This is a genomic window from Microbacterium sp. OR21, assembly GCF_047306785.1.
In the GTDB taxonomy this organism is placed as follows: domain Bacteria; phylum Actinomycetota; class Actinomycetes; order Actinomycetales; family Microbacteriaceae; genus Microbacterium; species Microbacterium esteraromaticum_E.
The window spans coordinates 506722-564392 of the sequence record NZ_JAZEXJ010000001.1 but is presented as its reverse complement, the minus strand read 5'-3'; the positions used below and the strand labels follow the sequence as shown (position 1 = coordinate 564392).

Sequence of the window (57671 nt, the reverse complement as noted above, 5' to 3'; positions counted from 1 at the left end):
CACTTCGACGACGAGTTCTGGTCGACCTCCGACCTCGCGTCCCCTCCGGGCACCACGGTCGACCTCACCCCGCTGCCACGCAACCCGGAGGGCGAGTGGGGCGAGCGCACACCGGCCAACGAGTGGACCGGCGGTGTCACCTTCGAAGACACCGCGCTCGCCGCCATGCACCTGGTCGCTCCGGGAGGGACGGGTCTGGTCGCGCGCAAGGTGTGGTTCACGCTTCCGGATGCCTATGTCGCGCTGGGCTCGGACATCTCCACCGCGAGCGACGGCGAGGTGCGCACGACGATCGAGCATCGCAACCTGGGCACCTCGGCGCGCCGACTGGTCGTCGACGGCGCTGCCGTGACCACGCCGCAGACCGTGTCCGGGGCACGGTGGGCGCATCTGGAGGGCGTCGGCGGCTACGTGCTTCTCGACGGTCCGGTCGATCTCCTCGCCGGGGTCGACGAGCGCGAGGGCACCTGGCGCCGCAACAGCACCAACGCCGCGGCCGGCACCGAGGTGCTGCGCCGCCGGTGGTACGGCACTCTGAGCCTGTCGCACGGCGTGGGAGGGCAGGCACACGGCGGATACGCCTACGCCGTGCATCCGGGTGCCGACGCCGAGACGACTGCAGCAGCCGCCCGCTCCGGTCGCTTCCGCGTGCTGCGCAACGACGAGGTGGCTCAGGCGATCCAGCACTCCGGCCACGTGACCGCCGCCGCGTTCTGGAAGGCGGGCGCAGTCGGCGCTCTCACCGCCGACCGTGCTGCCTGTGTGATCGCCCGCATCACGCCCGGCATGGTGCGCATGTCGGTGAGCGACCCGACGCACAGCGCCACGACACTGGTGATCGATGTCGCCCAGACCGCGGTCACCCGCGTGAAGGGAGCCGACGCCGCCCGCGTCGCACTCGCCCGCCGCGGCGACGGCATCCGGCTCACCATCGACACCGCCGGGACGGCGGGGACGACGCTGGAGTTCTCGCTGCACCGCTGATCCCCGAGCTGAGCGCCCTCGGGTGGGCCCGAATGGCCGCCTCATACGCCGAGAGGCGGCCATTCGGGACCAGCCGGCGCGAGGGACTCAGCGCACGGGCTCGAGCAGCGGGATGTCGTAGCGGTGCGGCGTGCCGAAGCGGTGCGCGGTGATCGACACGGCCTGCTCGCGCAGGAAGGTCAGCATCTCCACCCGCCCCGCGGCGACGACCGGGTTCGCGTAGATCGCTAGGCTGGGCGAGCCGTCGACGGCAGCGGCGGTCTCGATCACAGGAGCGCCGATCAGACGCACGCGACCGCCCGCAGCGGCCAGGCGGCGCGCGTGGCCGGCCCACGCCTGAGCGCCCTCGGTCACCACGACGACGTCGTGCGAGCCGAGCCAGGTCACCACGGGTGCGGGCAGAGCGACCGACGTGCTCACCGTCACCCGGGCGCGCAGGCGCACGCCTGCGGCGGCGACGCGCAGCAGCTCGGCGACGTGTGCCCCCTCGTGACGGATCGTGACGGGCAGCGCCTGGTAGCGCAGCGCGTTCTGCTCGGTGACCAGGCCCGTGGCATCGCGCACCACGCCGAACTCGGCCGCGAGGGCGTCGATGTCGGTGGCCAGCGCGCCGCGCAGCCACTCGGCCTCCGCACCCTCGACCAGGGCGACGGCCGACGACGCGAGGGCGTCGAGCGAGGTGCTGGTCTGCACCGGGGCATCCGTCCAGTCCGAGAGTCCGACGAGGTAGTTCGGGCCGCCGGCCTTGGATCCGGCGCCGACGGCGGCCTTCTTCCAGCCGCCGAACGGCTGGCGCTGCACGATGGCGCCGGTGGTGCCGCGGTTGACGTAGACGTTTCCGGCCTGGATGTTCGCGAGCCACTGCTGCACCTCGTCGACGTCGAGGGAGTGGATGCCGCTGGTGAGGCCGTAGTCGATGTCGTTGACGATGTCGATCGCCTCGGTCAGCGACTCGGCGGTCATCACGCCGAGGACGGGGCCGAAGTACTCGACCTTGTGGAACTCGCTGCCGCGCTGCACGCCGTCGCGGATGCCGGGGCTCCACAGCCGACCGACCTCGTCGAGCTTCTCGGGCTCGAGCATCCACGACTGGCCCGGGTGCAGCTCGGTCAGGGCGCCGAGCAGCTTGCCCTCTGCCGGCCCGATCAGCGGTCCGATGCGGTTCGAGCCGTCCTCCGGGGCGCCGACCTGGTAGGCGCGCACGGCGTCGACCAGCTGGCGGCGGAAGCGCTCCGACTTCGCGACCGAGCCGACGAGCACGACGAGCGACGCGGCCGAGCACTTCTGACCGGCGTGACCGAAGGCCGAGTACGCGACGTCCTTCGCGGCGAGATCGAGGTCGGCCGAGGGGGTGACGATGATCGCGTTCTTGCCGCTGGTCTCGGCGAGCAGTGGCAGGTCGGCGCGGAAACCGCGGAACAGCTCGGCGGTCTCGAACCCGCCGGTGAGGATGACCCGGCCGACAGCCGGGTCGCTGACCAGCTGCTCGCCCAGCGAGCGGCCCTCGAGCTGCACGTACTGCAGCACGTCGCGAGGCACGCCGGCCTCCCACAGCGCCTCGACCATGACCGCGCCCGAACGGCGCGCCTGGCGGGCGGGCTTGATGATCACCGGCGAGCCGGTGGCGAGAGCCGACAGGGTGGAGCCGGCGGGGATCGCGACCGGGAAGTTCCACGGCGGGGTGACGACCGTGAGCCCGACGGGCTGCATGACCGCACCGTCGACGTCGGAGAGCTTCTTGGCGCTCTCGGCGTAGTAGTGCGCGAAGTCGATCGCCTCCGAGACCTCGGGGTCGCCCTGCTCGATGACCTTGCCGGCCTCGGACCCCATGACCTCGAGCAGCTCGGCACGGCGGGCTTCCAGGATGTCGCCCGCGCGGTGCAGGATCTCGGCGCGGCCGGCGGCGCCGAGCGCGCGCCAGGCCTCACCGGATGCCACGGCCGTGGCGATGCGCTCGGAGAGCTGCTCCGCCGTGCTGAGGGTGTTGGCGGCGACGGTGTCGTCGCCGAGGGTCGAGGCGACCATCCTCGAGCGGATCCCGTCGGCCCAGGCGCGGTTGCCGGCCAGCGAGGGGTCGGTGTCGGGGGTGTTCGCGAAGCCGTCACGCGGCGCCGGCTCGGCGGGCAGCCGGCGATCCTGGGTGCGGTTCGCCGCAGGCACCTCGGCCGGGATCGTCTGGATGGATGCCAGGAAGCGCTGCTTCTCGCGCTCGAACAGCGCCGGGTCGGTGTCGAGGTCGAACACCGCCGACATGAAGTTCTCGTGCGACGCACCCTCTTCGAGGCGGCGGATCAGGTAGGCGATCGCCACGTCGAACTCGTCGGGGTGCACGACCGGGGTGTAGAGCAGCAGCGAGCCGACGGTGCGCTTGACGACCTCGGCCTGGGCGGTGGCCATGCCGAGCAGCATCTCGAACTCGATGCCCTCGGTGACGCCGCGCTTCTTCGCGAGCAGCCAGGCCAGAGCGATGTCGAACAGGTTGTGTCCGGCGACGCCGATGCGCACGTTGCCGACGTGCTCGGGCCGCAGCGAGTACTCGAGCACCGCCTTGTACGACGAGTCGGACTCCTGCTTGCTCGACCAGGTCGCGAGCGGCCAGCCGTGGGTCTCGGCGTCGACCGTCTCCATCGGCAGGTTGGCGCCCTTGACGACGCGCACCTTGATCGGCGCACCGCCCGAGGCGACGCGGGCGGCGGCCCACTCCTGCAGGCGCATCATCGCCGAGAGGGCGTCGGGCAGGTATGCCTGCAGCACGATGCCCGCCTCGAGGTTCTTGAACTCGGGGCGGTCGAGGATGCTGGTGAAGACCGCGATGGTGAGGTCGAGGTCCTTGTACTCCTCCATGTCGAGGTTGATGAACTTCGATCCGCGCTCGGCGATCCGGTACAGCGGCAGCAGGGCCTCGGCGGCGTCGGCTACGGCCTCGTCGAACGCCCACGGGCTGTGCGGCGCGACGGTCGAGGAGACCTTGATCGAGACGTAGTCGACGTCATCGCGCTCGAGCAGGCGACGGGTGCCCTCGAGGCGGCGCTTGGCTTCCTCCTGACCGAGGATCGCCTCGCCGAGCAGGTTGATGTTGAGCTTCACGCCCTGCGACTCGCGGATGTGCTTGATCGCGGCGCCCAGCTTCTCATCACGCGCGTCGACGATGAGGTGACGCACCATCTGACGCAGCACGGCGCGGGCCGACGGCACGACGACGCCGGGCACGATGCCGGCGGCGAAGCCGCCGAGGCCGATCGCTCCGCGCATCGGCGCGGGCAGGAAGCCGGGGGTCAGCGGCACGAGCTCCTTGAGCTTTGCTGCGGCGACCTTGAGGTCTTCGGGGCGCACCACGCCGTCGACGAAGCCGACGGTGAAGTCGAGGCCCTTCGGGTCGCGCAGCACGCCGGCCAGGCGCTGGCCTGCCGCGTCCGTCGGCACGTCGCGGCTCTCGACGAGCCACTTCTTGACGAGGGCGACGGCGTCATCGCCGAGTGCGGCGAGTTCGTCGATGGATGCTTCGTAGGCGGGCGCAGGGGTGCTCATTCCTACAGGATGCCCGTCTCCACTCTGCAAGAAAAGCGATCATTCACGATGATGACCATTCGGTTTTGGCGAAGAGTCCCCGCCAGGCGGCTGCGGGGATCATGCTGAGCTTCGACCGCCTCAGCGCCAGTTGTAGGTGAACGCCCAGTACAGCGCGGCGAGCGCATCGTCACCGAGTTCGGGGTGCCTGGCTGCCATCACGGCCTGCGCCTTTCGGCCGCCTTCGGCGAGAGTGGTCGCAGACCAGTCGACCTCGATCGCCATCATCTCGGCGACGGCTGCCCGCACGCGCACCAGCACGTCGGCGGCGTCACCGCCCGCCGATGCGACGACAGCGCCCTCGTCGGCCTTCGGAAAGGGCGAACGCCCCCTGCCGAGGTAGTCGATGATCGCCCGGCTCAGCGTCTCGTCTGTCACGCCATCCCTCTTTCCGCGTCGAGCAGGCCGACGCCAGCGGCCGACTGTGCGGCCCGGCGAGGCCGATCAGGCCGCCGGGATCTCCGGCGGATCAGGAAAGTCGATTCCCAGCGCCGCCTCGAGGGCGTCCAGATCGGGCAGCTCCTTGCGAGCGTGGTCATGGGAGATCACTTGGGGGAAGCTGAATGCGCCGACCTCCCAGTACGCGCCGCAGAATCGGCAGCGCCGCACCTCGGCCATGTACTCCATGCTCTCGCCGATCGCGATCGGCTTCGCTGCCGGGGCGTAGGTGGCCCAATAGCCCGAGCACACCTCGCACGAGCCGGGATAGCGACCGCTCGCCGTCATCGCGATCGGATCTCGTTCAGCAGTGCCTCGTCGATCGCGAAGCCCGTCGTCGGGGTCCGCACGAGAAGTGCGTGACCGGGAGCGACGCCGCGAACGACGTCGATGCCCTTCATCGAGACGGCGTACTGGGCGAGATCCGTGGCGACCCGCACCGCGACGAGCGAGTCGCAGACCAGCATGTGAGATACGCCGTCGACGTCGATGAGCACGGGCTGCAGCGGTCCCTTGGCAGGATCGCTGCCACTCGGAACCACCACCACGGTCTCGAGGAAGCCGTTGATCAGAGCATCGTGCTCGGCCTGCCCGCCCGCGGCCGCTTTGGCGGCGAGAGCGTCGATCAGCAGGGGCTCGGACCCACTCGGCTCAACCATAGATACCGAGAATATCCCACACGCCGCCCTCGCCCAGCTGGAAGACGACAGTGCCCTGAGGAAGCGGCGTGCCGCCGTCGACCACGAACTCGCGCGTGGCGTTGGGGTAATGCACGCCATTGATGTTGACAGCCGTGTGTCCGCCGGGCAGATAATGCAGGAAGCCACCGGCGTCCTCCGACGTCGGCAGTCTCTGCGGCAGGTGGTCGACGGGGATCATGGCGCCGAAGATCGGCTTGCCGTTCATGGCCGCCTCGGTGACGTTCGGCGCCATGCCGCTCTCGATCGCGGCGTCGATCGGGCTCGAGACGTTCACCGCATCCTCCGACGGCATCATGAAGACCGCACTGCCAGGACGACCGAGGGTCGCGTTGTCGCCCGTGTAGTACTTCAGCTGGTCCTCGCCGAAGAAGCGGACACCGTGGGAGTACGACGGCCCGTTGCCGCCACCGCCGCCTCCGTGACCACCGGGCGGGTCGAACTTGTCGATGCCGCGCACCTCCCGCACGACGGTGTCGAAGTGGTCGGTGAGGTTGTCGGTGAGCTGGTGCAGCTTGTCGCGGGAGTGCGCGAACCCGTCGAGCACGGCCTGTCGCAGCTCGCGGAAGATCGGCTTGAGCGCGCTCATCAGTCGTCGCCTCCGAAGTCGAGGGCCGAGAACTCAGCGAAGAAGGTGGTGGTGAGGGTCTGGATGTCGGACCCGTGCACCTTCATGGTGGACTGCGCCTCCTCGAGGGCGTTCAGGTCTGCCTGGAACTCGTCCGAATCGCCGACGGAGGCCTCCACCAGGGGCGCATCGAGGATGGCGTCGATCACTGCCGGCAGCTGCTGCGCCATCGGCTCGATGACCGCCGGAGCCAGCTGGTTCAGCAGCTGCTCGACGGCGATGTCGACCGCGGCGTTCAGCAGCTTCTTCTTGATGATGAGCATCGGGCCCGCGCCCACCGCCGAGATGGGGTTGGTGAGCATGGCGACGAGCGCGACCATCGTCGTCGTGACGTCGACGATGACCTTCATCTTCAGCGCGAGGATGGCTGCGGCGCCGACATCCATCGCGACGGCGGCCGGCGGCATCAGGTCGATCAGCTTCTGCAGGTTCTGCGAGCGGTTCGTGTTCCAGGCGCTCATCGTCGCGGGACCCGTCCGCCCCATGAGCGAGGCGGTGAGCTCGCTGTTCATCTGACGGTCGACGGCCTGCACGATGCCCTCGAGGTCGTCGCCGAAGTTGCGCACGAGCACCGCACCCTTGCGCACCTCGTCCTCATCGATGTCGGGCCATTCGAATCCGAGCTTCTCCATGATCCATACGAGCTCGTTCGGCAACATCATCCCCACGGCACACCTCCTGCAGAAACCCTAGGGGGTGCCGTGTGGATGCTGCGATGGGGACGACTGCCCATGCGGCCGCGTCGCCGCAGGTGCCGAACCTAGGATGAACCTGTCGCGTCCCCCGCAGAAAGCAGGCTCAGGTGTTCGAACTGCGTCGCCTCCGGCTGCTGCACGAGCTGGCACTGCGTGGCACGATCGCCGAGGTCGCGGCATCCCTCTCCTACTCCCCCTCCACCGTCTCGCAGCAGCTGGCAGCGCTCGAGAAGGAGGCCGGAGTGTCGCTGCTCGAGCCCGACGGCCGCCGGGTGCGGCTGACCCCCCAGGGCCGGATGCTCGCCGAGCACGCCGCGAGGGCGCTCGAGCTCGACGAAGAGGCACGCGCGGCGCTGACCGCCCACGCGGGATGGGAGCCGGTGCGCATCGCGGCGATGCCCACCGCCGCGCAGACCATCGTCCCCGCGGCGCTGACCCTGCTGGCTCGGCGCCAGCCCGAGCTGCGGGTCGAGCTCGCCGAGCTGCCGCCGGAGGAGAGCCTGTTCGAGCTGTGGGCGCGCCGCTTCGACCTGGTGATCGCCGAGCAGTATCCGGGCCACACGCGCGAGCAGCGCGACGGTGTCGTGCACGAGCTGCTGGGCCAGGATCCGATCCGCATCGTGCTGCCGCCCGGCGAGCATCCGGCACCCCTGCACGAGCTGCGCGATCGCGCCTGGGTGATGGAGCCCGAGGGAACGGCCGTGCGGCAGTGGACGGTGCAGCAGTGCCGGGCCGCAGGGTTCGAGCCCGACGTGCGATTCGAGGCCGCCGATCTCACCGCGCACGTGCGCCTGGTGGCATCCGGCCATGCCGTCGGCATGCTGCCCGACCTGATCTGGGGTGACGAGCCGAGCCCGCTCACCGTGGCAGACCTGCCCGGATCGCCCGTGCGCGAGGTGTTCACCGCGGTGCGCGCGGCGTCGCGCAGCCATGAGGCGGTCGATCTCGTGCGCACCGCGCTGCACGACGCGTTCACCGCCCACCGACGCGTCGCCCCGTAGCCGATCGACTGCCGCTGCGCGAGGATGAGCACATGTCCTCGTACCTGCGACCCGCGATCGACTCCCCCGTGTTCCGCGACGACGACAACCAGGTGATCGACTACGGATGCCGGTGGCCGGACTCACCGCCCGACGACGCCTACTCCGTCGATCGCCATCCCGAGCGCTTCGCGCCCCTGCACCGGGTCGCCGACGCGCTCGTCGCCCATCTGCGCGCGGGATTCGACGTCACCGTGCAGGAGGGCATCGAGGTCACCGACGATCTGATGCACCCGCACCCGCACCCGCAGGTGGTGCGCGCGGTGCGGGTGCGGCCGAACGACCCGGAGTGCGCCGCGCTGACCTTCGTGTTCACGGACTACCCGGGCATCCTGCTGCACGCCGGCCTGCTGCACGACTTCGCATACCCTTCCTGCGGATGCGAGGCCTGCGACTCGGAGTGGACGACCGAGGCCGACGGGCTCGAGCAGCAGGTGCTCGCCGTCGCCGGCGGCGAGTACCGGGAGAGCATCACCCGCGGCGTCCGGCCGCGGGTCGAGGTGTCGACGACCTACCCGAACGGCTCGTCGTCCGGCGAGTCCCACGCCGAGGACTTCCCGGCCGACAGGCTCGCCGCGGCGATGCCGGTGCTCGCCGGCCGGACGGGCGCGTGGGCGCCGTGGCCGCCGCGGCCCTGACTCACACAGCGCGGACGACGGCCTGGGGCATCCGCTCTCGCATCACCCGGATCGCTTCGGGGTTGTCGTCGACGAGCACGGCATCCCGGCCCAGAGCCGAGGCGACCGCGCCCGTCGTGCCGGAGCCGGCGAACAGATCCAGCACCCGGTCGCCGGGTCGCGAGGAGGCCTGCACGATGCGGCGCAGGATGCCCTCGGGCTTCTGGGTCGGATAGCCGGTCTTCTCGCGCCCGGTGGTCGGCACGATCGTGTGCCACCACACGTCGGTGGGCAGCTTGCCGCGCGCGGCCTTCTCGGCGGTGACCAGGCCCGGGGCCATGTACGGCTCGCGGTCGATGTCGTCGGCGTTGAACACGTGCCGTCCGGGGTCCTTCGCGTACACCAGGATCGTGTCGTGCTTGGTGGGCCAGCGGCTGCGCGACTTCGCGCCGTAGTCGTACGCCCAGATGAGCTCGTTGAGGAAGCAGTCGCGCCCGAACACGGCATCCATCATCACCTTGGCGTAGTGCGCCTCACGGTAGTCGAGGTGCAGGTACAGCGTGCCGTCGTCGGCCAGCAGCCGCCACGCCTCCTCCAGCCGCGGCATGAGGAAGTCGCCGTAGTCGTCGAAGCGGTCGTCGAACGTGCGCAGCATGCCGCGCACCCGCTCGTACGAGTGCCCGTGGAACCCGTAGCGGATCTCCTTCTCGGCATCCGGTTCGTCCTCGCCGCCCGCTCGGCGGGCGGTGACGACCTCGCGGCCGCGGGTGCGGCCGGTGTTGAAGGGCGGGTCGAGGTAGACGAGGGTGAAGGATCCGGATGCCAGTGACCCGGCGACCTCGAGGTTGTCGCCCTCGATGATCTCGACGGCGCCGATGTTCGGGCTCGCGCCCGTCACGGAACGCGGTGCAGCCACGCGTCGGTCGCGAACTTGCTCTCGACCAGGGCCTCGGCGTCGGCGTACTCGTCGGCGGTGATCGCGCCGTCCTCGGCGCCGGTGAGCCCGCGGAACGTCGTCTTGAAGCGCTCGATGATCTCGGCGCGCTCCATGCCGGTCTGCGTGCGCAGCGGATCGACGCGCTTGGCCGCCGAGGTGGTGCCCTTGTCGCTGAGCTTCTCGCGCCCGATGCGCAGCACCTCGGTCATCGTCTGGCCGTCGATGTCGTACGAGATCGTGGCATGGTGCAGCACGCCCCCGTTCGCCAGGCGCTTCTGCGCGGCGCCGCCGATCTTGCCGGTGGGCGAGGCGATGTCGTTGAGCGGCTGGTAGGTGGCCTCGATGCCGACCGATCGCAGCGCGTGCAGCACCCAGTCGTCGAGGAAGGCGTACGAGTCGGCGAAGGTCATGCCCTGCACGAGCGCGGCCGGCACGTACAGCGAGTAGGTGATGATCTGACCGGCGGCCATCATCATCGCGCCACCGCCCGAGATGCGGCGGACGACGTCGAAGCCGTGCTTGGCGGCTCCCTCCGGGTCGACCTCGTTGCGGTACGACTGGAACGACCCGATCACGACGGCCGACTCGTCCCACTCCCAGATGCGCAGCGTCGGACGGCGACGCCCCTCGCCGACGCGCGAGGTCAGCACCTCGTCGAGCGCGAGATTCATCCGCGGCGACACGGCCTTCTCGTGCACGATCTCCCAGTCGAAGTCGCGCCAGCCGGGAGCGGTCACCAGCGCGCGGCGCACCACCGTGCCCACCGCGTCGGGCGAGAAGCCCAGCAGCTGAGCGCCCTCGGGAAGCGCCGCCCGCACGGCGGCGGCGATCGTGGCGGCGTCGGCCTCGACCGGCATGCCCTCTACGGCCGAGTTGATCGCCTCGAGCGCCGTGTCGGGCTCGAGGAAGAAGTCGCCCGCGAGGCGGAAGTCGCGGATCAGCCCGTCTTCGACCTCGAGGTCGACCACGACGAGCTTTCCACCGGGAACCTTGTACTCACCATGCACCCGTCCAGCTTAAGTGCGCACCGGGGGTATGCGCTTGTCGAGCCAGGCGAGCAGATCGGCGCGCACGTCGTCCTGCTGCAGCTCGTTGAAGAGCTCGTGACGCGCGTCGGGATAGACGAGCGTGGTCACATCGGTGAGACCCGACCGGCCGCGGTACGCCGCCGCGAGCCGGTGCACGCTGCGCGGACCGCCGACGGGGTCGTCGCCGCCGACCATCAGCAGCACAGGGACGTCGTGGCCCAGGTGGCGCTTCGGCAGCCCGTACAGCCGGGCGGCCTCGACCGGCCCGAAGAGCGTGAGCAGCGGCACCTCGGTGGTCAGCGGATCGTCGTGGAACGCCGCCCAGATCGACTCGTCGCGCGAGAGCCACTCGAGTCCGTCGGCATCCGGGCCCTTCCATCGCGCGTTCAGGGGCCTCGGGTTCAGATCGGTCGGGGTGCGCAGAGCCGAACCGGTGAGCACGACCGCGTCGTACGCCTCGGGATGCCGGTTCAGCAGCATCTGCGCCAGAAAGGACCCCCACGAGTGCCCGAGCAGAACGAGCGGGAGCTCCGGATGCTCCTGCCGGATGATGCCGGTGAGCTGCCAGCACGCGTCGACCGCGGCGCGCAGACCGCCCGGGCCGAGCCGGCCCAGCCTCGCCGGTCCGCCGTGCTGCCGGATGCCGGTGCGGCCGTGCCCGCGGTGGTCGTCGGCGTAGACGTGCAGACCGGCGCGGGTCAGTGCATCGATCGTGCGGACGTAGCGGCCGGCGTGCTCGCCGACGCCGTGCAGCAGCTGCACGACGCCGCGCGCGGGACCGACGGCCTCATGGACGTCGTAGACGATGGCGATGCCGTAGGCATCGACGAACTCAGCGGTGCGCGAGGCGGACATGTCTGCGAGTCTACGGACGACCCCGCCCGAGCGCCTCAGGCCGCCTGCGTCTGCGCGAGCGCGGCGACGATCGAGCGCGCGGCGTCGAGGTCGGTGACCTCGTGACCGCCGACGCCGTCGCTGGCCGACCCCAGACGCACACCGCTCTCGGCGGTGATGGTGCGCTTGGCCGAGAAGTGCACGGCGTCGACGCCGGCGCCCGCCACGGTGACGACGTCGGCGGCGGTGATGCCGCTGCCCGCCATCACCTCGATGCCTCCCGCGGCCTCGCGCACCAACGCGCGCAGGATGTCGAGCCCGTCAGCCGCGCGCGAGGCGCCGCCGGAGCTGAGGATGCGGCTGATCCCGAGATCGCGGGCGAGGTGCAGCGCCGCGAGCGGATCGGGAGTGGTGTCGATCACGCGATGCACCGTCACGGGGGCGCCTGCAGCCGCGTCGCGAAGTCGGACGAGTCCGTCGCGGTCGAGTGCGCCGTCGACTCCCTGGCATCCGATCACCACGCCGTGCGCCCCCGCGGCGAGCGCATCGCGCACGTCGCGCTCCATGACCGCGAACTCGTCGCGGTCGTAGTGGAAGTCGCCCGCACGGGGGCGGATGAGCACGTGCACTTCGGGCCCGCCCTCTCCGCCGGCTTCGAGAGCGAACTCGATCGTCGCCCGCGACGGAGTGAGTCCGCCCAGCGCGAGCGCCTGCGTCAGTTCGATCCGCGCGGCGCCGATCTCGCGCGCGATGCGCATGCCGGCGGGGTTCTGAACGGCGACCTCGAGCTCGATGGGCATGAGAATTATTTTCGCACTGGGGAAGCCGAATGGGGAGTTCCCGGGCGAAATTTTCATCTCGACCCTGATGTCCGAAACGTTAGTTAGGCTATCTAAATAATGACCGACGACTTCGATGACTCCTCCGCCGAGCTGCGCTACGCGCTCTTCCGCCTCACCCGCCGCCTTCGATCCGCGCGCGCGCTCGACGCCATGAGTGATGCGCAGCTCGCCGCTCTCGGCGCCCTGCGCGCGCATGGCCGCCGCACGCTCTCCGCGCTCGCAGAGCACGAGCACGTCACCGCGCCCACCATGAGCGCGACGGTCAACGGCCTCGCCGAGCTCGGCCTCGTGGTGCGCGTGCCCGACGACGACGACCGGCGCCGGGTGTACGTCGAGCTCACCGCCGAGGGCGAGAGCGTCGTGGCCGAGACGATCCGCAAGCGCAACCGGCTGATGGCGGATCTGATCGACGCTCAGCGATTCGACGACGGCGAGCTCGCCGTGCTGCACGAGGCCTCCGCGCTGCTGAGAAGGATGGCAGACGCATGAGCACGACCTCCTCCGGCATGTTCCGCTCGTTCCGCAGCTTCAACTACCGCACCTGGTTCCTCGGCGGCATCATCTCGAACATCGGCGGCTGGATGCAGGCCACCGCACAGGACTGGGTGGTGCTCACCGAGCTGACCGACAACGATGCGACCGCGATGGGCGTCACCATGGCGCTGCAGTTCGGCCCTCCCCTCGTGCTGGTGAGCCTCACGGGCTGGGTCGCCGACCGGTTCGACCGGCGCCGAGTGCTGCTGTGCACCCAGACCGCGCTCATGCTGCTCGCCCTGGGGGTCGCGGCGCTGCTGCTGACCGGGGTGATGACGCTGCCGCTGATGTTCATCTTCGCCGCGGCGTTCGGCGTCGCCAACGCGTTCGACGCACCGGCGAGGCAGGCGTTCGTCTCCGACATGGTGAGCCTGGAGGACACGTCCAACGCCGTGGCCCTGAACTCGGCGGCCTTCAACATGGCACGCCTGGTGGGACCGGCGGTCGGCGGCATCGCCATCGTGCTGCTCGGCTCGGGCTGGGTGTTCGTCGCCAACGCGGTCACCTTCCTGGCGATGATCATCGCGCTGTCGCTCATCCGGGTGCACGAGCTGATGCCCCGGGTGAAGAGCAGGCGCGGCGGCGGACTCGGCGAGGGCTTCCGCTACGTGTGGGGGCGTCCCGACCTCCTGGTCGTGTTCGTCATGGTGTTCCTGATCGGCGCCTTCGGCATGAACTTCCCCATCTTCGCCTCGACCATGGCGCTCGAGTTCGGCCGTGACGCCGACGGCTACGGCCTGCTCAGCTCGGTGCTCGCCATCGGCTCCCTGGCCGGAGCCCTGCTCGCCGCCCGACGCGACCGCGCCCGGGTGCGGGTGCTGGTGATGGCCGCGGGCGGGTTCGGCGTGGCATCCCTCGTCTCCGCCGTGATGCCCAGCTACTGGACGTACGCGGCCGTGCTGATCCTCGTCGGCTTCTCGACTGTCTCGATGCTCACCACCGCCAACGGCTACGTGCAGACGACGACCGACGCCGCGCTGCGCGGCCGCGTGCTCGCGCTGTACATGGCGGTGATCATGGGCTCCACGCCCATCGGCGCCCCGATCGCCGGCTGGATCGTCGACGCGTTCTCGGCGCGCACCGCGATCGCCGTGGGCGGCGTCGCGGGGATCGTCGCCTTCGGCATCGGCGTCGGCTGGATGCTGTGGTCGGGCCGGCTGCACCGCCGCGCCGGGCGGCGCTTCCAGCTCACGCTCGACGAGACCCGGCCGCTGTCGGTGATCAAGGCCATGGATCCGGCCTCGTACGACGACCGCACGGCGGCGACCACACCGATCCGGCTCGCCGAGCCGCGCGACGACCGGGGCTGACGCAGCCGTTGTCGGCGTCGCGGGTCCGCGCGCACCCGCGCACTGTCAAGGGGGTGTGAGCGGCCCCCGCTTCCCGCCTACCGTCTCGGCATGAACGAGCAAGAGCGCACCCCGAAGTACGGCTCTCCCGACGGGCAGCATCCGCACGTCCCCGGTCACGACCCGCTGGGCAGCGGCATGCCGCGGCAGCCGGAGTTCCGGCAGGCGCAGCCCACCGCATCCACCGGCTCCTCCACGGGTGCCGACGACGATGCCCCTCTCGGCGGCGACGAGAACACCGAAGACCAGCTGACGGCCGACACGGCCGTCGAGCGCGACGCCCTGAAGGCGCTCGACCCCGACGACACCCCGGCATGAACCCGCCGGACCCCGGTACCGTGGACGACATGAACGCGCGCGAAGACGAGTCGGACGCGGGCGAGGGCTCGACGAAGCGCACGCCTCAGGTGCTGCGGTGGGTGTTCTGGCCCGCCGCCGTCATCGTCGTGGTGTTCGCGCTGTTCGCTCTGCTGCTGCCCGGTGTCGCCGAGACGGCGTTCCAGGCCGTGCAGACGAGTATCGTCAACGCGTTCAACTGGTACTACGTGCTGATCGCCGCATTCTTCGTCGCGTTCTGCCTGTTCCTCGGTTTCAGCCGCTTCGGCGACATCAAGCTGGGGCGCGACGATGAAGAGCCTGAATTCTCGCTCATGAGCTGGTTCTCGCTGCTCTTCGCGGCCGGCATGGGCATCGGTCTCGTCTTCTACGGCGTCAGCGAGCCGCTCTCGCACTTCACGAACCCCCGTCCGGGCGTGGAGGGCACGCCGGCCCAGCTGGCGCAGGCCGCCCTCGGCCAGACCTATCTGCACTGGGGCGTGCACGCCTGGTCGATCTACGTGGTGATCGGCATCGCGCTCGCCTACGCGATCCACCGCCGCCGTCGTCCCATCTCGATCCGCTGGACCCTCGAGCCTCTGCTCGGCAAGAAGGTCGAGGGCGCGTGGGGCCACGCGATCGACGTGATCGCTCTGGTCGGCACGCTGTTCGGCGTTGCGACCTCGCTCGGCCTCGGCGTGCTGCAGATGAGCTCGGGGCTGCACACGGCGGGCATCGCCGACCCCGACGAGACGACCCAGGTCGTGCTGATCCTGATCATCTCGGTCTTCGTGCTCATGTCGGTGCTCTCGGGCGTGACCAAGGGTATGAAGTGGCTCTCGAACGCGAACCTCGTGCTCGCGGGGCTGCTGGTCGTCTACCTTCTCGCGGTCGGGCCGACCGAGTTCCTCCTGCGCGATTTCGTGCAGTCGATCGGCTACTACATCCAGAATTTCGTCGGCCTGTCGTTCAACGTCAGCGCCTTCCAGGGCACCGAGGGCGAGCAGTGGCAGTCGTCGTGGACCTCGTTCTACTGGGGCTGGTGGATCTCGTGGGCGCCCTTCGTCGGCATCTTCATCGCCAGGGTCTCGAAGGGCCGCACCGTGCGCGAGTTCGTCGTCGGGGTCATCCTCGTGCCGACGCTGCTCGGCATCCTGTGGTTCGCCGTGCTCGGCGGATCGGCCCTCGCGCTCGAGCTCGCAGAGCCGGGCACCCTGACCGGCCCCGAGGGCGCGGTCGACCTGCAGGGGGCCCTGTTCACGCTGCTGCAGAACGTGCCGGGTTCGTTGATCGTCAGCGTCGGCGCGATCCTGCTGCTCGCGATCTTCTTCATCACCTCGGCCGACTCGGGCGCGCTGGTGATGGGGATGATCGCCACCGGCGGCAAGCCGGAGCCACAGCGCTGGATCCGCACCTTCTTCGTGGCGGTCACGGCACTGCTGGCCATCGCGCTGCTGCTGTCCGGTGGGCTCACCGCCCTGCAGACCGCGGCCATCACGATCGCCCTGCCGTTCAGCGTCGTGATGCTGCTGATGTGCTGGTCGACGGTGGTCGCGTTCAGCCGCGAGCGTCGCGCCTACGAGAAGGCCGAGCGCGCGCAGTTCATCGACAAGATCGGCGACTACTACGGGCTCGAGGTCGAGGCCCACGATGCCAGCGGAGTCTTCGGCGCGCAGCCGCGGTGGATGCGCCGGCTGCAGCGCACCTTCGGGCTGCCGGTCGCGCCGGCCGATCCGGTGCGGGTGACGCCAGGTGCGCTGTCGGCCGAGAGCCACGTCGATTCGACGCCGTCGACCCTCGACGTCGATGAGCTCATCGCCGAGGACGAGCTCTCGGGCCTCGACGATCCGGATGTGCGGCCCCAGGACTCCGGCCCGTTCCTGAAGGACTGACGCCCCCACTCCGCGAGACTTCTGTTCCAGCACGACACCGGGCGCTGTGCCTCCCGTCTCATGCCGGAACAGAAGTCTCGGGATCAGGGGGAGGCGGGGCGGGGCGGGTTCGGCGCGCGTAGCTTTGACACATGCAGGCTGCACTCCGACGACGAACGATGGCGGCCCTCGCGGGCATCGCCGCAGCGACGATCGGCGCGGGCTCCGGCGAGCTGCTGGCCGCGCTCTTCGCCCCCTCGGCGAGTCCGTTCGCGGTGGTCGGCGGCGCTCTCATCGATGCCGCCCCCGCCTGGGCGAAGGACACCGCGATCGCCTGGTTCGGCACCGCCGACAAGGTCGCCCTTCTCGTCGGCATCGCGATCGTGCTGCTCGCGCTCGCGTCGGGCGCGGGTATGGCCGAGGCGCGGTGGGCTCGTTCGGGGGTCATCGCGCTGATCGTCGTCGGCGTCGCGGTCGGTATCGTCGCCCTCACCAGGGCGGACGCGGGGCTGCTGGCGTGGATTCCCTCGATGCTCGCCGGTGCGGTCGCCGCGACCGCCCTGCGGATGCTGGCCAGCAGCGCGCCGTTCGACGATGCGACCCTCGACGATGCGACGCACGACGTGCCGGTCGAGTCGACGGCATCCGGAACGGCCGCCGGGCCGACCAGACGCCGCTTCCTCGCGTGGGCGGGCGGCACAGCGCTCGTCGGCGTCGCCCTGGGCGTCGCGGGCGCGCTGACGAAGGCCGGTTCGGCGGCGGTCTCGAGCGTGCGCGACGCGATCCGCCTGCCGCGACCCGCGACCCCCGCACCCTCCGCGCCGGCGGGCGCGTCGCTCGACGTGCCAGGGCTGTCGCCGCTGATCACCCGGAACCGCGACTTCTACCGCATCGACACCGCCCTCATCGTGCCGACCGTCGACCCCCGCGAATGGCGACTGCGCATCCACGGCATGGTCGCCGACGAGGTCACCCTGACGTGGGACGAGCTGCTCGCCCTGCCGCTCACCGAGCGAGCGGTGACGCTCTCCTGCGTGTCGAATCCGGTCGGCGGCGACCTGGTCGGCAACGCGGTCTGGCTGGGATACCCGATCCGGGAGCTGCTCGCCCGCGCGGCGCCCGATGCCGACGCCGACATGGTGCTGTCGACCTCGGCCGACGGCTTCACCGCCGGCACGCCGCTGGAGGCTCTGACCGATGACCGGGATGCCCTGCTCGCGATCGGCATGAACGGCGAGCCGCTGCCGCTCGCGCACGGATTCCCCGTGCGGATGGTCGTGCCGGGGCTGTACGGCTACGTCTCGGCGACGAAGTGGGTGACCGACCTCGAGGTGACCCGCTTCGACCGCGCCCGCGCCTACTGGACCGATCGCGGATGGTCGGAGCGCGGGCCGATCAAGCTGCAGTCCCGCATCGACGTGCCCCGCGCGGGGCGCACGATCGAGCCCGGCGAGTCGGTGATCGCGGGCGTTGCCTGGCAGCCCGGGACCGGTGTGTCCGCGGTCGAGGTGCAGATCGACGACGGTCCGTGGGAGCGGGCGGAGATGGCATCCGCTCTCTCCGACGACACCTGGGTGCAGTGGCGTCTCCCCTGGCGCGCCGAGCCCGGTGACCACCGCATCCGCTGCCGCGCGATCGCGGCCGACTCGACCGTGCAGACCGACGCGATCGCCCCGCCCGCGCCCGACGGCGCGAGCGGCTGGCACACGATCACGATGACCGTCGCCTGACGCCGAGAAACCACTCTCAGCGTGAGAAACACGCGCGAGCGCGGTTCGTCATGCTGAAAGTGGTTTCTCAGCGCGGCGCGGGGTCAGCCCTCGAGCACGAGGCGCAGCTGCTCGACTGCCCAGTCGAGCTCGGTCGCCCGGATCACCAGCGGCGGGGCGATGCGGATCGTCTGGCCGTGCGTGTCCTTGACGAGCACGCCGCGCTCGCGCAGCTTCTCGGCGATCTCACGGCCGGTGCCGTACGCCGGGTCGATGTCGACGCCTGCCCACAGACCGGCGATGCGCATCCCGCTGATGCCGTGGCCGATCAGCGGTTCGAGAGCGGATGCCAGGTGCGCCCCGAGCTGACGGGCGCGCTCCTGGAACTCGCCAGTGCTGAGCATCTCGACGACCTTGCGTCCGACGGCAGCGGCGAGCGGGTTGCCGCCGAAGGTCGAGCCGTGCTCGCCGGGACGGATCACGCCGAGCACGTCGCGGTCGCCCACGACGGCCGAGACGGGAAGGATGCCGCCGCCGAGGGCCTTGCCCAGCAGGTACAGGTCGGGCACGACGCCCTCGCGGTCGCAGGCGAACGTCTCGCCCACCCGACCGAGACCGGACTGGATCTCGTCGGCGATGAACAGCACGTTCTTCTCGTCGCAGATCTCGCGCACGCGGCGCAGGTACCCCTCGGGCGGGATGATCACGCCGCCTTCACCCTGGATGGGCTCGATGAGCACCGCGGCGGTCTCGTCGGTGATCGCGGCGGCGATGGCGTCGGCGTCGCCGTACGGCACGGTGTCGAATCCGGGCGTGTAGGGCCCGAAGCCGTCGCGCGCCTGCTCGTCGTCGCTGAAGCTGATGATCGTGGTGGTGCGGCCGTGGAAGTTGCCGGCCGCGACGATGATGCGCGCCTGACCCGATGGGATGCCCTTGACCCGGTAGCCCCAGGCGCGGGCGACCTTGATGCCGGTCTCCACGGCCTCGGCGCCCGTGTTCATCGGCAGCACGAGGTCCTTGCCGCACAGCGTCGCGAGAGCGGCGGCGAAGGGCTCGAGCTGGTCGTTCATGAACGCGCGGCTGGTGAGCGTGACGCGACCCAGCTGCGCGATGAGCGCCTCGACGATCGCCGGATGCCGGTGGCCGAAGTTGACGGCCGAGTACGCGGCCAGCAGGTCGAGGTAGCGCTTGCCGTCGGCATCGCTAACCCACACGCCCTCGCCCTCGGCGACGACGACGGGCAGCGGGTGGTAGTTCTCGGCGACGTGGGGCTCGGGGCTCGCTCCCTCGCGGAGCACGGTCTCAGTCTCGATCGTCGACATCATGCACCGCGCAGTTCGAGGGTGCAGCACTTGATGCCGCCGCCGCCGAGCAGCAGCTCGGAGAGGTCGACGGTGATGGGGTTGTAGCCGCGCTCGCGCAGCTGCTTCTCGAAGCCCGTGGCCCGCGGCGAGATGATCACGTTGTACCCGTCGCTGGCCGAGTTCAGGCCGAACACGGCGCCGTCCTCGTCGGAGACGAGGATCGCATCCGGAAAGCGCTCCTCGAGGATCGCGCGGCTGGCGTCGTCGAAGGCGCCGGGCAGGTAGGCGATGTTGGCGCGCTCCGGCCCGCCGTTCTCGACGCCCTGCACCGGGTCGAGCACGGCGATGGCCGTGTCGAGGTGGTAGAAGCGCGGGTCGATGAGGTTCAGCGAGACGACCTCGCGTCCGAACACCTCGCCCACCTCGCGGTGGCTGTCGCCGGTGGAGCGGAAGCCGGTTCCGGCCAGGATGACGTCGCCGACGAGCAGGAAGTCGCCCTCCCCCTCGTTGACCTCGGCGGGCATGACGGTGTCGAAGCCGTTGGCGCGGAACCAGTCGGCGAAGGCGGGGGCCTCGCCCTGCCGCTCGACGAACCGGAACTCGGGCACGTAGGCGCGGCCGCCGATGACGAAGCCGCCGTTGGCCGTGTAGACCATGTCGGGGTAGCCGGCGAGCGGCTCGATGAGCTCGACGTCGTGGCCCAGCTCGACGTACAGGTCGTACAGCTTCTGCCACTGCGCGACGGCCCTGGCGGTGTCGGTGGGCCGGGTGGGCTCCATCCACGGGTTGATGGAGTAGTTGACCGTGAAGTGCTCGGGACGGCACATCAGGTAGCGGCGGTGGTGAGCGGTGCGGGTCGCGGTGTCGGTCACCGACGCGGTTTCAGGCGTGGACATGAGTGCTCCTCAGGAAGGTGCGGCGGACGCTGTCCAGGGGCCTGGCGGAAGTTCGACCCACCGCTCCGATTCGGAACGCGGGGAAGATGCGACACAGGCACGCCGCATCCATTTTTGCATCCGGATGCCCTCAGCCGCCACCCGCGCGCATCACTCCGCGACGCGCACGACGACCTTGCCCACCGTGTGCCCCGCCTCGACGTGCGCGAGCGCGTCACCGGCATCCGCGAACGCGTACTGCCGCTCGATCAGCGGATGCAGTCGCCCGGCGGCGACGAGATCCAGCAGCGCGGTGAGGATCTCGGGGCGGGTCTTGGCCGTCAGGGAGCGGATGCGGCGGCTCGAGCCGATGGAGAGCAGCGCGCCCCTCAGCATCCGCGGCACCGGTCCGAGCACCCGCCCGCCGTCGCCCCCGACGAGCACGACCGAGCCGCCGTCGCGCACGAGGCGACGCAGCCGGCGCAGCGGGGCCCCGCTCGCGATCTCGATCACGGCGTCATAGCCACCGGCCGGCAGCGAGGTCAGGGGAGCCTCCCGATCGACGACCGAGGCGCCGAGCGCTTCCAGTGACACGCGGTTGCGTGCGCTGCACGTTGCGTGCACGTCGGCTCCGCGCAGTCCCGCCAGCTGCACCGCGAACGTGCCGACGCCGCCCGAGGCGCCGAGCACGAGCACCCGCTGCCCGCCACCGACCTCGGCCGCGTCCAGTGCCTGCCACGCTGTTCCCGCGGCGATCGGCAGGGTCGCGGCATCCAACGTCGACACGGATGGCGGGCGCGCGGCCAGCCGCGCGGCGGGCGCGACCGCGTACTCGGCGAGCCCTCCCCCGCCCGGCAGCTCGACGACCACGTCGTCGCCGACGCGCACGATGTCGACATCGGACCCCCGCGCCACCACCGTGCCCGCCACGTCCATGCCGCGGACGGGGTTGCGCGGGCGGCGCAGGCCGAACACCGGCCGCACGAGCAGCGGGTCACCGCGCATGATCCGCACGTCACCCGAGTTCAGCGCGGTGGCGTGCACGCGCAGCAGCACCTCGCCCTGGCCGGGCTCGGGAACAGCCCGCTCGGCGAGACGCACACCCGAGGCCGGGCCGTATCCGTCCTGCACCCAGGCGCTCATGGTCGCGGTCACCTCAGTCCTCCGGGTACTGGAAGAGCGATTCGAGCGGCATGCCGAATGCTCGGGCTATCTGGAATGCGATCTCGAGGGTGGGCGAGTACTTCCCCTGCTCGATCGCGATGAGGGTCTGCCTGGTGACGCCGATCCGGGCTGCGAGGTCGGCCTGTGTCATCCCGGCCTCCTCGCGCCGCGCCCGGATCGTGTTCGTGACGAGGGTCGACTTGACCATCAGACCAGCCCGCGACGGTAGGCGATCACCCGTGCGACGCCGCCGACGAGTGCCGAGACGGCGAATCCGAGGAACATGGTGTTGGCGATCCAGAACAGCTCGGCGCCGGCGGCGCACAGGGCGATCACGCCGAGTCCGGCGATCACGAGGAAGGAGTGCTCTACGCGGCCGCCGAGACGGCTGATGTCGCGGTCGCGGATGTCGGACGCTGTCGCCGACTGCGGATCGCGAAGGCCGGCGGCGATGCCCCACAGGATGCTGATGACGATGCTCAGGGCGATGCCCGCGCCGATCGTCCACAGCATCGGAGGCAGCCAGTCGACCGTGCTGACGTCGCCGCCTCGCGACTGCATGAGCAGCACAGCGATGTAGCCCGTGAGCGTGATGACCGAGGCGATGAGCTGCGCCCACGCCACGCGTTCGTGGTACACCATGACCATACCTCCGTGTCAAAGATTCTTTACATGAAGAGTAGAGCGGCCGGCGCCGCGATGTCAAGAATCTTTTACATTGCTCGGATCGGGTCAGATCACGTCGGCACTCCAGTCGTCGGGGGTTCCGAAGCGGTGCGCGGTGATGGAGATCGCCTGCTCGTGCACGAACGGCAGCAGTTCGAGGCGTCCGGCAGAGGTCACCTCGCCGTCGTAGACCGCCAGATCGGGATCACCTGCGACCGCCCCGGCGAGAGCACGGTGCAGAGACGCCACCGAAGCTCGTCCGCCGACCAGGCGCACACGGTCAGGCACGGCGATCGCTGACAAGCCGCCCTCGGCGCCGCGGCGCAGCATCCGCTCGATCCACTCGGCATCGCTCTCGACCGCCACGAGAATGCCGAGGTCGCCCAGCTCGCCACGGATGCCGGCCGGCAGCCCCGAGGGCACCGAGAGCATGAAGTCGGCGCCGGACCGGATGCCGGCGATCACGACCCGCAGCACCTCGTGCAGGGCCGCGTCGGTGGCGCGCACCGCGACCGGCACCGGCCGGTAGCGGAACAGATTGCGCTCGACGCCGAGCTGCGACACGTCGCGCACCTGCCCGAACTCGCGGTCCCACGCCACGGCGTCGGCGAGCGCGGCCTGGCGCAGCCATTCGAATCCCTCGAAGTCGAGGGAGGGCTGCGCGGCCTCGATGAGCGCCGCGATGCGCACGTCGAGCCCGCGCAGGTGAAGGGTGCTCGACGCCCTGCCGCGCGGGCGCGAGCGCCAGGCGCCCAGGCCGATGAGATAGTTCGGGCCGCCGGCCTTCGCGCCGGGGCCCACCGCGGAGCGCTTCCAGCCGCCGAAGGGCTGGCGCTGCACGATCGCCCCGGTGATCCCGCGGTTCACGTACAGGTTGCCGGCCTGCACGTTCTCGAGCCACAGGGCGAGGTCGGCGGGATCGCGCGTGTGCAGTCCCGCGGTGAGCCCGTACGGCACGGCGTTCTGCAGCTCGATCGCGGCGCTCAGCGTCGGCGCGTGCATGATGCCGAGCATCGGACCGAAGAACTCCTCCAGGTGGGTGCGCGAGCCCGGCTGCACCCCGACGCGCACGCCAGGGCTGAACAGCCGTCCGCTGTCGTCGAGCGGGCGCGGCTCGATCAGCCACTTCTCGTCGCCCTCGAGCCGGGTGAGCGCCCACTCCAGCTTTCCCTGCGGCCGTTCGATCATCGGCCCGACCTCGGCGGTCGGATCCGACGGCCAGGCCACGCGCAGCGAGCGCACCGCGTCGACCAGCTGACGCACGAATCGCTTCGAATGGCCCACCGGACCGACGAGGATCGCCAGCGACGCCGCCGAGCACTTCTGACCGGCGTGACCGAACGCGCTCTTCACGAGATCGGCGACGGCCAGGTCGATGTCGGCGGTGGGGGTGATGATGATCGCGTTCTTGCCGCTCGTCTCGGCGAGCAGCGGCAGGTCCGGGCGCCATGAGCGGAACAGCGCCGCAGTGTCCCACGACCCGGTGAGGATCACCCGGTCGACCGCCGGATGCGTGATGAGCCGGCGTCCCAGCTCCTGCTCGCCGAGCTCGGTGAGCGCGAGCACGTCGCGCGGCACGCCCGCCTCCCACAGCGCCTCGGCGATCACGGCCGCGCAGCGGCGCGCCTGGTGGGCGGGCTTGAAGATCACGCCCGATCCCGCCGCGAGCGCGGCGAGCACTCCACCGGCCGGGATCGCCAGCGGGAAGTTCCACGGCGGGGTGACGACGGTCACCCTGGCGGGCTCGAAGACGGCCCCGCTGACGCTGTCGAGCTCACGGCAGGTCGCGGCGTAGTAGTTGGCCAGGTCGACGGCCTCGCTGACCTCGACGTCGGCCTCGGCGAGCACCTTTCCGGTCTCGACGGCCGCGACCTCGATCAGCTCTGCGCGCCGCGCGGCGAGCGCGACGGCGGCCCGCTGCAGGATCTGCGCGCGCTCAGCGGCGGGGCGCGAGCCCCATCCGGATGCCGCGGTGCGGACGCGTTCGATCGCGGCATCCAGCCGATCCTCATCATCGATCCGCGATGCGCGCAGAGTCTGGATGCCGAGGCCGCGGTCACGAGCGATATGGGCGAGGATCCCGCGAGCCCAGGCCCTGTTGGCCGGCAGCGCGGGGTCGCTGTCGGCGGTGTTCTCGAACCCGGGTGCGCCGTCGGCGGCGGTGATCTCCTGCCGGGCGTAGACCGCGGTCTGCAGGAACGGATCGTCGGCCCCCTCGTCGATGCCCGACGAGCCGCGCGCGATGTCGAGCACCACTCCGGTGAGGTCTTCGTCGGTGCTGCGGCGCTGCGTGAGCGGCCGCACCGACTCGTGTGCGGGCGACGTCCGGTTCTGCGTGCGTCGGGGCCCGGTAAGCAGGCTGCGATCCCGCGAGCGGGCGACGGAGTCGACGAAGCGCAGGCGCTCGCGCTCGAAGAGCGATTCGTCGTCGGCGAGATGGAAGGCGGCGGAGAGGAAGTTCGACGACGACGCGTTCTCGTCGAGCCGGCGCACGAGGTAGCTGATCGCCACGTCGAACTCCTTCGGATCGACGACGGGCACGTAGAGCAGCACCGGGCCGACCTCGCGCGAGACGGCCTGCACCTGCCCCTGCGCCATGCCGAGCAGCATCTCGAACTCGATGTCGTCGCGCACTCCCCGCTCTCCCGCGAGCAGCCAGGCGTAGGCGATGTCGAAGAGGTTGTGACCGGCCACCCCGATCCGCACGGCGGCGGTGCTGACCGGGTCGAATGCGGCGTCGAGGCAGCGCAGGTAGTTCGCGTCGGTGTCGAGCTTGGTGCTGTACGGGGCCTGCGGCCAGCCGTGCACCGCCGCGTCGACCTTCTCCATCGCCAGGTTCGCGCCCTTGACCAGTCGCACCTTGATCGGCGCTCCGCCGTGCTCGACCCGGTCTCGGGCCCACGCGGTGAGCTCGCGCAGCGCCGGCAGCGCGTCGGGCAGGTAGGTCTGCAGCACGATGCCGGCCTCGAGCCGCGTGAGCTGCGGATCCTCGAGCAGACAAGTGAAGACCGCGATCGTGAGATCGAGATCGCGGTACTCCTCCATGTCGAGATTGATGAACGTCCCGTTGCCCGCCGCGGTGCGGTACAGCGGGAGCAGCCGGCGGACGACCTCGTCGACCGTCTCCTCGAACGCCCACAGCGAGATGTGGCTGATGATCGCCGAGACCTTGACCGACACGTAGTCGACGTCGTCCCGGCGGACGAGATCGTGGATGCCCTCGAGCCGCCTTCTCGCCTCGGCGTCTCCCAGCACCGCCTCGCCGAGCAGGTTGAGGTTGAGCCGGGCTCCCGACTCGGAACCCGTGCGGATCTTCTCGAGCGCCGGTCCGAGCTTCTCCGATCGCGCGTCCACGATGAGGTGTCCGACCATCTCCCGCAGCACCCGCCGCGCGATCGGCACCGTCGGCACGGGCAGCACGGGCGCGACGCCGCCGCCGAGGCGCACCACGCCGCGCAGATACCAGGGCAGGAAGTCGGGGGCGAGCGGCGCGACCCGGTGCAGCATCGACGCCGCGGCCGCCGTGCTCTCCGGGCGCATCACGCCGTCGACGAATCCGAGGGTGAAGGGCAGCCCCTTCGGGTCGTGCAGCACGCCGGCGAGACGCTGGGCGGCCGGATCGAGACGGGCCTGGGCGGCTTCGTCCACCCACCGCCGGGCGAGCGCTGTGGCGGCATCGGCCAGGTGACGATCCGTGGGCGACGATGACTGCTCTGCCATGCATCCAGACTAGGCACGATCCGCCGCAGGGCGCGGAACCGGGGCGTTCTATGCTGTGTGCGTGGGGGAGAACGAGGCGGATGCCGCGAACCGCGCCGCGTCCGAGGCGCGCGCAGCGGCGTGGGCGCGGACGATGGCCGACCGCATCCCCACGGGGTGGATCATCACGGGTGCCGGAGCCGTGCTGCTGGGCGCGACCGCCGCGTTCGGAGGACTCGAGCCGGCTCCGCAGCCGGTTCCCGAAGAGCTCGCAGTCGGCGAGCACTACGTCGGATCCGACCTCGAGATCGCCGTGCTCGGTGCCGAGGTCGGGGGAGAGGTGCAGGGCGCCGGGGTCGTGCCCGACGAAGGCGAAGAGACCCTGATAGTCACGCTCGAGGTGACGAATCTGTTCACTGAGCCGCGCATCGCTCTCGCCCCTCACTCGCTCAGCGGCGTGCACATCGACGGTGTCGAGATCGTGCGCTCCGATGCCCGGCGCGTCGAAGACGACAGCGTGCTGTCGTACCTGCAGCCTGACGTCCCCACGCGGGTGCGTCTGGCCTGGACGATCGATGCGGATGCCATCGCGCCGGGCGACGAGGTCCGCCTCGTGCTGCCGGATTCCACGCGCTCCGAGGGCGCCTTCGTCACCCGGGGCACGTACTGGTCCGATGTGCGCACCGGCGCCTACGTCACCGTGCCTGTGGCGGCGGTTCCCGCCGACCGGGAGGTGGTCGAGCCGTGACCGTCCCGACTTCCGGATCCGACGCACGTCGGCGGCTCGTGAAGGCCGCCGCCCCTTGGGCGCTCTCGATCGCGCTGGTGGTGGGGGCCTGGGGTCTGACCCAGCTGCAGAAGGATGAGGACGCGCGCTACGACCCCTTCGTCACACATGCGGAGGTCGGTGAGCACGCGGAGGCCCGCAACATCGCCGTCACGGTGACCGACGTCCACGCCGCCCGCGCCGTCTCGGACGGGAGCTGGCGAGCCGAGGGCACCTGGCTCGTCGTCGACCTCGACGCGGCCTCGACGCGGGACCAGTCCGGCGCCGCCCTGCGGGTGACCGACCTGCGCATCGGGGATCGGACCTATTCGGCGACCGAGCGCGGAACCTCGATGGTGCAGCTTCCACTGGTCACCGGCGTGCCGCAGCACGGGAGCATCGCCTTCGAGCTTCCCGAGGACGCGCTGAACGGCTCCGCCACGCTCGTGTTCGCGGAGAACGACGACTACGCGGCTGACGGGATCGTCGAGGTCTCCCTCGATCTCGACGACATGGCTGTGGAGCGTGAAGTCCGCCTCGACGAGATCGGATGGGCCGAGTGATGACCGAGCGACGCGGGTGGTGGCGCGGCAACGCGGTGGCGCTGTGCGCCGTGGCCGTTCTGCTGCCGGCGGCGATCGGAGGGGCGGGCTGGTGGGAGTGGAAGTACGCCTATCCCGATTCCGGCAAGCCGCTGTGGGCCGTCGAACCCGGAGAGTCCGGAACCGTGGTGCTCGAAGGAGCAAAGTGGGGACCGGTGCGCGCGAAGGCCATCACCGACACCTCGGGCTTGACGGTGCCCGACGACATCACCCTGATCGGCGTCACCGTGCAGATCACCCCTCTGGGCGAGAAGGGCCCGACATGCTGGGCACCCCGGCTGATCGAGCAGGGCACAGGACGGGTGTGGGAATCGGTGCGCGGGCAGATCGGTCTGCCGTGGGACCGGGAGGAGCCCGAGGTCTGCGTGCCGACCCTCGACGGCGAGACGGCGGAGCCGTATCAGCTCCTGCTGCCCTACGTCGTTCCCGAAGACGCGGAAGGACCGTACCGGCTCGAGATCGAGCCGCACGACGCCGAGTCGCGATTCCTGCGGCTCAGCATCGATCCCTGACCGGCTCCACCCGGATCAGAGCGCGGGCACCGCGGTCGCGCCGGTCGGCTCGGATCCTCGAGGCGACGCCGTGGGCAGCACGCCGGCGGCTGCGGTGATCGCCGCGGCGTCCGCTTCCTCGACCGTGGTCGGTGCCGCGGCATCCGTTCTCTCGTCCTGCGCGCGACGCAGCATGCCGAACGTCGTGTCGTACGCGCCGGCGATCACCGCCATCCGGATCGGCTCGATGATCAGAGAGGGGATCAGGAAGATGACCGGCCAGTACACCGTCCAGAACTCGTACAGATCGTGGGGGCCGAGAGCGCGGCCCATCCCGTAGTCCAGCCACGATCCGCCGACGACGACCGCCGTGTACAGCAGCGCATACGACGCGATGCTCACCGGGCCCGCGCGCCACATCAGAAGGACGGCTCGCCAGATCGGGAGGACACGCGACGCGAGCTCCGTTCCCAGATCGCGCAGACGGCGCATCAGCGGGTTCGGCACCCGGGCGATGCGCTCGCGCACCTCCGCGACCAGCCTGTGCTGGATCTGCAGCTTCTCGGCGACGATCGCCTGCCCGTAGACGACTCCGGCGACGGTGAGCCACGAGATCGGCTCCAGCAGCACCGGACCCGCCTGACCCAGCAGCCATCCGACGCCGTCACCGACCGACACGAAGGGCGCCAGCCAGCCCGTCACCGCCTCGCGGGCGTCCGCCACCCACACCATGGCGACGCGGGTGTCGACCCACGATGTCACGCTGTCCACCGCGTCTTTGAGCAGGAGCAGCGAGAAGAAGACCCACACGACCTCGCAGTACACGGCTGCGAGGCTGAGCACCTTCGGCAGCTTCGCCGACCAGCGACCCCATGCCCATCGGGCGGCGAACGCCAGCACGATGATCGCGATCGTCCAGGCGTTGAAGGACAGCTCGGTGATGTTGTCGCCGGGATCGAACGTGCGGTCGGTGCCGAGCGTCGCGCCGATCTCTTCGCTGTTCTTCTCCAGCGCGCGCAGCGTGTACGCCTGCACGTCACTGCCGAGCAGCCCCTGCGCCGTGTAGATGGCGAAGAACGGCAGGATGCTCGCGAGCAGTGCGGTCAGGAAGGTCCGGCGGCGGTCGGCCGCCGAATCGGGAAGCGGCGCCACGGCCTGCAGGGAGCGCAGCCCATCCCGCAGCACGAGAAGCATGCCCACCAGGCTGATCAGGCGGCACAGCACGGCGAGCGGGAGGATCATCAATCCACCGACGGAGGTGTAGGCCCCGACGAACCCGGCCAGGACGATCAGCCAGTAGCGCGCCACCACACCGGCGAGGTACCACGCCAGCAGCGACGGCCAGTGTCGCCACAGCACGCGCCCGGTGGCCTTGAGCATCTCCCCCACGCGCTCAGAGTATCGCGCGCGGGCCGTCGTCAGTCAGCGCCAGAGGCTCGGCGCCGGGCTCTTCGTCGAGGGCAGCGCCGAGGCCGACGCCCAGTCGTGGATCCACGGCTCGACCTCGGGCAGCCCCTGCGGCTTTCCGACGGCGGCGAACAGCTCCTCGTTGCTGACCGTGCCGCCGCTGCGGCGCAGCATCCGCGATCTCACGATCACCCGCGCGTACACCTCGCCGTCGACCACGGCACGGTGCTCGAGGAAGACGGCCCTGTCGTCGTGGCCGACGAAGCGCGACTCGATGTCGAAACGCTGCCAGAGCTGCAGCGACTTGCGGAAGGTGACCGTCTCGCTCGAGACGACCGCGTACCAGCCGCGATCCTTCATTGCGTCGAACAGGCCGGTGCGGATCAGCAGATCCCAGCGGCCCAGGTCGAACAGCGAGAGGTAGCGGCCGTTGTTCATGTGCCGCAGGATGTCGAGGTCCGTCGGCAGTGTGGTGACGCGGATGCGGCTGACCGCAGCGGGGTCGAGAGCACTGCCGCGGCGCGTGCGCAGCCGGGCCTGCAGGATGACGAGAAGGGTGCGCCAGATCACATTCACAAGGGGCGATAGTAGTGATCCACGAGGAAACCCCCAACTTCGTTGGCTGATACCCACATGAGCGCATGTGTGTCATCCGCCGATTTCCGGTCCGCGACAGCGGCGCGTAGAGTCACGACCATGAGCACGGAAGCCCATACCGAGATCATCGTCCGACCCGTCCGCGATGTCGATGCGGAGGCCCTCGGCCGCGTGCACGCGCAGTGCTGGCACGAGACCTACGACCACCTGATCAGCAAGGCCGCGCTCGAGAGGATCTCCCCGCGGCGCATGGCGGAGCTGTGGACGAATTGGGCTCGGCAGGGCGACGACTTCCGCATGAGCGCGGCTCTCGTCGATGGCGAGATCGTCGGCTTCGTCGGATCGGGTCCCGCACGCGACAAGGATGCACCGGCGCTGCGCGAGCTCTACTTCATCTACCTGCTCGACGCCTATCACGGCACCGGCATCGGCCAGAAGCTCTTCGACGCGGCCGTGTACGAGGGCGAGCCGAGCTACCTGTGGGTCGCCGACGACAACCCGCGCGCGCACCGCTTCTATCAGCGCAACGGCTTCACCCTCGACGGCGAGAGCCACACCGAGCCGTTCCTGGGTGAGACGCTCACCGAGGTGCGGTTCGTCCGCGCCTGACCCGCGGCGAAGGGGCATCCGGATGCCGGATCACAGGGCGCGGATGATGTCCTCCACCCGCTCCTTCGCGTCGCCGAAGAGCATCTGCGCGTTGTCGCGGAAGAACAGCGGGTTCTGCACCCCCGCATAGCCGGCGGCCATCGAGCGCTTGAACACGATGATCTGCTCGGCCTCCCAGACGCGCAGCACGGGCATCCCGGCGATCGGGCTGCCCGGATCCTCGGCGGCCGCGGGGTTGACGGTGTCGTTCGCTCCGATCACCAGCACGACGGAGGTCGACGCGAAGTCGTCGTTGATCTCGTCCATTCCGAGCACGATGTCGTACGGCACCTTCGCCTCGGCGAGCAGCACGTTCATGTGCCCGGGCAGGCGGCCCGCGACGGGGTGGATGCCGAAGCGCACCTGCACGCCGCGCTCGCGCAGCCGGGTGACGAGGTCGGCGACGGGGTACTGCGCCTGCGCGACGGCCATGCCGTAGCCCGGGGTGATGATCACGCTGGTCGCCGCCGTGAGCATGGCCGCGGCGGCCTCGGCGGTGATCTCGCGGTGCTCGCCGTGCTCGTCGTCGGATGAGGCGGATGCCGCGATGCCGAAGCCTCCGGCGATCACCGACAGGAACGACCGGTTCATCGCCTTGCACATGATGTACGACAGGTACGCACCGGACGAGCCGACGAGCGCACCGGTGACGATGAGCAGGTCGTTGTTCAGCAGGAAGCCTGCGGCGGCAGCGGCCCAGCCGGAATAGCTGTTGAGCATCGAGACGACGACGGGCATGTCGCCGCCGCCGATGGATGCCACCAGATGCCACCCGAGCGCGAACGCGAGCACGGTGACGGCGACGAGCAGCCACAGCTGCTGGTCGATCACGAACCAGACGGTCAGCGCGACGAAGGCGACGAGTGCGCCGACGTTCAGAGCGTTCTTGCCGGGCAGCATGAGGGGGCGCGACGACATGCGCGCCGACAGCTTGAGGTAGGCGACGATGGAGCCGGTGAAGGTGACGCCGCCGATGAAGACTCCGATGAAGACCTCGGCGTTGTGGATGCCGACCAGCTCAGCCGGGATGGGCGCGTGGGCAAGGTGCCCATTCCAGCCGACCAGCACGGCGGCGAGACCGACGAAGCTGTGCAGCAGGGCGATCAGCTCGGGCATCTGCGTCATCTGCACGACCCGTGCCCGCCAGAGTCCGATCGCGGCGCCGATCAGCACGCCGGCGCCGAGCAGGACGAGCCCGAGCGTCGAACCGGGCGTTCCCCAGGCATCCGCGATCGTCAGTGCGAGGGTGGCGCCGAGCGCGATCGCCATCCCGGCGATGCCGTAGATCACGCCCGCGCGGGCGGACTCGTGGCGGCTGAGACCGGCGAGGCTGAGGATGAACAGCAGGGCCGCGACGATGTATGCGGCGGCCGCGAGGGCGTCGACGCTCACTTGTCGGCTCCCTTGGTCGGGCCGAGGGTGAACATGCCGAGCATCCGTCGGGTCACCGCGAAGCCGCCGAAGATGTTGATGCTGGCCACGAGCACGGCGACGGCGGCGATCACCTGCACCACGGGGTTCGCGTCGGTGATCTGCAGCATCGCGCCGACGATGATCACACCCGAGATGGCGTTCGTCACCGACATCAGGGGCGTGTGCAGCGCGTGGTGCACCTTGCCGATCACGTAGAAGCCGATCACGACCGAGAGCATCAGCACGGTGAAGTGCTGCGGCAGCGGCGCGGGCGCGAACGCGTTCACGAGGAACAGCGCGGCGATGCCCGCGACGATCAGACCGGCCCTCTTGCCAGCCGACATCGGCTTCTTCTCGGGCATCCGCGCGGGTTCCGTCTTCGGAACGGATGCCGCGGGCGCCGCGGCGACCTGCACGGGCGGTGGCGGCCACGTGATCTCACCATCGCGGACGACGGTCACCGAGCGCTGCACGACGTCGTCGAAGTCGATGCTCAGCAGGCCGTCCTTGTTCGGCGTGAGCAGCGCGACGAGGTTGGCGACGTTGGTGCCGTAGAGCTGGGATGCCTGGGTCGACAGGCGCGAGGCGAGATCGGTGTACCCGAGGATGATCACGCCGTTCGCCGTGACCGTCCGCTCACCGGCGACCGAGCCCTCGACGTTGCCGCCCTGCGCTGCGGCCATGTCGACGATGACGCTACCCGGCTTCATGCTCGCCACATCGGCGGCGGTGATGAGCCTCGGCGCGGGCCGCCCCGGGATCAGCGCGGTGGTGATGATGATGTCGACGTCGGCTGCCTGTTCGGTGTAGATCTCGGCAGCGCGGCGGTTGTAGTCCTCGCTCGTCGCCTTAGCGTAGCCGTCTGTCGACTTCTCGACCTGCACGTCGACGGCGAGATACGTCCCGCCGATCGATGAGACCTGGTCGGCCACCTCGGGGCGCGGGTCGGTGGCGCGAACGATCGCGCCGAGACTCGACGCCGCACCGATCGCCGCGAGCCCGGCGACACCGGCTCCGGCGACGAGCACCTTCGCCGGGGGCACCTGGCCTGCAGCCGTCACCTGCCCGGTGAAGAAGCGCCCGAACTCGTGCGCCGCCTCGACGACCGCCCGGTACCCGGCGATGTTCGCCATCGAGCTGAGCACGTCCATCGACTGCGCGCGGGAGATGCGTGGCACGGCGTCGAGCGCGATCGCCGTGATCCCCCGCTGCGCGAGCGACTCGACCAGGTCCGGCCGCAGAGCCGGGGCGAGCAGCCCGATGAGGGTGGCGCCGTCAGAGAGGCGGGCGATCTCGGCATCCGTCGGCGGGTTCACCTTGAGCACGACCGGGCTCGCCCACGCCTCCGCCTGGGAGACCAGGCGGGCGCCGGAAGCCGCGTACGCGGCATCCGGGTACGCCGAGCGCTCCCCCGCCCCGATCTCGACGGCCACCTCGTAGCCGAGTTTCCGCAGCGTCTGCACGGTGGCCGGGGTCGCCGCGACCCGCGCCTCGTCCGGCTGCTCCTGCACGATTCCGATCTGCGTCATCGCGATCCTCTCCCACCGGCGTCCTCACCGGTCCGCTCAGATTACTGAGCGCGCCGAAGGAATCGCACGCAGACCGGCCAGATGACGCCTCAAGAATCCGGCTTCTTGCCTGTTCGCGAAATCGGCGCCCTGTCTGAACGACCGCGCCCCCTCTGGATCGCGTGCATCAGAGGGGGCGCGGACGACGAAACAGTGCAGGGTCAGCGACCGGAGACCTGCCCGAACAGCTTCGCGATCGGTGCGAGCACGAGGGGACGAGCGGCGAACCAGCCCCCGGCGATCACGGCCATCGCGAGCACGAAGACCCAGAAGCCCGTCCAGTTCGCGGCGTACGCGGCGCCGTCGATCGACCCCTGAGCGGCGAACATGTGGTTGAGGTTGCGCAGCGCCCCGGTGAGGAACACGAGCGCGACGTGCACGATGATGAACGCCACGAAATACAGCATCACCGGGAAGTGCAGCGCCCGCGCCCACTCGACCGGGTACGCCTTCGAGAGCTTCTCAGCCTTCTTCGGCCACAGCCCCGACATCCGGAACCCGGTGACGATCGCGAGCGGCGCGGCGATGAACACCGTGACGAAGTAGGCCAGCTGCTGCAGGCTGTTGTAATTCACCCAGCCGTTGTCGGTCGGCCAGTCGAACGAGAGGTACTGCAGCCCCGCCGACAGCGCGTTCGGGAACACCTCCCAGCTCGTCGGCACGATGCGCGCCCAGTGGCCGGTGGTGACCAGCAGCACGACGAAGACGACGCCGTTGATGATCCACAGCAGGTCGAGTGCCTGGTGGAACCAGAGCGTGAGGCTGATCTTGCCCTTGGCGTTGCGTCGCGGCGTCCAGAACACCGTCGGCCGCTTCTCGCTGCGCACGCGCAGGCCGGAGCGGATGATCAGCACCATGAGGAACATGTTGAAGAAGTGCGCCCAGTTCGCCCACGGGGCGAAGCCCGGCTCGACGTCGACGGCCGGATGGTACTCGCCCGGGTAGGTGGCGAGGAAGTCCTGCATCAGCGGGAAACTGAGGAAGGTGCGGATGAGGAACACCGCGGCGACGGCGAGCAGGCCGAGGGATGCCAGGCCCAGAAGTCCCCCGATGGCCTGTGGCCAAGTCGGGCGGAGACGCGAGGGCTCGGACAGCGGCTCGGCCGCGTGCCGCGGAGCGCGCCCCTGCCAGACGGTGCGCGGGTATGGCAGAGGGGTGGAGACATCGGGCCGGGACGTCGAGGCGATGACCTCCCTGGCTGCCGGAGTGCCGGTGGTCGCGGCGACGTCCGTCGCCGGAACGGACTCGCTCGCGACGGGCGCAGTGGTCGCCGCCTCCTGGGTCGCCGCCGCTGCGCCGACGTGTGCGGTCACGGGCATGGTGCCGGCCGGAGGCCACGGCTCCCCTCCTGCGACGCGCGGAAGCCCGCGTCGCACCGCGACACCGGCATCCGCCCCCGCCTCAGCGTGCGCAATCTCCGCGCCCGCCTCCGCGTCGGTCTCTGCGTCGACAGCACGGGATGTCGCCGACTGCACGGCCTGTTCACGCGAAGGAGCCGTGCGCTCGCCGAGGTCCCGTTCACTCGACGCACCGGCAGCGGGCTCGGGGACGGCAGCGGCGACGGATGCCACGGCCGTGGCGTCCGCGGGGGGCCAGGGCTCCCCGCCCGGCACGCGCGGAAGCCCGCGCCGCAGGCTCACGCCGGCCGGCGCAGAGGCATCCGGAACCCCCTCGTCGAGAGCACGGGACGTCGGCGACTGCACGGGTCGTTCACGCGAAGGAGCCGTGCTCTCGGCGAGGTCCCGTGCTGTCGACGTCGGGGTGGGGAGCTCGGCGGGCTGGGCGGATTCGACAGCGTCGGCGGCCTCGACCTCGGTCGCAGGAGGCCACGGCTCGCCGCCCTTCACCCGCGGGAGGCCGCGGCGGATGGATCCGGCCATGGTCACTTCTTCCGGGCTTCGAGCGCCTCGATCAGCTGCGGCACGACGGTGAACACGTCGCCGACGATGCCGAAGTCGGCGACGTCGAAGATCGGCGCGTCACCGTCCTTGTTGATCGCGACGATCGTCTTCGCGGTCTGCATGCCGGCACGGTGCTGGATCGCGCCCGAGATCCCAAGCGCGACGTACAGCTGCGGCGAGACCGAGACGCCGGTCTGACCGACCTGGTGCGCGTACGGGATGTACCCGGCATCCACCGCCGCGCGCGACGCGCCGACGGCGGCACCGAGCGCGTCGGCGAGCTGCTCGACGAGAACGAACTTCTCCTTCGAGCCGAGCCCGCGCCCGCCCGAGACGACTCGGGTGGCTCCGCGCAGCTCGGGTCGCGACGACGTCTTCTCCTCGGCGGCGATCTCGCCTGCGGTGGCGGCGACCGCGCCGGATGCCGTGACCGACAGTTCCTCGATCACGGGCGAGGCGACCGCCTCGGCGCGCGCGTCGACCGCACCCTGGCGGATGGTGATCACCGGGGTGCCGAAGGTGGGCGCCGAGTCGGTGAGGTACGAGCCGCCGTAAACCGAGTGCTGGGCCGTCACGCCCTCATCGTCACGGGAGACGCCGATCGCATCCACCGAGAGCGCCAGCTTCTCGCGCACGGCGAAACGCCCGGCGACATCCCGACCGGCGATCGAGTTCGAGATGAGCACGGCATCCGGCCGCACCTGTCGGTACGCCGTCTGCAGCGCGTCGACGGCGGGCACGGTGAGCGATGAGGCATCGCCGGCCGCCGTGAGCACGACCTGTGCGCCGGCTGCAGCCGCCGCGTCGGTCGCCGCCTGGCCGCCGCCGACGATCAGCGCCACCGGCGCTCCGATCGTCGAGGCGGCGCCGATCAGCGCCGCCGTGCTGCTGGCGGCGTCACCGGACGGGTCGACGTCGACGAGGACGAGGATCGACTTCTCGGGGTACGCCATGTCACACCAGCCTGTTCTGTGCGAGGAACTCGACGAGCTGCGCCGCGGCGTCGCCCTCGTCGGTGATCTTGACGCCGGCGGCTCGCGCCGGCTTCTCGGCGACGCTCGTCATGATCGTGCGGGGAGCGACGGCCGGGTCGGCCGAGACGCCGAGGTCCGCCAGTGAGAGCACCTCGAGGGGCTTCTTCTTCGCGGCCATGATGCCCTTGAAGTTGGGGAAGCGGGCATCCGGAAGCGCCTCGGTGATCGAGATGACCGCCGGGAGCGGCACCGTCACGTCCTGCGTGCCTGCGTCGCCGGTGCGGATGCCGGTGAGCTGACCGTCGCCGATCTCGACCGCACTCAGCGCGGTCGCCTGCGCCCAGCCGAGGTGCTCGGCGAGCATCGCTGGGATGACACCTCCGACTCCGTCGGTCGACAGGTTGCCGGTGATGACCAGGTCGGGCTCGCCGCGGCGGATCGCGGCCGCGAGCACCTCTGCGGTGAGGGTGAGGTCTGCACCGCGCAGCTCTTCGTCGACGACGTGGACGGCGGAGGCGGCGCCGATCGCGAGAGAGCGTCGCACGGACGCGGTGGCGGATTCGGGAGCCATCGACAGGCTCACGACCTCGGTTCCCGGGTTCTTGTCGGCGTAGGACAGAGCCACCTCGAGTGCGCGCTCGGTGATCTCATCGAGCACCACGTCACCCGCAGTCCGATCCGCCAGACCGGTCTCGAGGTCGAGCTTGCGGTCACCGTAGGTGTCGGGCACTTCCTTCACCAGGACGTAGATCTTCATCGAACCTCCCTCTCGCCGGTACCGATCCTACCCGCGCGAACTTCTGGAATCAGGTGTCACATCAAATGATACTCAGTCTCGCTCGGGTGAAGGGCGCCGGGCAGATACCGTGGAGTCATGGCCCGTCCCCGCCCCCTCCCCATCGATCCCCTCGCCGAGGCGAAACGGCAGTGGCTCGCGCACGGCTGGACGGACGCAGCCGAGGGCATGGCCGTGGTGACGTCGGTGATGCGGGCGCAGCAGCTGCTTCTGTCGCGGGTGGATGCCGCTCTCAAGCCGTTCCAGGTGACCTTCGCCCGCTACGAGGTGCTGCGTCTTCTCGCGTTCAGCCGCACCGGCACGCTGCCGCTGTCGAGCGTCGTCGCTCGCCTGCAGGTGCACGCGACGAGCGTGACGAGCACCGCCGAGCGTCTGGTGCGCGACGGTCTCGTTCGCCGCGACCGGCACCCGCACGATGGTCGCGCCGCGCTCCTCACCCTCACCGACTCCGGCCGCGACCTCGTCGAGCGGGCCACCGCCGCCTTGAACACCGAGGTGTTCTCCTCCCCCGGGCTGGATGCCGACGATGCGACGTCGCTGGTCGGCATCGTCGCGCGTCTGCGCAAGAACGCCGGCGACTTCACCGATCCGCGCCCGCTGCCCGACCCGCTCTGATGCCGTCCTTCACTCTCGAGCGCAGGATCCCCGCGCCGCCGGAGGACGTCTTCGACGTCTCGCTCGACGTCGGGCTGCATCTCACGTCGCAGCGCTCACACGGCGAGCGCGTGGCATCCGGCCGCACCTCGGGCCGACTCGCGGAGGGCGAGCAGATCACGTGGAGCGCCCGTCACTTCGGCCTGCGGTTCCGGATGACCTCGCTCGTCTTCGACGTCGAGCGCCCTCGACGCTTCCGCGACCGTCAGGTTCGCGGGCCCTTCGCGTCGTTTCTGCACACCCATGAGTTCGAGGGGCTCGACGGCGGCACGCTGATGCGCGACACGATCGATTTCCGCTCGCCCTTCGGGCCGATCGGCCGCATGGTCGACGTCTCGGTGATGCGTCGTCACCTGATCCGTGTGATCACCGAGCGCAACGACGCGATCAGCGAGCATTTCGCCTGACCGGCATCTTCTCTAGGATGACCGGCGTGAGCGAACTGCGACTGCACACTGTGCTCGAGCCGATGGGTCCGGCGGGAGCCATCGTGCTCGACGACGAGCAGGTCGCCGCGCTGAGCGACGCCAAGGCGTTCCCGGTCGTCGTCACCATCGGCGACCGTACAGCGCGGCTGCGCCTCTCCCGCATGGGCGGGAAGAACCTGATCGGCTTCAGCAAGGCGGCGCGCGCGGAGATGGGGGTCGAGCTCGGCGAGGAGTTCGACGCGATCATCGCGCCGGACGCCGGTGAGCGCACCGTCGACGCGCCGGACGTGCTGGCCGCCGCGCTGGATGCCGATCCCGTCGCGCGGGCCGCCTTCGAGGGCCTGTCGTACACGCGGCGGAAGGAGATCGCCCGCTCGATCGCCGAGGCGAAGCAGGACGCCACACGCCAGCGCCGCCTCGAGAAGGCTCTCGCCGACCTCCGCACCGCGCTCTGACGTCGCCCCCTCGACACGCACTTCCCGCGAGACTTCCACTGCAGCACGAGACAGTGCTCCAGAAGGTCCGTCTCGTGCTGAAACGCAAGTCTCGCGGGAATCGGCCGGCGAGCGATCGGCGGGCGGGTCAGTCCCCGTCGTAGACGTAGTGATCGAAGCGCTCGGGCACACGCATCCGCTGCCAGGCGAGCTCCTCGTCGCGACGCGAGCGATCGCCCGGAAACGCCTTCGCCGTGTACCGCGGCACCTGCCTGGCGTGCCCGGCCATGTGCGCGACAGCCGCCGCCTGACCGCAGACCCGAGCCGCCGCGATGGCGTTCGGATCCGTCGACTCGCGGGCCGCAGCGTGGCAGGCGAACGCCCGCTCGCGCACCTCGTCGATGCTGAGCTCGCCGCGCAGGAACGCATGGGCGGCGTCCAGCGCCTCCTGCGGGCGGAGGTCGTGCGGGCGTTCGGCGAGGAAGAACGGCAGCATCCGCTCCGCGCACGCCACCGTCCACTGCACGAGCTCGCGGCGATCGTCCTCGGAGAGGGTCAGGTCGGCGTCATCGGGCAGCGTATCCATGGCAGCGCTCACCGGTGCTGGAAATGAGGGGGGCGCTTCTCGCGGAACGCGGCCATCCCCTCCTTCTGGTCTGCGGTGTCGAACAGCGCGGCGAACTGCTGCTTCTCGACGGCGAGGCCGGCTTCGAGGGTGGTCTCCATCGCGGCATCCAGCGTCGCCTTGGCCGCATACAGCGAAGGCAGCGACTTCGACGCGATCGTCTCGGCGAGCGAAGTCGCCTCGTCGAGCAGGTCGGCCGCGGGAACCACGCGCGAGACGAGTCCGATTCGCTCGGCCTCATCGGCCTTGATCAGCCGGCCCGACAGGATGAGCTCGGCGGCCTTGTAGTAGCCGACCGCGCGGATGAGCCGCTGCGTGCCACCCATCCCGGGCACCACGCCGAGGTTGATCTCGGGCTGTCCGAAGGTGGCGGTGTCGGCGGCGAGAATGATGTCGCACATCATCGCCAGCTCGCAGCCGCCGCCGAGCGCGTAACCCGACACGGCGGCGATGACCGGGGTCCGCACGGCGGCGAAGCGGGTCCACGCGCCGAAGTGGTCGGTGTCGAGCATCTCGGCACCGGTCTTCGACTCCATCTCCTTGATGTCGGCGCCCGCGGCGAACGCCCGCTCGGAGCCGGTCACGACGATGGCGCCGACGCCGTCGTCCGCATCGAAGACGGATGCCGCAGCCGCGACCTCCTCTGAGACCCGGCCGTTCAGGGCGTTCAGCGCCTCCGGCCGGTTGAGGGTGATCCAGCCCATCCGTCCTCGCTGTTCGACAAGAATCGTCTCGTACTCGGACATGTCGCTCCCCTCCCGCCGCCACGTCGCGGCGCCTCCAGTATCTCAGGTCGGCCCGACGTCGCCGCCGTCCCCCACCTGAGGCTGTGTCAGACCGTGCCCTCCCGGATGTCGGTGATGATCCCCGAGAAGTCCCGCGCCGCACCGTCCCCCTCGGCGAACGCGGCGTACAGCTGCTGCGCGAGACGGCCCATCCTGGCATCCGTTCCGGTCTGGTCTATCGCCTGCAGCGCGAGGCCGAGATCCTTCGCCATCAGTGCGCCGGCGAACCCCGGCTGGTAGTCGCGGTTGGCCGGGCTCGTCGGCACGGGACCCGGCACGGGGCAGTTGGTCGTGATCGACCAGCACTGGCCGGATGCCTGTGAGACGACGTCGAACAGCGCCTGATGCTCGAGGCCGAGCCGCTCGCCGAGCACGAAGGCCTCGGCGACGGCGATCTGCGACACCGCGAGGATCATGTTGTTGCACACCTTCGCCGCCTGACCCAGACCCGGTCCGCCGCAGTGCACGATGCGCTTTCCCATCGCCTCGAGCAGCGGCAGGGCCGCCGCGAAGTCGTCGTCGGACCCGCCGACCATGAAGGCGAGGGTGCCGTTCTCGGCGCCGACCACTCCGCCCGAGACGGGCGCATCGACGTTGCGATGACCGGCGGCGACGGCCATCTCGTGCGCCGTGCGCGCCTCGTCGACGGCGATCGTCGACGATTCGATGAACAGCGTGCCCGGCGCGGCTGCGGCGAGCAGCTCGTCGCGGTACGCGGTGATCACGTGCTTCCCCGCCGGGAACATGGTGATGACGACCTCGGCATCCGCGACAGCATCCGCACCGCTGGAGGCGACCGGGATGCCCGCCGCGCGCGCCGCGTCGATCGCGGCGGGCACGAGGTCGAACCCGTGCACATCGTGCCCCGCCCTCACCAGATTCACGGCCATGGGCAGCCCCATGTGCCCGAGCCCGAGGAAGGCGATGCGGGTCATGATGCGCTCCGCATCGAGACCGAGCCCGCGGGGCGCAGCATCTCGCGTCCGACGATGAGTCGCATGATCTCGTTCGTCCCTTCCAGGATCTGATGCACGCGCAGGTCGCGCACGACCCTCTCGACTCCGTAGTCCTGAAGGTAGCCGTAGCCGCCGTGCAGCTGAAGGGCCCTGTTGGCCACCTCGAAGCCGGCGTCGGTGGCGAACCGCTTGGCCATGGCGCAGCGCATGGTCGCGTCCGGGGCCTTCTCGTCGACCGCCTGCGCGCCGTCGCGCACCATCAGGCGCGCGGCCTGCAGCTCCGTGCGCATGTCGGCAATAGCGAACAGGATCGACTGCTTCTCGGCGAGCGGCTCGCCGAAGGCGATCCGCTCGTGCACGTACTGCACGGCCTTCTCGATCGCCCACTGCGCACCCCCGAGCGAGCAGGCGGCGATGTTCAGGCGGCCCCCGTTGAGCGCCGACATGGCGATCGCGAAGCCGCGCCCCTCCTCCCCGAGCATGGCGGATGCCGGAACCCGCACCCCGTCGAAGATCACCTGACGGGTGGGCTGGGCGTGCCAGCCCATCTTCTTCTCGTTGACGCCGAAGCTGAGGTTCTCGGCGTCACCGGGAACGAGGAAGGCCGAGATGCCCTTCGCTCCCGAGCCCGGATCGCCGGTGCGGGCCATGACGACGTAGACCCCTGCCTCGCCCGCACCGGAGATGAACTGCTTCACCCCGGTGAGCAGGTAGTCATCCCCGTCGCGGATCGCGGTCGTGGCCAGGTTCGCGGCGTCGGAGCCGACGCCCGGCTCGGTGAGGCAGTATCCGCCGAACTGCTCCATGGCGGTGAGCGCGGGCAGCCAACGGCCGCGCTGGGTCTCGTCGCCGTAGGTGTCGATCATCCAGGCGACCATGTTGTGGATGGAGATGTACGCGGCGACCGCCGGGTCGCCCTTGGCGAGCTCTTCGAAGATGGCGACGGTGTCGACCCTTCCAAGGGCCGTGCCGCCGAACTCCTCGCCGACGTAGATGCCGCCGAGGCCGAGCTCGCCTGCGCGGTGCAGCGATTCGCGCGGGAAGATGTGCTTCTCGTCGCGCTCGGCGGCGTGCGGGGCGAGCTCGCTCTCGGCGAATTCGCGTACGGCGCTGAGGATGGCCTCGCGCTCCTCGGCCGTGACGGTGGTGGGTTCGATCATGGTCATGGCTCCGGCTCCTAGGACATCGTGGGGATGACGAAGCTGGCGCCGTCGCGCACGCCGTGCGAGGGCCACCGGCTCGTCACCGTCTTGGTCTTCGTGTAGAAGCGGAAGGCGTCGGTGCCGTGCTGGTTGAGGTCGCCGAATCCGCTGCGCTTCCAGCCCCCGAAGGTGAAGTACGCGATGGGCACCGGGATGGGCACGTTCACGCCGACCATGCCGACGTTCACACGGGCGGTGAAGTCGCGCGCGGCGTCGCCGTCGCGGGTGAAGATCGACACGCCGTTGCCGTATTCGTGGTCGGATGCCATCGCCAGCGCCTCTTCGTAATCGGCGGCGCGCGCGATGACGAGCACCGGGCCGAAGATCTCCTCGCGGTAGATCGCCATGTCGGTGGTGACGTGATCGAACAGCGTTGGGCCGAGGTAGAAGCCCTCCTCGTGACCCTCGACCGAGAAGCCACGACCGTCGGCGAGCAGCGTGGCGCCCTCGTCGAGGCCCTGCTGGATGTACCCGGTGACGCGGTTCACGGCATCCCTCGTGACGAGCGGGCCGTAGTCCATCCCCTCCTCGAGCGAGGGTCCGACCTTCAGCTCGGCGACGCGCTCGGTGAGCTTGGCTGCCAGGGCATCCGCCGTCTCCTCCCCCACCGGCACGGCGACCGAGATCGCCATGCAGCGCTCCCCCGCAGAACCGAAGCCGGCGCCCATCAGGGCGTCGGCGACCTGATCGAGGTCGGCGTCGGGCATGACGATGAGGTGATTCTTCGCTCCGCCGAAGCACTGCGCGCGCTTGCCGTTCGCGATGGCGGTCGTGTAGATGTACTCGGCGATCGGGGTGGACCCGACGAAGCCGACCGCCTGGATGCGCGGGTCGGTGATCAGCGCGTCCACCGCCTCCTTGTCGCCGTGCACGACGTTGAAGACGCCGGCGGGCAGACCCGCCTCCAGGAACAGCTCGGCGAGCTTCACCGGCACGGAGGGGTCGCGCTCGCTCGGCTTGAGGATGTAGGTGTTGCCGGAGGCGATGGCAGGACCCGCCTTCCACAGCGGGATCATGGCGGGGAAGTTGAACGGCGTGATGCCTGCGACCACGCCCAGCGGCTGCCGCATCGAGTAGACGTCGATGCCGGTTCCGACCCCCGTCGAGTACTCACCCTTGAGCAGGTGCGGAGCCCCGATGCAGAACTCGATGACCTCCAGCCCGCGCTGCACGTCACCCTTGGCGTCTTCGAACGTCTTGCCGTGTTCGCTGGAGAGCAGACGGGCGATCTCGTCCATGTCGCGGTTCACGAGGTCGACGAAGCGCATGAGCACGCGGGCGCGCTTCTGCGCGTTGGTCGCGGCCCACTCGGGCTGCGCCGCCTCGGCGACGTCGATCGCGGCGCGGACCTCGTCGGTCGTGGCGAGGGGAACACGTGCCTGCACGGCTCCCGTGCTCGGTTCGAAGACGTCGGCCATGCGACCGCCGGTCGGTTCGACGTGCTTTCCGCCTACGAAATGGGGGATCATACGAGTCATTGTGTGACGCTCCTCTGCACCGTCTTTGGCACAGTGACCACGATACGCGGGACACAGAGCAATTGCTAGGGCTCCCTAGTACCCGAGTGACGGACACCTTCTTCCGCGCACCAGTCGAGGTTTTCTCGCGTTTCCTCTTCCCTCTCAGCGTTTCTGCAGGTAAACCCGTATAGGTCCGCCCCGATCGGGGTGGTTCATTTCGCACCGTCGCGGGACCCCTTCGACGACGGTGTCCGAAGGGAGAAGCAATGTCACATCGGACTGCCCCAGCGCGACGACGCGCCGTGGCCGCGACGTCCGCCTTCGTGATCGCAGCCGCCGGCCTCACGGCCTTCGGCGGGGCGACCGCGACCGCGGCTGCGTCGCCCGACACCGAGGCGCCACAGGCGGCGCCCCAGATCGGCTCTGACGAGTACTACATGAATTACGTCGCGCCGCGAGTCGACAACATGGTCGAGGTCCCGGCGGATGCCCCGATCGCGAACACCACCGGACAGATGAAGCGGTCGGTGAGCGGCAAGGCCCTCGAGAAGGCCGCCGAGCACGACCACAAGTTCGCCCAGGGCAACCCCAAGGCGGCGAAGCAGCTGGCCAAGACCGAGGCGAAGGCGCTGAAGACCGGCAAGAGCCCGAAGCAGCTGAAGAAGTCGAAGACGACGCAGCAGGCGAAGCTCCTCACCATCCTCGTCGAGTTCGACGGCACCGACGACTTCAGCGACCTGTACGTGCCGACCGAGTTCGGCGCCACGGACTGCAAGCCGGGCAGTGTGCAGGGCCCGACCCTGCACAACAACATCCCCGACCCGGCCGACACCGAGCACCTCGACAACAACTCGATGTGGGTGCCCGACTTCTCGAGCGAGCACTTCAACAAGATGCTCTTCACCGACGAGGGCATCACCGAGCGGGTGCGCACCGACCTCACCGGCCCCGACGGCAAGCCCGGCTTCGACATCTCGGGCTACACCATGAAGAACATGTACGAGGAGATGTCGCGGGGGGCGTACTCGCTGAGCGGCTCTGCCACCGAATGGGTCAGCGTGCCGCACTCGGAGGGCTACTACGGCGCGACCGTCTGCCACAAGAACGAGGCGGGCGAGTGGGAGGCCGGTCCCATGCAGGACATGCAGGGCCACCCCGACAACCCGCTCGGACCGGGACAGCTGCCGATCGACGCGGTCGCGGCCGTGGCCGCGCAGAACCCGGACTTCCCCTGGGCCGACTACGACATCGAAGACCAGGGCGACCGCGACGGCGACGGCAACGTGAACGAGCCCGACGGCGTGATCGACCACGTCGTGCTCGTGCACGCCGGCGCCGACAAGTCCGGCGGTGGTGGCGAAGAGGGCACCTACGCCATCTGGGCGCACTCCTCCGCTGTCGCCGGCGGCGCGACGATCCCCGGCACCGACCTGAAGATCTCGAACTACATCGTGCAGCCCGAGGACTCGGGTGTCGGCGTGTTCGCGCACGAGTACGGCCACGACCTGGGTCTTCCAGACCTCTACGACACGTCGAACGCCGGGAATTCCGACATCGACTTCTGGGATCTGATGAGCTCGGGATCGCATTCCGGCCCCATCTTCCAGTCGATGCCGACCCACATGGGCCTCTGGGACAAGTGGGTGCTCGGCTGGGCCGACCCCGAGGTCGTGAACCCGGGCGAGAGGTCCCGCACGATCAAGGTCGGCCAGACCTCGCGCCCGAAGAAGGGCACCGAGGACGGCATCAAGGTGAACCTGCCCGACAAGAAGATCGTGCTCACCACCCCGCACAGCGGCGACGACATGTGGTACTCCGGCGCCGACCAGAGTTGGGCCGACGTCACGCTGAGCCGCTCGATCGACAGCGTTCCCGCGAACGCGAAGTTCTGGATGTGGAACGACTACGTGATCGAGGAGGACTGGGACTTCGGCTTCGTCGAGGTGTCGACCGACGGCGGCAAGACATGGGGCGAGCAGAAGGTCTACGACGAGGCAGGCACGCTGGTCTCGACCGACGACGGCTACTCCGACCCGAACGGCCGCTTGAAGGACTTCGGCGGGAAGAAGTACGGTCTGACCGGATCCAGCGACGGATGGCGTCACGACTACATCGACGTGTCGTCGTTCGCCGGCAAGAGCATCCAGGTGCGCCTGCGTCAGGCGACCGACGCGGCCTTCGAGGAGCGCGGCTGGTTCGCCGACGACTTCGCCCTGACCAGCGGTGACACCGCGGTGTGGACGGACGACGTCGAGAACGGCGACAACGGATGGACCGCCACCGTCGGCACGTGGACCGACACCACCGGCGCGGGATGGCACCACGACAGCGGCACGCAGATCAAGGCGCAGTACTACCTGGTCGAGTGGCGCAACCTCGACGGCTTCGACGAGGGCCTGAAGTACGGGTACACCACGGTGTACAGCGACGAGGCCTGGAAGGTCGAGAAGGTGCCGTACAACGCGCCGGGCGCGCTGGTCTGGTACCGCGACACCACCTACGGCGACACCAACCACGTCGCCTCCAACCACACGGCCCTGCCGAGCTGGGGCGCGAAGGGCGGGCTGCTGCTCGTCGACAGCCACTTCGACCCGCTGCGCCGCACCGGCGCGCAGGCCGCGATGGATCCGTCGCCGCTGAAGAACATCTCCAGCCGAGCGCAGTCGTCGAACGCCGCGTTCGGCCTCCAGCCGACGTACTCGTTCAAGGACTGCTCCGTCGACGAGAACTACAAGGAGGCGTGCACCACGATCGCCCCGCAGTCGCCGGTGAGCACCTTCACCGATGACAAGGGCTGGGTGCCCGGCATCGAGGTCCGTGGTGACGACCTGTACTACCGCCTGCGCGACGCCTCCGTCGTCGTGCCGTCGGTCGGAGATGCGCCGTACACGACTCGCGTGGTGAACGCGGACGGCTCCCCGGCCACCGACCTCTACGGTCTCGACCTGGGCAACACGATCCTCGGATCGGGCAACCCGGCGGATGCGGGCGTCGGCTACGGCACCGTGATCACCGTGAAGAAGGCGATGCAGAGCAACACCGCAGCGCTCATCTCGGTCACCCCTCCGTCGGCGGAGTGATCTCGGCGATCTGATCGCACAACCGGAAGCGCCGGTCACCTCGGGTGACCGGCGCTTTCGTGTGCGGGGCGGTGGGCTCAGTCGGCGAGGGCACCGTCGCCCCGGCGCCGACGCCACACCACAAGCCCTGCGCCGAGGGCGAGCAGCAGCAGCGCGGCTATGAGCAGGCCCCAGGGTGCGGAGGCGCCGGTGACGGCGAGCTCGCCCTGGCCGACGACGGTCAGCGTCGCGCGCAGGGGCGCCCGTGTGTCGGAGGTGACCACGAGCGTGTGCGCGCCGACGGCGAAGTCGTCGGGGATAGCGACGTCGAAGCGCACGGTGCCGTCTGCGTCGGCCGCGGGGATGCCGCGAACGACCATGGGCTCGCTGTGCACGGCCGCGGCGATCTTCTCGCCGGGGGCGAGACCGGTCACCGTCGCGCTCACGGCGCCGCCTTGCTCGACGGTGTGCGCTGAGAGCTCGAGCGCGACGTCCTCCGCTGCCTCTTCGGGCTCCGTCGGCTGACCCGGCTCCGTAGGCTCGCCGGGCTCGGAGCCGCCGTCCTGGGCGTCGACGAGCACCGCGACCGAACGCGCGGGGACGGTGACGGTGCCGGTCGCGGCATCCCACTTCGTCGTCTTCACGACCGCGTCCGAGCCCTTGGCCTGTGCGGGCGTGAGGGCGAACGAGCGGCCGGCGAGGCCGTCGACCGTCTGCGACACGGGCTCCGGCGAGGCGTTGAACACGACCAGTGCGCCGTCGAGCTCGGTGTCGACGTCCGGGCCGGCGGTGTCGTCGATCTGCATCACGATGACGCCGGGGGCAGCATCCGCTCCCCCGTTGGGGAAGGTGACCTTCTGCTGGATCAGCTCCGCCGAGCCGAGGCGCAGCAGGTCCACCTCGCCGCGCACGCGCAGCAGGTCGAGCGCCGCGGCCTCGGCCGCCGCCATGTCGGCGGCCTGCGGCTTGAGGGAGGCGTTCTCGAGCAGCGGGCGCATGAGGCCCCACTTCTCCTCGTTGTCGGCGGCCATCGGCAGCCCCGAGCCGAACGTCGACTCCTGCCCGGTCCAGTCGACGCGGTTGAACCAGTCACCCGAGTCGTAGCTGTTGCGGTCGAGCGACTTCGAGCGCAGCAGCTCGGTGCCGGCGTGCCAGAACGAGGGTGCCTGCGACAGCGTGACCGTGGCGAGCGAGAGCGTGTTCATGCGCACCCGGTCGGCCATCGACGTGTCGACCGGCAGCTTGAGCACCGACAGGTCGTACAGCGTCTCGTTGTCGTGAGCGTCGACGTAGTTGATCACCTCGTCGGGCTGATCGGCGTACCCGGCGCGAGCACCGCGGTAGTCGATGTCATCGCCGGCAGTGGTCTTGCCGTCGCTGGTGACGAACGAGTAGTCGCGCAGGTTGCCGGCCAGGCCCAGCTTGACCAGATCGGTCTCGTGGCCGAGATCGGCGAGCGCCTGCTCGGTGCTGCCGTTGATGGCGTCGCCGTTCGGGTCGGTGCCGAGACCGGTGCCGAAGCCCTGACGGAAGGTCGAGGAGCCGTCGACCGGGCTGCCGCCGTGCACGGCGTCGCGCAGCCGGTCGTTGAACGTGCCGATCCCCGTGCCGCCGAGCTGGCCCTGCGTGGCCTGCTCGAACAGCGCGTTGTCAGCGACCTCGCCGAAGTTCCAGCCTTCGCCGTACAGGTAGACGGCCTTGCCGTCGACGCCGTCGTCTTCGAGGGTGAGGGCGTCGAGAGCCGCACGGACCGCGAGCATGTTGGCCTTGGAGTGGTGGCCCATCAGGTCGAAGCGGAAGCCGTCGACCTTGTAGTGCCGCGCCCAGGTGACGACAGAGTCGACCATGAGCTTCTGCGCCACCTCGTTCTCGGTCGCCACATTCTGGCAGCAGGTCGAGGTCTCGACCGCACCCGCGGCGTTGAGGCGGTGGTAGTAGCCGGGAACCACGCGATCGAGCACCGAGCGGTCGGACTGGCCGGATGCCGCGGTGTGATTGAACACCTGGTCGAGCACGACCTGCAGGCCCATGCCGTGCAGCGCGCCGACCATCGAGCGGAACTCGGCGACGCGCTCACCGCCGTCGGGGTTCACCGCGTACGAGCCCTCGGGGGTCGTGTAATGGTACGGGTCGTAGCCCCAGTTGAAGCCGTCGTTCGCGGCGATCTCCGAGATGCACGTCTGCTGCGCGGTGTCGGCCGGGCCGTACGAGGCGAGGTCGCACGCGGGCAGGGCCTGGGCGCCGCGGTTCTCCTCGATGGTGGCGATGTCGAACGACGGGAGCAGGTGCACGGTGTTGATTCCGGCATCCGCCAGCTGACGCAGCTGCTTCGCGCCGGCGCCGTCACGGGTGAACGCCAGGTAGGTGCCGCGCTCGCCCTCGGGCACGGTCGTGTCGCCGATGGAGAAGTCGCGGATGTGCAGCTCGTAGATCGAGCGATCGACGGGCTTGTCGATCACCGGTGCCTTCGTCCGGCTCCACGCCTTCGGCGCGAACGCCTTATCGGTGAGGTCGACGGCGACCGAGCGCTCGGAGTTCTCGGTCAGAGCGACCGAGTACGGGTCGGTGACCCTGTTGGTCTCGATCTTTCCGGTGGTCGGCGCGTACACGACGACCTCCCACAGGTACTCGTCGTTCTTCAGGGCCTTCTTGCCCTTGACCGTCCAGACACCGGAGCCCTTGTCGTAAGCCGCCTTGTGACGCGTGGGCTCGGCGTCGGAGCCGGCGTCCCAGGTCAGCAGGCTGACGCTCTGCGCGGTCGGCGCCCACAGGCGGAAGGTCGGGTTCACGCCGTTGAACGTGATGCCGAGCTTCTGCTTCTGCACCTCGTCGGCGTAGAGGTCGTCGAGCACGCCGGCGATCTGCACACCGGTGAATGCGGTCAGAGCACCAGAGGTGTCGCGCTGTGCGACAGCCAGCTGGCCCTTCAGCAGGGTGGCTGCATCATCATCCGGAACCTGCAGCGCGAGATAGCCGGCCAGCGCGGGGAAGCGCTTCTTCTGCGCGTCGGTGAGTCCGCCGTCGATCACGCTCAGCGCGATCGGCTCGGCGCCGGTCACGTCGCCGTCGGCGACCTTCACCGAAGCGTCAGCCGACGCGTACAGCTGGTACGCGGCGCGGTCGGGCGAGCCGAGCTTCGCCGGCCAGGCGATGGTGCGCTCGTCGATCCACTGCGCGCGCTGCTCGCCGGTGCCGGGCAGCGGCGGGTCGTCGCTGGTCACCTCGAGCACGTGCGTGCCGAGGGTGTAGCGGAACGATGTGACCTTGCCCTCGGTGGCGCTGAACGAGATGTTCGCACCGCCCGCAGCGCCGTCGGCACCGTAGTTCTCGTCCCAGCTGAGACCGTGCGCGACCTTCAGCTCGTAGGCGCCGGTGGGCAGCTCGGAGGTCGAGAACTCGTACACGCCGTCGCGGTCGCCGTCGGCCATGAGGGTGGCCAGGCAGTCGGGCATCCAGTCACCCGAGCAGCCGAGCTCATCCTGCAGCGAGCCGGGCAGGGTCACGATCGGGCCCTCGGCGCTGGACTGCACGATGTTCGTGCGCGGGTCGAAGTAGAACGAGATCTTGCCGCCCTTGTGCGAGAGGGTGACGTTGGGGCCGTCGAGCACGCCGTTCGCGCCGTAGTTGACCGCCCAGCTGCCGTCGATCGCGGCTTTGTACTCGTAGTCACCGGCAGGCAGGTCGAACGTGCCGGCCCAGATGCCGTCGGAGCGCAGCGTCAGCTTCGCCTTCTCGCACGCCGGGTCCCAGTCGCCGGCGCAGCCCATCTCGGAGTTCAGGCTGCCGGGCACCGTGACCATCTCGATCGGCGACTCGGGCTTCTCCTCCACCGCGAGCGACACCTGGTTGCCGACCGAGGCGTAGGTGGATGCTGCGGAGTGGTTGCCTGCGGCATCCGTCGTGACGGCGCGGTACTCGACCAGCGTGCCCTTCTTCAGGCCGCGGATGTCGTGGTAGACGCGCGGCTCGGTGTCTTCGGCCGTGCCGAGTGCGTGCCACTCGTCGGATCCGGCGACGCGCCACGAGAAGCTCGTCTGCGCCCACTGGTCGGCGATGTCGGCCTGCACGGGCGACTGGTCCTTCAGCGCGGCGCCCGCGGCGGGCGCGGCGACGGTGATCGCGGCGGCCTCGGCCGGAGCCGTCACCTTGGCGTCGGCCTTCCACACGACCGCCGACAGGGCCGGCACCGTGATCGAGGTCGCAGCTCCCGCGTCGGTGGAAATCGCCTTCGCGGCACCGTGCAGCACCGTGTACGAGGCGTCGGCGGTGAGGGTCGTGAGGTCGACCGTCTGCGCGGAGGTGGCGTTGTTCACTGCGACCAGGTACTCGACCTTGTCGCTCGCGTCGACGCGGGAGAACGCGTAGACGCCGGCGCCCGAGGCCGCGTGTCGCTCGATCTGCGCACCGTTGCTGAGAGCCGGGTGCGCCTCACGGAGCTTCGACAGCTCGGCGATCTGCGTGTAGAGCGGAGCCGACGTGCTGTATCGGTCGACGGATCCTGCCTGCTCGCCGGTCACGAGCTTCTGGTCGGCGTACTCGGCCACCTTGGTCGCGAACAGCGTCTGACGTGCGTCCTTGTCGCCGCCCGTGCCGGCGAAGCCCTGCTCGTCGCCGTAGTAGATCACCGGCTGTCCGCGGGTGAGGAACATCAGCTCGTTGGCGAGCTCGACGCGCTTCTGCGGGGCGTCGGTGTTGCGCAGGAACGATCCGACACGGCCCATGTCGTGGTTGCCGAGGAACGTCGGCAGCGCACTCGCGCTGGTGTCGGGGGTCGTGTAGCGGTCGTCGCCGGCGAACAGCGTCTGCAGGCCCTTGGCGGAGTTGCCCGAGGCGTAGCTGACAGCCGACGACTGGAACGTGAAGTCGAGCACCGAGTTCATGTCGGTGTCGCGCACGTAGGGAGCGAGCTTGACCGGGTCGGCGTCGTAGACCTCGCCGAACATGAAGAAGTCGTCCTTGCCCTTGCCGTGCGCGTAGTCGAGCACGGCCTTCGTCCACTTCTGCCAGAACTCGAAGTTGACGTGCTTGACGGTGTCGATGCGGAAGCCGTCGATGCCGAGGTCGATCCAGTCCTGGTACACCTTCACGAATCCGTTCACCACGGTCGGGTGCTCGGTCATCAGGTCGTCGAGGCCGTCGAAGTCACCGTAGGTGACCGATTCGCCCGACCAGGTCGAGTTTCCGCGGTTGTGGTACAGAGTCGGGTCGTTGAGCCAGGAGGGCGTCTTGGCGTCCTTCTCGGCATCGGCGACGACCGGCGTGTACGGGAAGCTCGTCTTGGCGTCGAGGGTCGGGAAGCCGTCGGTGCCCGCGTACTCGGCGGGGTCGAACGCCGTGCCGTCTGCCGTCTTGTAGGGCTTGGTCGCCTGATCGATGTACGAGTACTGCTTCTCGCTGTAGTCGATGACGTCGGACGTGTGGTTGGTGATGATGTCGAAGTACACCTTGATGCCGCGGTCGTGCGCCTCGGCGATGAGCGACTCGAGCTCGGCGTTCGTGCCCAGGTGCGGGTCGATGCGCGTGAAGTCGGTGATCCAGTAGCCGTGGTAACCGGCGCTGGCGTCGGCCCCCGTGCCCTGCACCGGCTTGTTGGCGAAGCTGGGGGTGAGCCAGATGGCGGTGGTGCCGAGGCCGTCGATGTAGTCGAGATTCTCGCGAAGGCCTGCGATGTCGCCGCCCTGATAGAAGCCCTTGTTGGTCGGGTCGAAGCCGGTGGCGAGACGATCGCCCTCGATCGATCCGGTGTCGTTCGACGTGTCGCCGTTCGCGAAGCGGTCGGTCATGACGAAGTAGAACTGCTCGTCGGCGCCTGCCTGGCGCACCGGCTTCGAGATCAGGGCGTCATCGTCTGCCGTGTAGCCCTTCTTCAGACTCTCGACCTCGACGCCGACCCGCTTGATGTTGTCGTCGAACGTGAAGCGCAGCGTCGAGGGGCCGCCCACGGTGAGCGGGATGTTGTCGCCGGTGCCGTCGAGCCCGTACGCCTCGTCCCACGCGTCGTTGAGCGCGACCTTGTACTCGTAACTGCCGGCGGGCACCTCGAACGACGCCGAGTAGATGCCCTCGGCGCCCGTCGGGGTGAGCTCGGTGTCGGCGCAGTCGGGCGCCCAGTCGGCGGTGCAGCCGAGCTCGGACTGCAGATCGCCGACGAGGGCGACGGTGCGGTCGGCGGCGGCGGCCGGCGCCGCGAGGGCGCCGAACGATGACAGGCCGGATGCCACGAGCGCGGCGGTCGCGAGCAGGGCGGTACGGCGTAGAGAGGTCTTCTTCGACACAGGGACTCCGTCTGGAAGGGCGCGGCGGCGCGCCGGTGGCTGTGCAGTGAAGGTAACAGCCGGTTGCATCATTCTGCAAGCGCTTACAGCATCCGGATCCGGGAATCTCGGCCTCTCTGGACCGGCCTCTCGCCCCTCACACGCAAGCACTTTCAGAGCCTGCACCAAGGGTTGGGCCGCTGTTCACCTCGCTGTCACCTGCGCCGCGTAGAACTGAGTGTGCGCGGCGACAGAGCTTGACCGGATCGGGTGCCTGCCACCGCCGCGCCGTGGTGAGCGAGCCGCTCCCACCGCGGTCTGAGACCGCGAGACCCCCGCCGAATCGGGTCGGCGGGGGTCTCTTCGTGCATTGCCGTACGCGCCGCGCAGCGTGGCCGCGCGGCGTGATGCGATCGTCAGCGGCGGATGTGGGCCTGCACCTTCACCTTGCCCTTGGCGATGCTCACCAGCGTCCCCGGCCCACCGGCGAAGTCGAGCGTGGACGCCCAGACCGTGCCGTTGCCGGATGCCGCGACTCCGACTGCGCCGGGCAGGGCGGCGAACGGGGCGACCGTGCCGCGATCGACCACCGAGATCTGCCCGCCGAACAGCTCCGCGATGTACACCCGGTTCGCGGCGATGGACAGGCTGGTGGGGCCCGAGAAGCCCGAGGCGACCTGCGTCATCGCACCGGTGCGGCTGTCGATCCGCCACAGCGCTCCGAGCGACGCGGACTCACCGGGGAACCCGGGAAGCGTGGTGACGTAGATCGCACCGCCGGGGCCGACCGCGACGCCCGTCGGGACCGGCTCGGCGTAGTACACGTCGCCTACGGCGCACTCGCCGAGGCCCAGCATCCCGGCCGTCTCGGCGGTCAGGGTGACGGGCACAGGCGGCAGCACCGCGACGGTGCGGATCGCTCCCTTCGCCGTCACCTCGTACACCGCGTTGGATGCGGCATCCGCCACCAGCCATCCGCTGTGCCACGCGGTCACCCCGTAGACGTGCGAATCCAGCAGCCCGGTGTAGGCGGTGCCTGCCGCGCAGCTGGCGGGATCGGTCACCCCGTAGCGGTTGTCGGCGTCGGGATTGTTCGCGACCTCATAAGCGTGCAGATCGATGTACGTGGTCTGACCGCCCGGGCTGCGCACGTTCAATCCGCTCTCGGTGATCACCGGCGGTTCTGACGAACCGTCCTCCACGGATGATCCATACGCGAGCCACGCCCCGCGCACGGCGAGACCTGCCAGCCCCGGGACGCCTTCGACGATCGGCGCGATGTCGCCATCGGGCTGCAGCTGCCCGACCGTTCCGGTGCCGCCGTCCGCGACGAGCACCCGGTGCCCCTCCACCGCCAGGCTGAACGGTGCCGCGAGCTGCGCGGACCATTCCTCCAGCACCGGCGTCCGATCGGCCGCCGACGCCGCTGTCGGCACCACGAGGATGAGCGCTGCCGCGGCCCCGACCGCGGCGAGCGCGCGAGAAGTGCGCATATCTGCCTCCGATTCCCGATCCGCGAGCGGATCGTCGTGTCGAGCGCGGCGAACCGCCCCCGGCGCCACCCCAGCGGCGGCTGAACCCGATTGTGGAGATGCCCGCACGCCTTCTCAAGAGCCGGGGCCGAAGACGGGGGGAAGGTCGGGGGCCGTCCCCGATCAGAGGCGCTCGAGGATGAGAGCGTTCGCCATGCCGCCGCCCTCGCACATGGTCTGCAGCCCGAGGCGTCCCCCGGTGGCCTCCAGGTGGTCGAGCAGCGTGCCGAGCAGGCGGGTGCCCGAGGAGCCGAGCGCGTGCCCGAGGGCGATCGCACCGCCGCGCGGGTTGAGCTTGGCCGGGTCGGCACCCAGTTCGGCGGCCCAGGCGAGCGGCACCGAGGCGAAGGCCTCGTTGACCTCGTAGGCGTCGAGGTCGTCGATCGTCAGCCCGGCCCGCTCGAGAACCCGACGCGTGGCGGGAATGGGCCCGGTGAGCATGAGCATCGGGTCGTCGCCGATCACGTCGAAGGCCCGGAAACGGGCACGCGGGGTGAGACCGAGCTGCTCGGCACGATCGGCGCTCATCATCAGCGCCGCCGAGGCGCCGTCGGTGAGCGGGGAAGAGTTGCCGGGGGTGATGCGCCAGTCCAGCTCCGGGAAGCGCTCGGCGAGAGCATCCGTCCGGAAGGATGCCGGCAGCCCTGCGAGCCTTTCGACCGTGGTGCCCTCGCGCACGGTCTCATCGAACCGGGCATCTGGGGCCTCCGGCACGGCGACCACGGTGCGGTCGAAGAATCCGTCGCGCCAGGCCTCAGCCGCGCGCGCGTGCGACTCGGCCGCGAACGCGTCGAGCCGATCGCGGTCGAGGCTCCATCGCTCGGCGATCAGCTCGGCGCTGACGCCTTGATTCACGAGCCCCTCGGGGTAGCGTGCGCGCAGTCGCGGCGACATGGGCGAGCCGCCGGCCCCGGATGCACCCAGCGGCACGCGGCTCATCGACTCCACTCCGCCGACGATCACGATGTCGCTCTCGCCCGCAGCGATTCCGGCGGCGGCGAAGTGCACGGCCTGCTGGCTCGAGCCGCACTGCCGGTCGATGGTGGTCGCCGGCACCGTCTCGTCGAAGCCTGCGGCGAGCACAGCCTGCCGGGCGATGTTCATGGCCTGATCACCGACCTGGCTCACGCAGCCGAGCAGCACGTCGTCGATCTGCCCGGATTCGAGGCCGTTGCGGTCGAGGATGCTCTGCAGCACACCCGCGGCGAGATCGACGGGATGCACGCCCGATAGCATCCCGCCCGGTTTGCCGCGCCCCACCGGGGTGCGGACGACGTCGACGATCACGGCTTCGCTGCTCATGCGTCCCAGTCTGCCCGTTCAAACGACCTGAGGCATCGGGACGGCCCGGCTGCGCGCCCGACCGGATGCGCGCCGTGCCAGGATATCGGCATGCCCGCAACTCTCCCGCTCAACGACGGAACCCGCCTGCCGTCGCTCGGATTCGGCCTCTACAAGGTGCCGATCGAGCAGACCGCCCAGGTCGTGACCGCCGGGATCGATGCGGGGTACCGGCTCGTGGACGGCGCGCAGTTCTACGGCAACGAGCGCGAGCTGGGCGAGGCGATCCGCTCGTCGGGCCGTCGCGACGAGCTGCTCGTCGCCTCGAAGTTCTGGGGCGACCCGGTGCAGAGCGCCGAGCAGGCTCTCGCCGACTTCGCGCGGTCCGAGCACGACCTCGGCATCGGCCCGCTCGATCTGTACCTGATCCACTGGCCGCGCTCGACACGGGGCGCGTTCGTCGACGTCTGGCGGGCGCTCATCGACCTCCAGCACGATGGGCGCGTGCGCACGATCGGCGTGGCGAACTTCGAGATCGACGATCTCCGCCGCCTCATCGACGAGACCGGCGTCACACCCGCCCTCAACCAGATCGAGTCCCATCCGTGGCTGCCGCAGCACGAGCTGCGCGCGTTCCACGCCGAGCACGGCATCGTCACGCAGGCGTGGAGTCCGCTCGGTCGCGGCCGCCTGCTCGACGACCCGACTCTCGCCGGCATCGCGGCGAAGCACGCGGTGGCGGTCGCCCAGGTCATCCTCCGCTGGCACCTGCAGCTCGGCAGCGCCGCGGTGGTCAAGTCCGTGCATCCGGAGCGCCTGCGCCAGAATCTCGATCTCGACGGCTTCGTGCTCGACGCCGCCGATCTGTCGGCGATCGCCGCCCTCGAGACCGGAGAGCGCACCGGCACCCACCCGCGCGATCGCCAGTAGCCCCACGCTCGCCCCGCGAGACTTCCCCTCCAGCATGAGAAGGCGCTCAGGAACTGCCGCCTCGTGCCCGAAGGGAAGTCTCGCGACGAGGGTCCTGGGGCAGGCGAGGGCGGATGCCGTCAGCCGGCGGCCTCCTCCGGGCGCTCCTGCACCTCGATGGCGGCGGTGTCGGGCTGGTACGCCTCGATGTGCCGCTCGTCGACGCCGTTGTACGCCGACAGCGGGCGGATCAGCGCGTTCGAGGCCTGCTGCTCGAGGATGTGCGCCGTCCAGCCCACGATCCGTGCGGCGATGAACAGCGGCGTGAACGTCAGCGTGTCGTAGCCGATGAGGTTGTACGCGGGGCCCGAGGGGTAGTCGAGGTTCGGGTAGATGCCCTTGCGCTCGACGAACTCGCTCTCGAGCTTCTCGTACAGCTCGGCGACATCGGGCCGGTCGTAGTGCTCGACGAGGGTGTCGAGCGCTGCCTTCATGGTCGGAACGCGCGAGTCGCCGCGCTTGTACACCCGGTGCCCGAAGCCCATGATCTTGCGCTTCTCGGCGAGCGCCGCGTCGAGCCACTCCTCGACTCGGTCGGCTGAGCCGATCTCGTCGAAGATGTGCATGACCGCCTCGTTGGCTCCGCCGTGCAGGGGCCCCTTGAGCGCGCCGATCGCGCCGACGACGGCCGAGTACAGGTCGCTCAGGGTCGAGGTGATCACGCGGGCGGTGAACGTCGACGCGTTGAACGAGTGCTCGGCGTACAGGATCATCGAGCGGTTGAACGCGTCGACGACCGCCTCGTGCGGCTCATCGCCGAAGGTCATCCACAGGAAGTTCGCCGCGTAGTCGAGGTCGTCGCGCGGCTCGATGAGATCCTGACCGCGCCGCCGGCGCTGCCCGTACGACACGATCGCCGGCAGCACCGCGAACAGCTGCAGGCTGCGCTGCAGGTTCTGCTCGGGCGTGCCCACCGCGTCGAGCACGTTGCCGGTGCCGGCGGTCTCGAACGCCCCGATCACGCTGACCGCCGTGCGCACCTCGTCCATCGGGTGCGAGTCCAGCGGCAGGGCGTCGATCGCGGCTCTGACCTCGCCGGTCAGGGCACGGTGCTCGCGCTCGGTGGCGCGCAGCT

At 70.0% G+C, this 57671-nt stretch carries 49 protein-coding genes (2 of these 49 only partly in view); 17 read left to right on the top strand and 32 right to left on the bottom strand.

Going from position 1 to position 57671, the window contains the following annotated elements; all coding sequences use genetic code 11:
- Positions 1-984: the 3' end of a polysaccharide lyase 8 family protein gene (locus tag V2S04_RS02655; protein WP_413636968.1), read on the top strand. The gene continues 1431 nt to the left of window position 1, outside the view; the window shows 984 of its 2415 coding nt (coding positions 1432-2415); its start codon lies beyond the left edge, outside the window; the stop codon is at positions 982-984.
- Between the two features lie 87 nt (positions 985-1071).
- On the opposite strand, the gene V2S04_RS02650 is transcribed toward V2S04_RS02655, so the two are convergent.
- From V2S04_RS02650 to V2S04_RS02625, 6 genes are all read right to left on the bottom strand, one after another.
- A complete protein-coding gene (locus V2S04_RS02650; RefSeq protein WP_413636967.1) occupies positions 1072-4512 on the bottom strand; it encodes a bifunctional proline dehydrogenase/L-glutamate gamma-semialdehyde dehydrogenase in 3441 nt (1146 codons plus the stop codon).
- 120 nt (positions 4513-4632) lie between these two features.
- Positions 4633-4929: a hypothetical protein gene (locus V2S04_RS02645; protein WP_413636966.1), complete on the bottom strand. Its 297-nt coding sequence runs from the start codon at positions 4927-4929 to the stop codon at positions 4633-4635.
- Between the two features lie 66 nt (positions 4930-4995).
- On the bottom strand, positions 4996-5277 hold the full coding sequence (locus tag V2S04_RS02640; RefSeq protein ID WP_413636965.1) for a hypothetical protein: 282 nt from the start codon (positions 5275-5277) through the stop codon (positions 4996-4998).
- Positions 5274-5648 (bottom strand): hypothetical protein, encoded by a 375-nt coding sequence (locus V2S04_RS02635; RefSeq protein ID WP_413636964.1) that lies wholly within the window; start codon positions 5646-5648, stop codon positions 5274-5276. The genes V2S04_RS02640 and V2S04_RS02635 overlap by 4 nt, the downstream gene beginning before the upstream one ends.
- Positions 5641-6276 carry a hypothetical protein gene (locus tag V2S04_RS02630; protein ID WP_413636963.1) on the bottom strand — a complete coding sequence of 212 codons (636 nt, stop codon included), beginning with the start codon at positions 6274-6276 and terminating at the stop codon, positions 5641-5643. Before V2S04_RS02630 ends, V2S04_RS02635 begins: the two co-directional genes overlap by 8 nt.
- Entirely contained in the window at positions 6276-6977 is a 702-nt protein-coding gene (locus V2S04_RS02625) for a hypothetical protein (RefSeq protein WP_110555113.1), read from the bottom strand. The genes V2S04_RS02630 and V2S04_RS02625 overlap by 1 nt, the downstream gene beginning before the upstream one ends.
- A gap of 140 nt (positions 6978-7117) precedes the next feature.
- On the opposite strand from V2S04_RS02625, the gene V2S04_RS02620 reads away from it, so the two are divergent.
- A complete protein-coding gene (locus V2S04_RS02620) occupies positions 7118-8011 on the top strand; it encodes a LysR family transcriptional regulator (RefSeq protein ID WP_413636962.1) in 894 nt (297 codons plus the stop codon).
- Between the two features lie 32 nt (positions 8012-8043).
- Positions 8044-8688: a DUF6226 family protein gene (locus V2S04_RS02615; protein ID WP_413636961.1), complete on the top strand. Its 645-nt coding sequence runs from the start codon at positions 8044-8046 to the stop codon at positions 8686-8688.
- Between the two features lies 1 nt (position 8689).
- On the opposite strand, the gene V2S04_RS02610 is transcribed toward V2S04_RS02615, so the two are convergent.
- Genes V2S04_RS02610 through V2S04_RS02595 form a run of 4 tightly spaced genes read right to left on the bottom strand, consistent with a single transcriptional unit; the run spans position 8690 to position 12266 of the window.
- Positions 8690-9583, bottom strand: a complete 894-nt coding sequence (locus tag V2S04_RS02610; RefSeq protein ID WP_413636960.1) for a DNA-methyltransferase — start codon at positions 9581-9583, stop codon at positions 8690-8692.
- Complete coding sequence (locus V2S04_RS02605) at positions 9562-10611, bottom strand: biotin/lipoate A/B protein ligase family protein (protein WP_099195898.1); 1050 nt, start codon at positions 10609-10611, stop codon at positions 9562-9564. The genes V2S04_RS02610 and V2S04_RS02605 overlap by 22 nt, the downstream gene beginning before the upstream one ends.
- Positions 10612-10620: 9 nt before the next feature.
- Positions 10621-11487, bottom strand: a complete 867-nt coding sequence (locus tag V2S04_RS02600) for an alpha/beta fold hydrolase (protein WP_413636959.1) — start codon at positions 11485-11487, stop codon at positions 10621-10623.
- A gap of 35 nt (positions 11488-11522) precedes the next feature.
- Positions 11523-12266: a copper homeostasis protein CutC gene (locus V2S04_RS02595; RefSeq protein ID WP_340086018.1), complete on the bottom strand. Its 744-nt coding sequence runs from the start codon at positions 12264-12266 to the stop codon at positions 11523-11525.
- A gap of 99 nt (positions 12267-12365) precedes the next feature.
- Between V2S04_RS02595 and V2S04_RS02590 the strand changes: the two genes are divergently transcribed.
- The 5 genes from V2S04_RS02590 to V2S04_RS02570 all read left to right on the top strand — a co-directional run bounded on the left by V2S04_RS02590 (position 12366) and on the right by V2S04_RS02570 (position 18107).
- On the top strand, positions 12366-12797 hold the full coding sequence (locus V2S04_RS02590; protein WP_413636958.1) for a MarR family winged helix-turn-helix transcriptional regulator: 432 nt from the start codon (positions 12366-12368) through the stop codon (positions 12795-12797).
- Entirely contained in the window at positions 12794-14152 is a 1359-nt protein-coding gene (locus V2S04_RS02585; RefSeq protein ID WP_413636957.1) for an MFS transporter, read from the top strand. The genes V2S04_RS02590 and V2S04_RS02585 overlap by 4 nt, the downstream gene beginning before the upstream one ends.
- 90 nt (positions 14153-14242) lie before the next feature.
- On the top strand, positions 14243-14509 hold the full coding sequence (locus V2S04_RS02580; protein WP_413636956.1) for a hypothetical protein: 267 nt from the start codon (positions 14243-14245) through the stop codon (positions 14507-14509).
- 29 nt (positions 14510-14538) lie between these two features.
- Complete coding sequence (locus tag V2S04_RS02575; RefSeq protein ID WP_413636955.1) at positions 14539-16398, top strand: BCCT family transporter; 1860 nt, start codon at positions 14539-14541, stop codon at positions 16396-16398.
- A 131-nt stretch (positions 16399-16529) separates the two neighbouring features.
- Positions 16530-18107: a molybdopterin-dependent oxidoreductase gene (locus V2S04_RS02570; protein WP_413636954.1), complete on the top strand. Its 1578-nt coding sequence runs from the start codon at positions 16530-16532 to the stop codon at positions 18105-18107.
- Positions 18108-18190: 83 nt separating this feature from the next.
- On the opposite strand, the gene rocD is transcribed toward V2S04_RS02570, so the two are convergent.
- The 6 genes from rocD to V2S04_RS02540 all read right to left on the bottom strand — a co-directional run bounded on the left by rocD (position 18191) and on the right by V2S04_RS02540 (position 25815).
- Positions 18191-19411 (bottom strand): ornithine--oxo-acid transaminase, encoded by a 1221-nt coding sequence (rocD, locus tag V2S04_RS02565; protein ID WP_340086006.1) that lies wholly within the window; start codon positions 19409-19411, stop codon positions 18191-18193.
- Positions 19408-20286 carry a dimethylargininase gene (gene ddaH / locus V2S04_RS02560; RefSeq protein ID WP_099195903.1) on the bottom strand — a complete coding sequence of 293 codons (879 nt, stop codon included), beginning with the start codon at positions 20284-20286 and terminating at the stop codon, positions 19408-19410. The genes rocD and ddaH overlap by 4 nt, the downstream gene beginning before the upstream one ends.
- A 150-nt stretch (positions 20287-20436) precedes the next feature.
- Positions 20437-21420, bottom strand: a complete 984-nt coding sequence (locus V2S04_RS02555) for an NAD(P)-dependent alcohol dehydrogenase (protein WP_413636953.1) — start codon at positions 21418-21420, stop codon at positions 20437-20439.
- 1 nt (position 21421) lies between these two features.
- Entirely contained in the window at positions 21422-21637 is a 216-nt protein-coding gene (locus V2S04_RS02550; RefSeq protein WP_413636952.1) for a helix-turn-helix transcriptional regulator, read from the bottom strand.
- Complete coding sequence (locus V2S04_RS02545; protein WP_413636951.1) at positions 21637-22071, bottom strand: hypothetical protein; 435 nt, start codon at positions 22069-22071, stop codon at positions 21637-21639. The genes V2S04_RS02550 and V2S04_RS02545 overlap by 1 nt, the downstream gene beginning before the upstream one ends.
- Before the next feature lie 90 nt (positions 22072-22161).
- Positions 22162-25815 carry a proline dehydrogenase family protein gene (locus tag V2S04_RS02540; RefSeq protein WP_413636950.1) on the bottom strand — a complete coding sequence of 1218 codons (3654 nt, stop codon included), beginning with the start codon at positions 25813-25815 and terminating at the stop codon, positions 22162-22164.
- Between the two features lie 61 nt (positions 25816-25876).
- On the opposite strand from V2S04_RS02540, the gene V2S04_RS02535 reads away from it, so the two are divergent.
- From V2S04_RS02535 to V2S04_RS02525, 3 genes are read left to right on the top strand one after another with little or no spacing between them, the layout of a single operon-like run.
- The gene (locus V2S04_RS02535; protein WP_413636949.1) at positions 25877-26542 is read left to right on the top strand and encodes a hypothetical protein; all 666 of its coding nucleotides are present in this window, start codon (positions 25877-25879) and stop codon (positions 26540-26542) included.
- A complete protein-coding gene (locus V2S04_RS02530; RefSeq protein ID WP_413636948.1) occupies positions 26539-27123 on the top strand; it encodes a hypothetical protein in 585 nt (194 codons plus the stop codon). The genes V2S04_RS02535 and V2S04_RS02530 overlap by 4 nt, the downstream gene beginning before the upstream one ends.
- Entirely contained in the window at positions 27123-27674 is a 552-nt protein-coding gene (locus V2S04_RS02525; RefSeq protein ID WP_413636947.1) for a hypothetical protein, read from the top strand. The genes V2S04_RS02530 and V2S04_RS02525 overlap by 1 nt, the downstream gene beginning before the upstream one ends.
- A 15-nt stretch (positions 27675-27689) precedes the next feature.
- Here the strand turns inward: V2S04_RS02525 and V2S04_RS02520 are convergent, their stop codons facing one another.
- Both V2S04_RS02520 and V2S04_RS02515 read right to left on the bottom strand, forming a co-directional pair.
- Complete coding sequence (locus V2S04_RS02520) at positions 27690-29042, bottom strand: hypothetical protein (protein WP_413636946.1); 1353 nt, start codon at positions 29040-29042, stop codon at positions 27690-27692.
- 33 nt (positions 29043-29075) lie between these two features.
- Complete coding sequence (locus V2S04_RS02515; protein WP_413636945.1) at positions 29076-29636, bottom strand: acyl-CoA thioesterase; 561 nt, start codon at positions 29634-29636, stop codon at positions 29076-29078.
- Positions 29637-29756: 120 nt separating this feature from the next.
- Here V2S04_RS02515 and V2S04_RS02510 point away from each other — a divergent pair, with 120 nt between their 5' ends.
- On the top strand, positions 29757-30266 hold the full coding sequence (locus V2S04_RS02510; protein WP_181417781.1) for a GNAT family N-acetyltransferase: 510 nt from the start codon (positions 29757-29759) through the stop codon (positions 30264-30266).
- A gap of 30 nt (positions 30267-30296) precedes the next feature.
- On the opposite strand, the gene pntB is transcribed toward V2S04_RS02510, so the two are convergent.
- From pntB to V2S04_RS02485, 5 genes are all read right to left on the bottom strand, one after another.
- Positions 30297-31697, bottom strand: a complete 1401-nt coding sequence (pntB, locus tag V2S04_RS02505; RefSeq protein ID WP_413636944.1) for a Re/Si-specific NAD(P)(+) transhydrogenase subunit beta — start codon at positions 31695-31697, stop codon at positions 30297-30299.
- Positions 31694-33247, bottom strand: a complete 1554-nt coding sequence (locus V2S04_RS02500) for a Re/Si-specific NAD(P)(+) transhydrogenase subunit alpha (protein WP_413636943.1) — start codon at positions 33245-33247, stop codon at positions 31694-31696. The genes pntB and V2S04_RS02500 overlap by 4 nt, the downstream gene beginning before the upstream one ends.
- A 200-nt stretch (positions 33248-33447) precedes the next feature.
- Positions 33448-35166 carry a cytochrome b/b6 domain-containing protein gene (locus tag V2S04_RS02495; RefSeq protein ID WP_413636942.1) on the bottom strand — a complete coding sequence of 573 codons (1719 nt, stop codon included), beginning with the start codon at positions 35164-35166 and terminating at the stop codon, positions 33448-33450.
- A gap of 2 nt (positions 35167-35168) precedes the next feature.
- Positions 35169-36140, bottom strand: a complete 972-nt coding sequence (locus V2S04_RS02490) for an electron transfer flavoprotein subunit alpha/FixB family protein (protein ID WP_099195535.1) — start codon at positions 36138-36140, stop codon at positions 35169-35171.
- Position 36141: 1 nt separating this feature from the next.
- The gene (locus V2S04_RS02485; protein WP_413636941.1) at positions 36142-36918 is read right to left on the bottom strand and encodes an electron transfer flavoprotein subunit beta/FixA family protein; all 777 of its coding nucleotides are present in this window, start codon (positions 36916-36918) and stop codon (positions 36142-36144) included.
- A 117-nt stretch (positions 36919-37035) separates the two neighbouring features.
- On the opposite strand from V2S04_RS02485, the gene V2S04_RS02480 reads away from it, so the two are divergent.
- Genes V2S04_RS02480 through V2S04_RS02470 form a run of 3 tightly spaced genes read left to right on the top strand, consistent with a single transcriptional unit; the run spans position 37036 to position 38494 of the window.
- The gene (locus tag V2S04_RS02480) at positions 37036-37572 is read left to right on the top strand and encodes a MarR family winged helix-turn-helix transcriptional regulator (RefSeq protein ID WP_413636940.1); all 537 of its coding nucleotides are present in this window, start codon (positions 37036-37038) and stop codon (positions 37570-37572) included.
- Positions 37572-38018: an SRPBCC family protein gene (locus V2S04_RS02475; protein ID WP_413636939.1), complete on the top strand. Its 447-nt coding sequence runs from the start codon at positions 37572-37574 to the stop codon at positions 38016-38018. Before V2S04_RS02480 ends, V2S04_RS02475 begins: the two co-directional genes overlap by 1 nt.
- Positions 38019-38044: 26 nt before the next feature.
- Positions 38045-38494 (top strand): YdeI/OmpD-associated family protein, encoded by a 450-nt coding sequence (locus V2S04_RS02470; protein WP_413636938.1) that lies wholly within the window; start codon positions 38045-38047, stop codon positions 38492-38494.
- A 127-nt stretch (positions 38495-38621) separates the two neighbouring features.
- Here the strand turns inward: V2S04_RS02470 and V2S04_RS02465 are convergent, their stop codons facing one another.
- The 5 genes from V2S04_RS02465 to V2S04_RS02445 all read right to left on the bottom strand — a co-directional run bounded on the left by V2S04_RS02465 (position 38622) and on the right by V2S04_RS02445 (position 43519).
- Positions 38622-39059: a putative immunity protein gene (locus V2S04_RS02465; RefSeq protein WP_413636937.1), complete on the bottom strand. Its 438-nt coding sequence runs from the start codon at positions 39057-39059 to the stop codon at positions 38622-38624.
- An 8-nt stretch (positions 39060-39067) separates the two neighbouring features.
- Positions 39068-39844 (bottom strand): enoyl-CoA hydratase-related protein, encoded by a 777-nt coding sequence (locus V2S04_RS02460; protein WP_413636936.1) that lies wholly within the window; start codon positions 39842-39844, stop codon positions 39068-39070.
- A gap of 86 nt (positions 39845-39930) precedes the next feature.
- Positions 39931-40818, bottom strand: coding sequence for a 3-hydroxyisobutyrate dehydrogenase (gene mmsB / locus V2S04_RS02455; RefSeq protein ID WP_413636935.1), 888 nt, complete (start codon positions 40816-40818; stop codon positions 39931-39933).
- Complete coding sequence (locus V2S04_RS02450) at positions 40815-42005, bottom strand: acyl-CoA dehydrogenase family protein (RefSeq protein ID WP_413636934.1); 1191 nt, start codon at positions 42003-42005, stop codon at positions 40815-40817. The genes mmsB and V2S04_RS02450 overlap by 4 nt, the downstream gene beginning before the upstream one ends.
- Before the next feature lie 11 nt (positions 42006-42016).
- Complete coding sequence (locus tag V2S04_RS02445) at positions 42017-43519, bottom strand: CoA-acylating methylmalonate-semialdehyde dehydrogenase (RefSeq protein WP_413636933.1); 1503 nt, start codon at positions 43517-43519, stop codon at positions 42017-42019.
- A gap of 284 nt (positions 43520-43803) precedes the next feature.
- On the opposite strand from V2S04_RS02445, the gene V2S04_RS02440 reads away from it, so the two are divergent.
- On the top strand, positions 43804-46581 hold the full coding sequence (locus V2S04_RS02440; protein ID WP_413636932.1) for an immune inhibitor A domain-containing protein: 2778 nt from the start codon (positions 43804-43806) through the stop codon (positions 46579-46581).
- Between the two features lie 77 nt (positions 46582-46658).
- On the opposite strand, the gene pulA is transcribed toward V2S04_RS02440, so the two are convergent.
- From pulA to V2S04_RS02425, 3 genes are all read right to left on the bottom strand, one after another.
- Complete coding sequence (pulA, locus tag V2S04_RS02435) at positions 46659-52904, bottom strand: pullulanase-type alpha-1,6-glucosidase (protein WP_413637277.1); 6246 nt, start codon at positions 52902-52904, stop codon at positions 46659-46661.
- A gap of 326 nt (positions 52905-53230) precedes the next feature.
- On the bottom strand, positions 53231-54307 hold the full coding sequence (locus V2S04_RS02430) for a ScyD/ScyE family protein (RefSeq protein ID WP_413636931.1): 1077 nt from the start codon (positions 54305-54307) through the stop codon (positions 53231-53233).
- 162 nt (positions 54308-54469) lie between these two features.
- The gene (locus V2S04_RS02425) at positions 54470-55648 is read right to left on the bottom strand and encodes a thiolase family protein (protein WP_413636930.1); all 1179 of its coding nucleotides are present in this window, start codon (positions 55646-55648) and stop codon (positions 54470-54472) included.
- 90 nt (positions 55649-55738) lie between these two features.
- Between V2S04_RS02425 and V2S04_RS02420 the strand changes: the two genes are divergently transcribed.
- Positions 55739-56557, top strand: coding sequence for an aldo/keto reductase (locus V2S04_RS02420; protein ID WP_413636929.1), 819 nt, complete (start codon positions 55739-55741; stop codon positions 56555-56557).
- Between the two features lie 119 nt (positions 56558-56676).
- Here V2S04_RS02420 and V2S04_RS02415 read toward each other — a convergent pair whose 3' ends face one another.
- Positions 56677-57671, bottom strand: the 3' portion of a protein-coding gene (locus V2S04_RS02415) for a bifunctional 2-methylcitrate synthase/citrate synthase (protein ID WP_413636928.1). The gene runs 196 nt beyond the window's last position; the window shows 995 of its 1191 coding nt (coding positions 197-1191); its start codon lies off the right edge, out of view — the gene reads right to left on this strand; its stop codon occupies positions 56677-56679.

What these genes read in the sequence shown, in the direction of transcription:
- V2S04_RS02650 (WP_413636967.1), bottom strand. Translation starts at nt 4,512, where the DNA reads ATGAGCACCCCTGCGCCCGCCTACGAAGCATCCATCGACGAACTCGCC.
- V2S04_RS02640 (WP_413636965.1), bottom strand. Translation starts at nt 5,277, where the DNA reads ATGACGGCGAGCGGTCGCTATCCCGGCTCGTGCGAGGTGTGCTCGGGC.
- V2S04_RS02635 (WP_413636964.1), bottom strand. Translation starts at nt 5,648, where the DNA reads ATGGTTGAGCCGAGTGGGTCCGAGCCCCTGCTGATCGACGCTCTCGCC.
- V2S04_RS02630 (WP_413636963.1), bottom strand. Translation starts at nt 6,276, where the DNA reads ATGAGCGCGCTCAAGCCGATCTTCCGCGAGCTGCGACAGGCCGTGCTC.
- V2S04_RS02625 (WP_110555113.1), bottom strand. Translation starts at nt 6,977, where the DNA reads ATGATGTTGCCGAACGAGCTCGTATGGATCATGGAGAAGCTCGGATTC.
- V2S04_RS02615 (WP_413636961.1), top strand. Translation starts at nt 8,044, where the DNA reads ATGTCCTCGTACCTGCGACCCGCGATCGACTCCCCCGTGTTCCGCGAC.
- V2S04_RS02600 (WP_413636959.1), bottom strand. Translation starts at nt 11,487, where the DNA reads ATGTCCGCCTCGCGCACCGCTGAGTTCGTCGATGCCTACGGCATCGCC.
- V2S04_RS02595 (WP_340086018.1), bottom strand. Translation starts at nt 12,266, where the DNA reads ATGCCCATCGAGCTCGAGGTCGCCGTTCAGAACCCCGCCGGCATGCGC.
- V2S04_RS02590 (WP_413636958.1), top strand. Translation starts at nt 12,366, where the DNA reads ATGACCGACGACTTCGATGACTCCTCCGCCGAGCTGCGCTACGCGCTC.
- V2S04_RS02585 (WP_413636957.1), top strand. Translation starts at nt 12,794, where the DNA reads ATGAGCACGACCTCCTCCGGCATGTTCCGCTCGTTCCGCAGCTTCAAC.
- V2S04_RS02580 (WP_413636956.1), top strand. Translation starts at nt 14,243, where the DNA reads ATGAACGAGCAAGAGCGCACCCCGAAGTACGGCTCTCCCGACGGGCAG.
- V2S04_RS02575 (WP_413636955.1), top strand. Translation starts at nt 14,539, where the DNA reads ATGAACGCGCGCGAAGACGAGTCGGACGCGGGCGAGGGCTCGACGAAG.
- V2S04_RS02570 (WP_413636954.1), top strand. Translation starts at nt 16,530, where the DNA reads ATGCAGGCTGCACTCCGACGACGAACGATGGCGGCCCTCGCGGGCATC.
- rocD (WP_340086006.1), bottom strand. Translation starts at nt 19,411, where the DNA reads ATGATGTCGACGATCGAGACTGAGACCGTGCTCCGCGAGGGAGCGAGC.
- ddaH (WP_099195903.1), bottom strand. Translation starts at nt 20,286, where the DNA reads ATGTCCACGCCTGAAACCGCGTCGGTGACCGACACCGCGACCCGCACC.
- V2S04_RS02550 (WP_413636952.1), bottom strand. Translation starts at nt 21,637, where the DNA reads ATGGTCAAGTCGACCCTCGTCACGAACACGATCCGGGCGCGGCGCGAG.
- V2S04_RS02545 (WP_413636951.1), bottom strand. Translation starts at nt 22,071, where the DNA reads ATGGTGTACCACGAACGCGTGGCGTGGGCGCAGCTCATCGCCTCGGTC.
- V2S04_RS02540 (WP_413636950.1), bottom strand. Translation starts at nt 25,815, where the DNA reads ATGGCAGAGCAGTCATCGTCGCCCACGGATCGTCACCTGGCCGATGCC.
- V2S04_RS02525 (WP_413636947.1), top strand. Translation starts at nt 27,123, where the DNA reads ATGACCGAGCGACGCGGGTGGTGGCGCGGCAACGCGGTGGCGCTGTGC.
- V2S04_RS02510 (WP_181417781.1), top strand. Translation starts at nt 29,757, where the DNA reads ATGAGCACGGAAGCCCATACCGAGATCATCGTCCGACCCGTCCGCGAT.
- V2S04_RS02500 (WP_413636943.1), bottom strand. Translation starts at nt 33,247, where the DNA reads ATGACGCAGATCGGAATCGTGCAGGAGCAGCCGGACGAGGCGCGGGTC.
- V2S04_RS02495 (WP_413636942.1), bottom strand. Translation starts at nt 35,166, where the DNA reads ATGGCCGGATCCATCCGCCGCGGCCTCCCGCGGGTGAAGGGCGGCGAG.
- V2S04_RS02490 (WP_099195535.1), bottom strand. Translation starts at nt 36,140, where the DNA reads ATGGCGTACCCCGAGAAGTCGATCCTCGTCCTCGTCGACGTCGACCCG.
- V2S04_RS02485 (WP_413636941.1), bottom strand. Translation starts at nt 36,918, where the DNA reads ATGAAGATCTACGTCCTGGTGAAGGAAGTGCCCGACACCTACGGTGAC.
- V2S04_RS02480 (WP_413636940.1), top strand. Translation starts at nt 37,036, where the DNA reads ATGGCCCGTCCCCGCCCCCTCCCCATCGATCCCCTCGCCGAGGCGAAA.
- V2S04_RS02475 (WP_413636939.1), top strand. Translation starts at nt 37,572, where the DNA reads ATGCCGTCCTTCACTCTCGAGCGCAGGATCCCCGCGCCGCCGGAGGAC.
- V2S04_RS02465 (WP_413636937.1), bottom strand. Translation starts at nt 39,059, where the DNA reads ATGGATACGCTGCCCGATGACGCCGACCTGACCCTCTCCGAGGACGAT.
- V2S04_RS02460 (WP_413636936.1), bottom strand. Translation starts at nt 39,844, where the DNA reads ATGTCCGAGTACGAGACGATTCTTGTCGAACAGCGAGGACGGATGGGC.
- mmsB (WP_413636935.1), bottom strand. Translation starts at nt 40,818, where the DNA reads ATGACCCGCATCGCCTTCCTCGGGCTCGGGCACATGGGGCTGCCCATG.
- V2S04_RS02450 (WP_413636934.1), bottom strand. Translation starts at nt 42,005, where the DNA reads ATGACCATGATCGAACCCACCACCGTCACGGCCGAGGAGCGCGAGGCC.
- V2S04_RS02445 (WP_413636933.1), bottom strand. Translation starts at nt 43,519, where the DNA reads ATGACTCGTATGATCCCCCATTTCGTAGGCGGAAAGCACGTCGAACCG.
- pulA (WP_413637277.1), bottom strand. Translation starts at nt 52,904, where the DNA reads ATGCAACCGGCTGTTACCTTCACTGCACAGCCACCGGCGCGCCGCCGC.
- V2S04_RS02430 (WP_413636931.1), bottom strand. Translation starts at nt 54,307, where the DNA reads ATGCGCACTTCTCGCGCGCTCGCCGCGGTCGGGGCCGCGGCAGCGCTC.
- V2S04_RS02425 (WP_413636930.1), bottom strand. Translation starts at nt 55,648, where the DNA reads ATGAGCAGCGAAGCCGTGATCGTCGACGTCGTCCGCACCCCGGTGGGG.
- V2S04_RS02420 (WP_413636929.1), top strand. Translation starts at nt 55,739, where the DNA reads ATGCCCGCAACTCTCCCGCTCAACGACGGAACCCGCCTGCCGTCGCTC.